Below are 56535 nucleotides of genomic sequence, written 5' to 3'. Positions count from 1 at the left end.
AGCTCGTCGCGGCTTTGGCGGTCTACGTTCCCGACGTCTCCGCCCGAGCCCTCGGCGACCACTGGGGCCCGAAATGACCCCGTGTCCATTCCGGACGGTCGCGAACGCGCTGAGTCCCACGTACGTCGTGCGGGCCCGCAAGATCCCGAGCGCTCGCGAGCCGAGCGGGACCGGCCCCGGTGTCATTCCGGGTGCGGATCTCCGACCGGTTACCCGGAACCGCCGATCCACGCCCGAAGATGCCCCGCGAGCGTGAGCGACCACGGCTCCTGTGGATCGGCTTAAGAAAGCGGCAGCGGCCTCGCGCCCCACCCGGCGCGCGCCGCACGATCGAGGGCATGGTGGTGCTCTCCGAACGAGCGGCCGTCCGGCGGCTGCACGACCGCCTCGGCTTCGGGCCGCGGCCCGGTGACCTGGACCGCGGGTTCGCCGAGACCCGTGACCGGTTGCTGGGTGGCGGACCCGACACCGGGGCGGCCGCGACCCCGATGCCCGATCCCGGGCCACCCCCGGGCAAACCGGCCAAGGACGCCGACAAGGCCGCGAAGCAGCAGGCCCGACGGCAGGCGCAGGCCCAGGCCGCGCAGGCGGTGGGGTGGTGGCTGGACCGGATGGCCGCCGCCGACGTCGCCTCCGTCGAACGGCTCACCTGGTTCTGGCACGGCCACTTCGCCACGAGCGAGCAGAAGGTGCGCAGCCCGCGGCTCATGCTCGCGCAGAACCGGACCCAGCGTGAGCACGCCCTCGGCAGCTTCACCGACCTCGCCCGGGCGATGGTCGTCGACCCGGCGATGCTGCTGTGGCTGGACGGCAACAGCAACAAGGCCGGAAAGCCGAACGAGAACCTCTCCCGCGAGTTCATGGAGCTGTTCACCCTCGGGGTCGGCCACTACGGCGAGGACGACGTCCGCGAGGCGGCGCGGGCGCTGACCGGCTGGACCGCCAAGCGGGACGCCACCGGCGCGCAGCTGGTCGCCAAGCGGCACGACAACGGGGTGAAGCGCATCCTCGGCGCCAGCGGCGACTTCACCGCACAGTCCTTTGTGGACCTCGTGCTGGGCCGGCCCGAGTCGGCGCCGTTCGTGGCCGGCCGGATCTGGGCGCGGCTCGTGTCCGCGACACCGCCGCCGCCCGACACCCTCAACCGGCTCGTGGCCGCCTACGGGAGCCGCCGCGACATCCGGGCGCTCCTGCTGGCCGTCACCGCCGAACCGGCCTTCCGCGACAGCGCGACGTCGCTGGTCAAGCAACCGGTCGAGTGGCTCGCCGGGCTGCTGCGCGCGCTCGGCGTCCGCCCCGGAAAGCTCGACGAGAAGCCCCGGACGCAGCTGCTGGCGGCGTTGCGCGGGATGGGTCAGGTGCCGTTCCAGCCGCCCAGCGTCGGCGGCTGGGCGGCCGGCGGAGCATGGCTGACGACTTCGGCGGGCCTGGCCCGGCTGCACGCGGCCCAGCTGGTCGTCGCGCACGCCGACCTCGGCACCGTGGCGAAAGCGCGGGACAAGGTCGCCGCGGTCGGTGACCTGCTCGGGGTCGACGCCTGGTCCGACCGCACCCGCGCCGCGCTCGCCGGCGTCGCCGGTGACGCGCGTCAGCTGTCCACAGTGGCCGCTTGTGCCCCCGAATACGTAGTGAGCGGGTGACGATCGTGCAGCAGGTGAACCGTCGCAGGTTCCTCACCGCGACCGGGGTGACGGCCGCCGCGGCCCTCGCCGCCGGCGCCACCCAGGTCGACTGGGCCCGGCTGATGTCGGCCGCGGAGCAGGACCCCCTCGACCCGGACGCGGGGGTGCTCGTCGTCGTCACCCTCTACGGCGGCAACGACGGCCTCAACACCGTCGTCCCCGCGGGCGACCCGGCCTACCAGGACGCCCGCGCCGAGCTGGCGTACCGCCCGGAGGAAGTGCTCGACCTCGGCGAAGGGCTGGGGCTCAACCCGGGCATGAAGGGGTTCAAGAGCCTCTGGGACAACCGGCAGCTGGCCGTCCTGCGCGGGGTCGGGTACCCGAAACCCGACCACAGCCACTTCCGGTCGATGGCGATCTGGCAGACGGCCTCGCCCGAGACGTCGGTGCCGACCGGCTGGCTCGGTCGCTGGCTGGACGCCTCCGGCGACGACCCGCTGCGCGCGGTGTCGGTCGACCCGGTGCTCCCGCCGCTGCTGGCCGGAGAGCGCACCGCCGCCGCGACCTTGCCGGTCGGCGGGCTGAAGCTGCCGCAGGGCGCGCTGGGCACGGCGTTCCGCGGCCTCGGCTCCGCTCAGGCCGGCGAAGGGCTCTGGCAGGCGCGCGCGGCGCGGTCGGTGACCGACCTGCACCGGGCCGCCCAGACCCTGGGAACGGCCACGAAGGACGGCGAGAAGGCCGAGGGCGAGCTGGCGGCCCAGCTCGACGTGGTCGCCGGCCTGGTCGAGGCGGGGGTGCCGACGCGGGCGTACTCGGTGTCGCTCGGCGGGTTCGACACACACGCCGACGAGCGCGGCACCCAGCAACGGCTGCTGACCGAGCTCGACGGCGCGCTGACCCCGTTCGTCCAGCGGCTGGCGAAGTCCGACCGCGGCAAGCAGGTCACGGTGCTGGTGTACTCGGAGTTCGGCCGGCGGGTGGCGGCGAACGCGAGCCAGGGCACCGACCACGGCACGGCGGGCCCGGTGTTCGTCCTCGGCCCCCGCGTCCGGGGCGGCTTCCACGGCGCCGAGCCGAGCCTGACCGACCTCGACGACGGCGACCTCAAGCTCAGCACCGACTTCCGCGACGTCTACGCGACCCTGGTGGAGGACGTGCTCGGCACCGACGCCGGTCAGGTGCTGCCCGGGCACGCCGGCCGGGTGACCGGCTTGTTCGCCTGAGCCGGACCCGGCCCGGGCCGGCTCACCCGACGTTCCCGGGCAGCCCCGCCAGCCGGAACCGGGCTCCCCCGCCCGGAGCAGCCTCGCACCAGAGATCACCGCCGTGCGCCCGGGCGAACCCGCGGGCGATCGGCAGGCCCAGCCCGGAGCCGCCCTGGCCGCGGGCCGCGTCGAGCCGCACGAGCCGGTCGAAGATCCGCTCCCGCTCCGGCCCCGGCACCCCCGGCCCGGTGTCGGTCACCGTGACGCCGTCGCCGGTGACCTCCAGGGTCAGCGTCCCCCGGCCGGCCATCGCGCGGACCGCGTTGCCGCTCAGGTTGGCCACGATCTGCGTGAGCCGGTCCCGGTCGCCGAGCACGACCACGTCCGGGCCGGTCACCTCGACCGTGACCGCCGGCGCCGTCAGCCGGACCTGCTCGGCCTGCGCCGCAACCAGCTCCCGCAGCGGCACCGGCGCCCGGTCGAGCTCGGCGCCCGCGTCCAGCCGGGCCAGGTCCAGCAGGTCGGCGACGAGCTTCGCCGCCCGCTGCGACTCGCGGACCACCAGCAGCTGCAGCTGTTCCCGCTGCTCGCGCGGCGCGTCCGCCGGCTGCTGCACCAGCGCCTCGGCCGCCGCCCGAACCCCGGCCAGCGGGGTCCGCAGCTCGTGGGCCGCGTCGGCGACGAACCGCCGGGTCCGCTCTTCGGACGCCCGGGCCGCCCGCTCGGCGCCTTCGAGCGCGTCCAGGGCGGCGTCGAACGCGGCCGCGGCGCGGCCCAGCTCGGTCCCGGTCCGCTCCGGGGCGAGCCGCCCACCACGCCCGCCGGAGACGATCGACCGCGCCAGGCGGGTCATCGCGTCCAACGGCGCGAGCGCGAACCGGACGGCCAGCAGCAACGCGACCGCGGCGACGACGAGCGCGGCCACCCCGGTGCCGGCCAGCACCCACCGCAGGCTCTGCTCGGCGGCCGCGACCAGGGACTCGTCCGCGGTGAGCGTCAGCTTCGCGCCGTCGATCCGCGGCGGCCCGGACAGCGTCGCCCGCACCTGGCGGATCCGCGCGTCCGCCGGCAGGTCGTTCGCGCCGAGAAAAGTGCCGTCCGGCAAGGAAAGCGCGGCCTGAACGCCGCGGGTTTCCAGCCGCCGCAGCAGGTTCTGCGGCGCGACGTTCTGCTTCGCCAGCTGCTGGGCCAGCTGGACGCGGGCGGTGAGCACGGCGTTGACGTCCCGCTCGGCCTGCGCGCGGAAGACCGTGTCCACGACGAGCCCGACGGCGACCAGCACCACGGCCAGCACCACCAGCACGGTGACGGTGACCCGGCGGCGCAGCGAAGCCGTTCGCAGCCCCGTCACGGCTCGCCGCGCAGGACGTACCCCTGCCCGCGCACCGTGTGCAGCAACCGCGGGCCGTGCGCCTCCAGCTTGCGGCGCAGCGTGCTGACGTTCACCTCGACCAGGTTCGGCGCGTAGTCGCCGTAACCCCAGACGGCGGTCAGGACCTGCGTCTTGGAGACCACGCGGTCCCGGTGCCGGGCGAAGTAGACCAGCACCTTCCACTCGGTGGAGGTCAGCTCGACGTCGGCGTCGCCGTAGCGGACCCGGCCCCCTTCGACGTCGACGACCAGGTCGCCGACCTCCACGGCCGGCGGGGTGCGCCCGGTCCGCCGCAGCACCGCGGTCACCCGCGCGACCAGCTCCTCGAGCACGAACGGCTTCACCACGTAGTCGTCGGCACCCGCGCCGAGCCCCCGCAGCCGGTCCTCGACGCCGTCCCGGGCGGTCAGCATCACGACGCCGGCCGCCGACACCCGGCGGATCACCCGCAACAGCTCGAACCCGTCCCGCCCCGGCAGCATGACGTCCAGCACGACCAGGTCGGGCCGCGCACGGGCGAGCTCGGTCTCCAGGCCACCGCCGTCGGGACGGGCCCGGACGGAGAACCCCGCAGCGGCGAGCGCGGCCTCGACCGGCACCCGGATCGCTTCGGCGTCCTCGATCACTAGGATGCGCGGGACGCCCGGCGCGGCCGGCCGCCGTGCGGTCACGTCGTCCACCCGCCCCAGCGTAAGGGAGCCGTCCCGGTTTCAGCCGGTGCCGGCCTGCCAGTAGTTCACCGCGCCCTGCAGCACCGTGCGGAACAGGTGGAAGTTCACCGGCTTGTAGACGTAGCTGTCCGCGCCGAGGGCGTAGCAGCGCTCGATGTCGGCCGACGTCGTCGACGAAGTGAAGACGATGATCTTCAGCGCCGCCAGGTCCGGGTTCGCCCGCAGGGCGGCCAGGACCTGGTAGCCGTCCCGGCCCGGGAGGTTGAGGTCCAGCAGCAGGAGCGCGGGCCGCTCGAGGCCGGCGTCGGCGAGGCGGGCGATCGCCGCGTCGCCGTCCGTGGCGAACTCCAGCTCCAGCTCCGGGTGGGAGCGGGCCAGCGCGCGCTGGATGGCCTCGCGGTCTTCGGCGCTGTCCTCGACCACCAGGACGAGCCGTTCGCAGGCGCTCACGCGGCGGCTCCCGTGTGCCGGACGGCCAGGACCGCGGCGTCGTCGCCGACCCGGTACCGCCCGCCGCCGGTGACGAGGGCTTCGAGCAGGTCCGGCAGCGGCAGGCCGGGCAGCCGGGCCAGGGTCGGCGCGAGGTCGGTTTCGAAGAACCGGCCCGCCTGGTCGCGGGCCTCGGTGAGCCCGTCGGTGTACAGCACCAGCGTGTCCCCCGGCCCGAGCCGTTCGGTCGCCGCACGCAGCCGCAGCTCCGGCAGGACGCCGACCAGCCGGCCCGAGCACGGTGGCTCCCGCACGGTCCCGTCGCGCCGCAGGACCAGTGGAGGCGGGTGCCCGGCCGTGAGCAGGGTCAGCCCGACCCCGGCCGGGCCGGCGGGCTCGAAGGTCGCCGTCGCGAGGGTGAGGAACCGGGAGACGTCGTTGCGCAGCAGCTTCGCGTTGAGCCCCACCATGGCGTGCTCGGCCGAGCTGCCCTCCTCCAGCGCCGTCTCCAGGGTGTGCCGGGCCAGGCCGGTCAGCGCGGCCGCCGGCGCCCCGCGGCCGCAGACGTCCCCGATCAGCGCCGTGACGTGGCCGTCGGGCTGCGGGACCAGGCCGTAGAAGTCACCGCCCACCTCCAGGCTGTGGTCGGCGACGGTGTAGGTGGCGGCGGTCTCCAGGCCGGGCACGTCCGGCAGCACCGCGGGCAGCAGGTGCTGCTGCAGGGAAAGGACGTCCCGGCGCCGCCGCTCGTAGAGCGTCGCGTTGTCGATCGCCAGTGCCGCCCGCCCGGCCAGGTTGCGCAGGAACGACCGGTCCGGGCGGCGCTGCGAACCCGCGCGGTGGAAGAAGGTCAGCAGCCCGACGTCGCGGCCCCGGGCCCGCAGCACGCTGATCGTCATCTGCGGCAGCCGGGCCTCCTCGGGCAGCCCGGACGGCCGCGGGAGCTCGTCCCAGGCCGCCAGGTCGGCGCCGCGGACGACCTGCTCGCCGGCCCAGTGCCCGGCCCGCAGGGCCGCGGTCAGCGTGCGCTCGCGGTGGGCGTCGACATGGGCGACCGCGATCGGCACCATCCGGCCGTCCCGGCGCACGTGGATCGCGGCGCCGTCGGCCAGCCCGGGCACCGCCATCCGGACGACGGCGCGCAGCGTGTCGTCGATGTCGAGCGAGGCGCCCATCTGCAGCGACGCCTCGGCGAGGATCGCGTCCTGGGCCTGCCGCTCGTCCAGTTCGCGCAGCTGGCTGGCATGCTGGTCGGTGGCCACGATCACCTCGGCGACCTGGTGCAGCGCGGTGACCACGGACGGCGCGGCGGGCAGCCCGGCCGCGGTGCCCAGCACCAGCAGGGCCCGCTCCCCCTCCGCGACCGCGAACTCCAGGACCAAGAGCTCGCTCGCCCCGGCCGCGGTCAGCCGGGCGGCCAGCCTGGGCGCCACGGCCGCCACCTCGGCCAGCGGCAGCTCCCGGACCTCCCCCGCCGGCCGCTCGGCCGTCCAGGCTTCGACGTCGGCCGCCAGCCCGGCCGGCTGCGTGCGCAGCCCGTCGTGGTCGGCCCAGCGCGTCACCGACGCGGTGCCGTCGGCGGTCAGCCGGGCCCCGAGCACCACGCGCGCGGCCGGGAGGCAGAGCAGGCCCGAGTAGAGCTCGTCCGACAGGCCCTTGGTGTTCACCGCGTCGAACGCCGCCCGCCACAGCGCGTGCAGCCGCGCTGTCCAGGGGTCTTGGGAGGGGATGGCCACAACGCTCCGCTCGTCCGGGATGCCGCGTTCGCGGCGACGACCACTGTAAGGTTCGCCTTCCGTCGCGGCCGGACGGCACGACCGGGCAGAACGAGGAGTGGCATGAGCGACACCGGCGCCGGGGCGGCGTTCGAGCCGGGGGAACGCGACCGCACGGCGGAAGCCGTGGCCGGTCCGGCGTTCGACTTCTCGGTCTGCGTGACCGAGCCGATCCACCGGCTCGGCGGCATCCAGTCCTACGGCGCCCTGGTGGCGGTGGCCGACGACGGGCGCGTCGAAGTCGCCAGCTCCACCACCGAGCGGCTGCTCGGCCGCACTCCCGAGGAGCTGATCGGCACCCCGGTGGAGACCCTGCTCGGCGCCGACGGGGTGGCCGCGGTCCGGCAGACCCTCGAAGCGCCGACGGGCGACCGCGGCCTGCTCGCCCTGCGAGTGCCCGCGGACGGGCCGGAGTTCGACGTCACCGTCTACCGCGCCGACGGCCGGCTCGTCTTGGAGCTGGAGCCCGCGACCGCGCAGCGGCCGTTCCGCTTCTCGCAGTTCTACCCCTCGGTGCGCGCCGCGCTGACCCGGCTGCAGCACGGGCGCACCGTCGTCGACGTGTGCGCGGCCGCGGTGGCCGAGATCCGGGCGCTCACCGGCTACGATCGGGTCGTCGCCTACCGCTTCGAAGGCCGCTCCGGCCCGGGCGAGGTGATCGCCGAGGCGCTCGCGGACGGCCTGGAGCCGTGGGTGGGGCTGTGGTTCCCGGCCACCGACATCCCGCCCCAGGCACGCCGGCTCTACGAGCGCAACTGGATCCGCGTGATCAACGACGTCGACGACGCCACCTCGGCTCTGCACCCGGAGGCGCTGCCCGGGGGCACCGAACCGCTGGACCTGTCCGACTCGACCCTGCGCACGGTCTCGTCGTTCCACCTGGAGTACCTGCGCAACATCGGCGTGGCGTCGTCGATGTCGGTGTCGCTGCTGCACGACGGCGCGCTGTGGGGCCTGATCGCCTGCCACGGGCTGGCTCCCCGCCGGCTCGACCCGGAAGTCCGCGCGGCGTGCGAGTTCTTCGGCGTCACGCTCTCCCTGCAGCTGGCCGCGCTCCAGGAGGCCGAGACGGCCCGGGCCCGCCAGGATGCCCGGACCGCACTGTCCCGGCTCGTCGCGGCCCTCGAGACGGAACCCACGCGGTCGTTGCCGGACAACGGGGAGCTGCTCGCCGGGCTCGTCCGCTCCGACGCCGTCGTCCTCCGCCTCGGCGGCACGGTTTCCCCCGCCTACGGCGACACCGACGTGGCGCTGCTGTGGCCGGCGGTGCCCGACCTCGCCGCGGGTGAGGTCTGGGCGAGCGACTGCCTGACCGAGCACGCTCCCGGGCTCGCCTCGCACGCCGACGCGCTGAGCGGGGCGCTGGTTCTCGGGCTCGGCGACGGCGATCTGGTCGCCTGGACCCGGCGGGAACGCCGCGCCGAGCGGACCTGGGCCGCCGACCCGGCCCAGCCGGTCCGGCTCGGCCCGCACGGCGAACGGCTCACGCCGCGCGGTTCGTCGGCCGTCTACCAGGCCGTGGTGCGCGGGCACAGCCTGCCGTGGACGGCCGCCGACGAAGCGGTCGCGGCGGACCTCGGCCGGGCCGTGTCCGCGATCTCGCTGCGCCAGGCTGCCCACCTGGCCGGGCTCAACACCGAGCTGCGCCGCGCCAACCAGGACCTGGACACCTTCGCCCACGCGGCCGCGCACGAGATGAAGGAGCCGCTGCGCGGCATCGCCACCACCGTCGCCTTCATCGGCGAGGACGCCGGCGAGACGCTCGACGCGACCACGCTGCGCCGGCTGGAGACCGTGGAAGGGCTCGCCAACCGCATGGACGAGCTCGTCAACTCCCTGCTGCACTTCGCCCAGCTCGGCCAGTCCGACCTGCGCCGGGAAGCGGTCGGCCTGCGGGCCGCGGCCGGCCGCGCGCTGGACATCGCCGGTCCCCGGCTGGCCGAGAACGACGTCCGGGCCACGCTGCCCGGCGAGGACGTTACGGTTTCGGCCGATCCCGCCCGGCTGGAGGAGGTGCTCGTCAACCTCCTGGTGAACGCGGCGAAGTACGCGCGGACCGAGCGGCCGCGCACGGTCGAGGTCGGGCTGCGCCCGGCCGGACCGGACCGGGCGGCCGCGGTGTTCGTGCGGGACAACGGGATCGGCATTCCCGAGGTGCACCAGCAAGACGTGCTCCGGCTGTTCCGCCGGCTGCACGCCCGCGACGCGTACGGCGGCGGGCACGGCGCGGGGCTCGCGATCGTGGACCGCATCGTCCAGCGCCACGGCGGCCACCTGTGGCTCGAGTCGGCCCCCGAGACCGGGACCACGGTGTGGTTCACCCTGGAGCCCGATCCCGAGCCGTGACCGCCCCCGCTGGGCGGCACGGGCCGGGCGGGGGCGAGGGGGATTTCCGCGGGTTTCCCGTAACAGAACCACGGTGGCCCCGACTTCGACTCCGTGGCAACCGCCACAGCACGGGCCGGCGGCGGGCTTTCCCCGAGACCGCCGCCGGCCCCCGACCTCTTCGCTCAGGCTGCACCGAACCAGCGGGCCAGCGCCGGTTCCAGCGCACCCGGGTCACCGGCCCAGCAGACGTAGCCGTCCGGGCGGACGAGCATCGGCTCGGCGGTCGTTTCGCCGGTCGCGCGGTCCACCCGGGCCGACCACGGGTCGGCGACCTTGGCGAACGCGTCGTCGGGGTCGAGCAGGACACCGCGACCGGACCGCAGCAGCTCGTGCAGCCGGGTGTCGGCCACCCGCGGGTCCGGGGCGGGACGGCCGGTCAGCGGGTGGTCGCCGGGCGTCGGGTAGCGGATCGCCATCCCGGACAGCAGGTCACCGAGGTGGCGCTGGACCTCCGGCAGCTGCGCCAGCGCGGCGAAGACCTCCCGGGTCGCCGCGACGTCCGGGTCGCGCGTGCCCGCCCAGTCCATCAGCAGGCTCTGCGCCTGGACGTTGCGCAGCACCGCGGCGCCGACCGGGTGCCGCTCGGTGTGGTAGGTGTCCAGCAGGTCCTCCGGCGCCCAGCCGTGGACCGCGGCGCCGAGCTTCCAGCCGAGGTTCAGCGCGTCCTGCATGCCGGTGTTCATGCCCTGCGCGCCGAGCGGCAGGTGGACGTGCGCGGCGTCGCCGGCCAGGAAGACCCGCCCGTGGCGGTAGCGCTCGGCCTGCCGGGCCGCATTGGTGATGCGGCGGGCGTACCGGAGTTCGAGCAGCCCGACGCCGTCGCCGAAGACGAGCCGCAGGCCTTCGCGCAGCTCGTCCTCGGTGACCGGGACGTCCCGGGGCCGTGAGCGGCCCGGACCGCCCAGGACGAGCCGGCGCATCGGCCGCCCCTGCCCGTCCGTGCCGAGCGGGTACAGCGCAGCCCAATGGCCGTCGTCGTTCCGCGCGTGCGTCATCACCTCCCCGGCGCCGCTCAGCCGGACGTCGGCGGCGACGACCGTCGAAGTACCCGGGCGTCCCGGGAAGCCGGCCCCCAGCAGGGACCGCACCGTGCTGTGGGCGCCGTCGGCGGCCACGGCGTAACCGGCGCGGACGACCGCGCCGTGGGCGAACGTCGCGGTCACGCCGCGGCCGTCCTGGTCGAGGCCGGTCAGCTCGTGGTCACGCCGGACGTGGACGCCGTATTCGGCGAGGTGCTTTTCGAAGAACCCTTCGAGCACGACCTGCGGCACGGACCGCCACGGCAGCCGGTGCGCGGTGCTCTCCGGCGCGAACTCGATCCCCGCGAAATGGCCCGCGCTGACCGGGTGGTTCCCGGTCGCCAGCAGCGGTTCCAGCAGCCCGCGCTGGTCGAGCGCCGTCAACGTGCGCGACTGCACACCACCCGCTCGCGAGAGTTCGCTGGGCCGCGGCAGCTTGTCGACGAGCAGGAACGGCACCTCCGCCAGCCGCAGCTCGTTGGCCAGTGTCAGGCCGGTCGGGCCCGCGCCGACGATGAGCACTCCGGTGTCCATGAGCTCTCCCCTGGTTGTGTCTGCAAGGACAAGAGCCACGGTGCGTCGCCCGGTGCGGGCAAGCCAGAAACGCCGGTGATCGAGACCGAATCCGTCACCGGTTAGAGTCAGCGCGGTGGAATCCGACTACGACGAGCTGGACCGCCGGCTCGCGCACGCGCTGCAGGTCGACGGCCGGGCCCCGTTCAGCGCCATCGCCGAGGTGCTCGGCGTGTCGGATCGCACCGTCGCCCGCCGGTACGCCCGGTTGCGGGCGACGGGAGCGGTGCGGGTGGTCGGTGGGGTCGACCCGACCGCGCTGGGCGCCGTGCTGTGGTTCCTGCGGGTGCGGTGCGCGCCGACCGCGTCGGTCCCGGTCGCCGAGGCGCTGGCGAAGCGGGCCGACACGTCCTGGGTGAGCCTGACCTCCGGCGGCACCGAGATCACCTGCACGGTGCGCACGGAGACCGCGGCCGACAGCGAAACCCTGCTGCTGGCGAAACTCCCTCGCACACCGAGGGTCGAAGGGGTCACCGCGCATTCGGTGCTGCACACCTTCTACGGCGGCCCGGAAAGCCTGATCGCCAAGCTCGGCTGGCTGGACGAAGACACGGTCGCCCGGCTGCGTCCGCCGCCGGTGTCACGACGGCCGGGCGCGGTGCGTCTCGACGACGGCGACCGGCGGCTGCTCGCCGCGCTGGCCGTCGACGGCCGGACCGGGATCACCCGGCTGGCCGCGCTCACCGGCTGGTCGCCGACCACGGTCCGGCGCCGGATGACCGACCTGCGCGAGCACGGCGTGCTGTACCTGGACATCGACGTCGACAGCCGGCTTTTCGGCACCGGTCCCCGTACTTTGCTTTGGCTTTCGGTGGTCCCCTCCCGGCTGGAAGAGGCCGGTGAAGAGCTGGCCACGCACCCGGAGATCGCGTTCGCCGCGGCCACGACCGGGCCGAGCAACCTGTTCGCCAGCGTCGTGTGCCCGGACCAGCGGGCGTTGTACCGGTACCTGACCACGCGGGTGGCGGCCCTGCCGGCGATCACGCACATCGAGACGGCGCCGGTGATCCGGACGGTCAAGCAGGCGGCCAACCGGGCGTAGGGCCCGCGGTTCTGGCGCCGTACGAGGAGTACGGCCCCAGAACCTTCGCGGGCTGCCGGTCGTGCTGAGGGGGAGCACGGCCGGCAGCCGGGAATCGGTCCCCCGCTCCCGGAGAATTCCCCTGGGCCCGCGGAACCAAACTCGGGCAGGCGGGAAAGCCCGTGGCGGTGGTCCGCCACGGGCTCCCTCCTCACCCGGCCGTCAGTAGACCAGCCAGCTGACGGTGAGCTTGCCCGACGAGCCGGCCCCGTCGGTCGCGGTGACCGGCGAACCGTAGTTGCCGGTTCTCGTCACCGTGCCGGTGATCAGGCCCGTGCGGGCGTCGAGCGTCAGCCCCGGCGGCAGACCGGTCGCCGACCAGGTGTACGTCCCCGTCCCGCCGGTGGCCCGGAGCTGGAGGCGCACCGCCTGGCCGTGGACGAACTGGTAGCCGGGGTCGGTCACCTTGACCGGCCCGGAGCTGCCCGGCTGCACCGTGAGGGTGAAGGTCGCGGTGCGGGTCTGCTGCGCGTTCTTGCCGGTGACGGTGACCGGGTACGTCCCGGCCGGCGTGGACGCGCTCGTGGTGATCGTCAGCGCCGACGAGCCGCCAGTGTCGATCGACGCCGGGTCGAACGCCGCGGTCGCCCCGGCGGGCAGGCCCGAAGCGCTCAGCGCGATCCCGCCCGGCGGGGGCGGCGTCGTCCCGCCGAGGTGCGCCTTGATCTCGTCGGCGTACGTCGTCACCCGGGCGTAGACGCCGTAGGTGTTGCAGGCGTTGGACATCCACGAGAAGAACCCGACGATCCGGTTGCCCTCGAGGAACGGGCTGCCGCTGTCACCGACACAAACGCCCTTGTGACCGTCGGCGTACCCGGTGCAGAGCATCGACCCGTCGGATCGGTAGTACTGCGAGGTGTCGACGTGCTGGGCGCAGTCGGAGTCCTTCGCCACGGGGAACTCCGCAGTGCGCAAGACGTCCGAGTAGGTGTTCTGGCCGGTCTTGCCCCAGCCGATGCCTCGGCCCATCGTGCCCGGCGTGTTCACCGAGGTGTCGGTCGCGATGGTCGGGTACGTGATCCCCGCCGGCACCGGGACGTCCTTGTCGAGGGTGATGACGGCGACGTCGTGCCCGGTCTGCCAGCTGCTGTAGTCCGGGTCGGTCCAGGACTCCTTGATGTCGGCGCGGAACCCGGTGTCGTTCAGGTTCGTGGCGCCGTAGACGAACCACTTGGTGCCCGGGTTCTCCAGCAGGCAGTGCGCCGCGCCGACGACCGTGTGCGGGCCGGCCAGGGCCATGCTGCACGACTGCTTGCCCGGGAACGCGCTGCCTTCCCGGCGCATCGAGATCATGAACGGGTACTGCTCGACGGTGGTCGCTTCACCGCCGACGACGCTCGAGTGCGCACCCGCGGCGGTCGCGCTCACCGTCGTCTTGGCGGACTGCCCGGGAGCCACGGTCGCCGAGGACGGTGAGACGGCGAGCGAGAAGTCGCCGGTGCCCGAACCGTTCACGGTCAGCGAGACGTTCGCCGAGTGGCTCACGGCGCTGCCCTTGCCGGTGACGGTCACCGTCTTGGTGCCCGGCGTAGCCGACGACGTCGCGGCGAGCGTGAGGGTCGAGGACTGGCCGGCGGTCACCGTGGCCGGCGCGAAGGACGCCGTCACCCCCGCGGGCAGGCCGTCCGCCGACAGCGCCACGTCCTGCGCGCTGCCCTTGGTGACGCTGGTGCCGATCGACGTCGTCACGGACTTGCCCGGGTCGACGCTCACCGACGCCGGGGACGCCGTCATCGAGAAGTCGTTGTCGGGCGCCGGGGCCGAGCCGGTGATGAGCGGGTCGGCGAGGTTGTCACCCTGCGGCGAGCCCCAGCCGGTGCACAGGTCGTAGCCCGTGCCGGCGTTGTAGGTGCCGTTGTTGCCGCTGGTGACGTCGTGGAAGGTCGAGGAGTACTGGGCGGAGCCGGCGACCGCGTAGATCGTCGGGTTCATCGCGCCGACGCCGTTCTTGCCCTGTCCCTTGGCTTTCTGGTCGACCATCGCGACGTACCCCGCCCACAGCGGGGACGACAGGCTGGTGCCGCCGACGTCCTGCCAGCCGCCGTTCATGTACACCGAGAGCGCGCCGGCGCCGTAGTCCGCGTCGAGCGCGACGTCGGGCACCGACCGGAACTGGTTGCCACCCGGCTGCCACGACGGCCGCGCGTAGATCTGCGAGTAGCCGCCACCCGAGCGCGTGTTGCCGGAGCCTCCCTGGTTCCAGCACGACTCCGACTGGTAGGTGCCCGCGCTGTCGGCGGTGCGCAGCTGTGTGCCCCCGACGCCGGTGAACAGCGGGTCGCTCGCCGGGAAATCGGCCTGGACCGTGCTGTTGTCGCCGTTGTACCCGCAGCCGGTGGCGCCCCAGTCGCCCGACGCCGAGAGCATCGTGATGCCCTGCGCGGCCATCTGCGTGTAGGAGTCGTGCGACGCCTTGATCGGCGCGGACTCGCACTTCTCGCCGTTGAGCCAGGAGCCGGACAGGATGGTGATGCTGTTGTCGCTCGCGATCTTCGCCATCTGGTCGACCCACGCGCTGTCACTGTTGGGTGCTTCGTAGACGGTCTGGGCCGCGCCGGGCGCCGTCGCGGCGACGGCTTCGACGTCGAGGGTGACTTCGAGCTGGTTGCTGCCCGGGCTGGACACCCCGCCGTCGACCGGGACGACCTTCGGCGTCACCGACGGCTGGCCGAAGTACTTCGTCCAGGCGTCGATGTCGGACTGCTTGAAGGCGTCGAACTCGATGAGCCCGACGTTCTGGCCGGCGCCGGTGTAGGAGCCGGACAGCTTGGTCATGCTGTAGGCGGTGCGGAACTGGGCGGGCGTGTACCCGCCGGCCGGTCCGCTCGGGCCGGCCGGACCGGGCTTGACCTGCGAGGCCTTGGCGTTCGCACGGTGCGCGACCGGCCGGTCGGACAGGCCCAGCACGCTGCGCACCACTCCCCCGAGCGAAGCGGGGATGGTGGGCGCGGAATCGTTGGTGTAGAAGTGTTTCCCGTCGGCGCCGGTGTAGTCGCCGAGCGTGGTGCCGAAGGCCGACCGCACGGCGTCGGCCGAGCCGGTCGCGTCGACGACCTGGCGATTGCCCGCCACCGCCGTGACGCGGAACCCCTGTGCGCGCAAGAAGTCCGTGACGCGGCCGACCTCGGGCGCGGTCGGCGCGAAGCGGGCGTTGTACTGCTCACTCGTGAGATAGTGCCGGTAGTCCGGCGAGCGCGGGTCACCGACCGCGGCGACGAACCGGTTCAGCGCCGCTTCGTCGTGCGGCTTGAGCGCGACGGCGACGGAGACGGCGCGATCTCCGGCGACCGCCGCGTCGCGGTGCGCGCCCGGCGGCGGGGAGGCGGAGTCGGCGAGAGCCACCCGGGTGTCCGGCGGCTGAGCGGTGGCCGGCACCCCGCCGAGTGCGGCGGTGGCGGCGAGGAGGGTGGCCGCCGCGGCGGCCACCCTCCTCGCACTGGGGAAAAGCGACATGTGCGTCCTCCGGGGCGAGAGCGGTTTCCCGGGACGCTAACTACGCCGGCGGCGTCCCGGAAAGACGCCGGTGAACGTTCAGTTCCGTTCACAGAGTGACGGTTTCCGCGCCTTTTCCCCGCAGCTCGGAGGCCCGGTCCGTAGCCAGTTGTCCACACCGCGGGAAGCCCGTTCACCGGAAGGGCCCGGATCAGATCTTTCGGCCCTGGCACGGTGTGCGCGCGAGCGCCTACCGTCCGCGGAACCGGGGAACACAAGCAGGGAGGCCGCATGGCTTCGAGCGCGCAAACGGCCGTCCCGCTGGATCGCGAGCTGCGGCGGCTGCTGCGGCACGGCACCTTCGCGGCCGCCCTCGACCGGGCTCTCGCGGCGCGTGGCCTGAGCCTGGAGCAGGTCCAACGGCACCTGGCCGCACGAGGTGTGCGGGTGAGCCGGGCCGCGCTCAGCTACTGGCGGCGCGGCCGGAGCCGTCCGGAGCGTGAAGAGTCGCTGCGCGCCGTGCGTGCGCTGGAAGACCTGACCGGGCTGCCCGGGGAGTCGCTGGTGGCGCTGCTCGGGCCGCGGCGTCCCCGCGGGCGCGGCGCCGACCCGGGCACCGTGGACCGGCGGCGGCTCTGGCCGTCGTGCGAGCCGGTGCTGCGGGCCATCGGGGCCCCGCCGGAAGGGCAGGTGCGCTACGTGGACGTGCACGAGCACGTCCTGGTCGACGCCGACCGCAGGCTGCGCGAAGTCCGGACGCGGCTGGTGCTGGAGGCGACGGTGGACCGGACCGACCGCTGCGTCGTCTACGAATGGGCCGAAGAGTCTTCACGGCCGGTGCTGGCCGGCCTGCGGTACTGCCGCCAGGGCCGGACCAGGCCCCAGGAGGAAAGCCCGGCGACGGTCTGCGAGCTCCTGCTGGAACAGCCGCTTTCCGCGGGCGACCGCACGGTGGTCGAGTACACCTGGCGGTACCCGGCCGGCTCGGTCCTGACGTCGTACCACCGGCGGTTCACCCGGACCACGGGCCACTACCTGCTGCAGGTCGGCTTCACCGGCGACGTGCCGGCCCGGTGCGTGCCCTACCACCAGCCGACCCTGACCGGTCCGCGCCGGACGGGGAAGCCGCTGTGGATCGGCGGCTCCGGCACGGCCCACCTGGCCGTCTCGGACGCCGGCCCGGGCCTGCTCGGGCTCGAATGGGAGTGGAACTGACGGCTCGCGTCCTTACTCGCTGCCGAACCGCGGGAACAGCCGCGCGCAGTTGCGGGTGGTCAGCTCGCGCCAGGTGGTCCCCTCCGGCTGCGCGGCGGCGGTGATGCCCGCCAGCTGGGCGTCGACGGCTGCCGGGGGTGTCCAGCAGAAGTCGCTCCCGTACAGCAGCCGCTCGGTGCCGAACGCGCGCTCGAAGGCCGGGACCTGGTGCGGGAAGGGCGTTCCGGCGATGTCGAACCACAGCTCGCCGATCTGCTCGGGGACCGTCGGCCCACCGCCGCCGCCGCCGAACGCGGTCCGGAACAGCTCCAGGCGTTCGGCCAACAACGGCAGGACACCGCCGCCGTGGGTGAAGATCCACGGGATGTCCGGGTGCTGCCGGAGGACCCCGGTGAAGAGCAGATCGCTCACGGCCCGGCCGGTGTCGTAGAGGAACTCCAGCATCGGCCGCGGCCGGCCGAGCGAGATCTCCCCGGCGTGCGGCGGCGACGTCGGGTGCACGAACACCGGCGTCCGGCGCCGGGCCAGCTCCGTCCACAGTGGAGTGAATGCCGGGTCGCCGAGGTAGCGGCCGTGGGCGTTGGTCTCGATCGTGACGCCGTCGCTGCCCAGCTCGTCGACGGCGTAAGCGAGTTCGGCCAACGCACCGTCCACATCGGGCAGGGGCAGCGACGCGAAGTGCCCGAACCGGTCCGGGTGCGCCCGGCGGATCCCGGCGCCCGCGTTGTTGACCTCTCGCGCCAGCCGCCGCGCGGCCGCGTCGTCCCCGAAGTGGACGCCGGGCGAGGAGATCGACAACAGCGACACGGCGACACCCCACCGGTCCATCAGCCCGAGGTGCGTGCCGGCGTCCCAGGTGGGCCAGCCGGGCATGCCGTCCGGCGACCCGTGCCCGCCCGCGATCGCCGCTTCGACGTACTCCGGGGTGACGAAGTGCGCATGGACGTCGATGAGCCCGCTCACGCGACCACCTCCCCAGCCGCCCAGACCCGCCGGATCTTCGCGGTCGCCATGATATCCCGGGTCGGGTCGCCGTCGACGAGCACCAGATCCGCCCGCAGTCCCGCACGCACCGCCCCGCGATCAGCGAAGCCGAAGTACCGCGCGGGCAGGTCGGTCGCCGCGCGGAGAGCGTCGAGTTCGGACAGTCCCGCGTCGACCAGCAGAGCCAGTTCCTGGTGCAGGCTCACCCCTTGCACGACCGGGACCGGCAGCATCGGCGCGGAGAACGCGTCGGTGCCCGCGAGGACCGGGACGCCACCCGCGTGCAGCGCGGCGACGGAGTCCCGGCTGAACGCATAGCCGTCGACGCCGAGCTTCGTGGTGAGCGCCTCCATCATCGTCAGCGTGGGCACGGCGACCTGCCCCCGCCCGGCCATCGTCGCCACAGTCGCGGCGTCGAGAACACCGTCGCGAGGCACGTGCGTGATCACGTCGGCCCCGGCCCGAACCGCGCGCCGGTAGGCGTCGACCGACGACGCGTGCGCGACGGTCGGCTTGCCGTGTGCCTTGCCCTCGGCGACCACCGCGTCGATCGTGGCCTGGTCGAGCAGATCGCCTTCGATGACAACCTTGACGTAGTCCGAGCCCTCGGCGACCCGGCGGGCGACGAAGCCCGCGGCCTGCCCGGGCGCGGTGAGGATCGCCTCTTCGGGCATGCCGGGCATCTTCGCGTGGTTGCCGCCGGGCCCGATGGCCGGCACGCCCGCGCTGCGGATGTCCGGCACCCGACCGCGGAAGGAGTCGACGCGCTCCTTCGGCCAGCACGCCATGTCGAGCGCCGTGGTCACGCCGTACGTCGCCAGCGCCCGGAGGTCGTCGGGGGTCAGGAGGTGGACGTGGGCGTCGACCAGGCCGGGCAGCAGGGTGGCGCCGGCGGCGTCGACGATATCCGCGCCGGCCGGGTCGCCGCCGATCAGCGGGCCGTCGAGCACGACGGTGGTGGGTTCGGTCAGGCCGGTTCCGTCGAAGACGCGGACGCCGGTCAGAGCGGTCTTGGTCATGATGCCTTTCCGGGCAGCCAGGAGAAGAGCGAGTCGTAGAGGCCGGCGACCTCGCCGGGCCGGTCGTCGCCGTACAGGTCGTCGGCGATCGGGTACCCGCGAGTGGCGAGCACATGCGCCAGGAAGCGGTAGGACGCGCGAAGTCCCTCGATCGAGGGCAACGGCACCGGCGTGCCCGGGACGACCGGGGCGAGGACGTCGCGTTCGTAGACCGGGTCCAGGGACGTGAGCAGCCACCGTCCATTCCGGACCTCGGCCCGGTACAGCAGCCGCGCGTACGAGGTGAGGTCGACTTCGACGCCGTCGAGCACGGTCCGCACCTCGATCGCCGCGGGCACCTCGACAACCGCGCGGTCCCCCTCGACGTCCACGACCGGCGGGCCGAGCCGATGCCGGGCGACGTCGCCGCGGCCGGTCATCTCCCGCGACCGGGCGACGAACTCCTCGCCGCTGCCGCGGAACCAGCTGAGCCGCACGGCCGAGTCCGGCGCGTAGCAGGCCCGCATCCGGTCCCACCAGCCGCGGTCCCGGCCTTGCCGTTCGCGCAGGACCAGCTCGGCCGGCGTCATGAAGCCGGCTCGGCGCTGAAGCTGGACTCCATCAGGATCTCCTTGGTGCGGTTGACGTGCGCCTCGAACCGGGCGACGGCCAGGTCGGCGTCGTGCGCCAGCGCGGCGTCCACCAGGCCCTGGTGCTCACCCGCGACGTCGCGGTGCCGCTGCTCGCCACCCGGGCCGGACCAGGCGCGGTACAGCTCGGCCGCGTCGGAGAGCCGGGTGCAGATGCCGAGCAGCACCGCGTTGCCGCACGCCTTGATCAGCGTGTGGTGGAACTCCAGGTGCGCGCGGGCCCACTCCTCGTTGCGGCGCATCGGCGACCCGGGCAGGATCATCGGCTGCCCGGCGAGCCGGTGGTGGGCGGCCAGCACCTCCGACTCCCACGTGACACCGCCGCGGCGCACCGACAGCCGCAGCGCCGAGCCCTCGTTGATCGCGCGTGCCTCGGTCAGGTCCGTGAGCGCCTGCAGCGACAGCGGCGTGACGCGGAAGCCGCGGTTGCGGTCCACCTGCACGAGGTCCTTGGCCGCCAGCAGGCCGAGCGCCTCCCGCACGACACTGAGGCTGACCTGGAACTCCGCGCTCAGCTCGGCGGGCTTGACGCGCTCGCCCGGGGCCAGTTCTCCGTTGAGGATCGCCGAGCGCAGCCGGTGGTACACCGACACGGCCAGGCTCTCGCCACCCGCTCTCTTCGCCATGCCGAGACGGTAACACACTCTCCCCTCAAGAATCGATTCTCTTCTTGACAGTCGGATACCGCGGGCAGAGTATGACGTCGGGACTCCTCAACCGAAAGGTCTTCCGATGCGGATCGCCAACCTCGCCGGCCGGCTCGTCCTCCTCACCGAAGGCGGCGCCGTCGACGTCGAACGGGCCAGCGGACAGCGTTTCGCCGCCGACCCCCACGCGGTGTACGCCCGCTGGGACGAGTTCACGGCGTGGGCCGCCGACGCCCCGGTCGCCGACGCCGAGGCCTTCGACGAAACGGACCTGCGAGCGCCCTCCCCCACCCCGGCGCAGGTCTTCGGCGTCGGGCTGAACTACCGCGACCACGCCGCCGAATCCGGCCTCGGCCTGCCCGACTCCCCCGCCGTGTTCACCAAGTTCCCCAGCTGCCTGACCGGTCCGTACGGCGAGGTCGCGCTCACCGGGCCGATGGTGGACTGGGAGGTCGAGCTGGTCGCCGTCATCGGCCGGGAAGCGCGCAACGTCGCCGCCGAGCACGGCTGGGACCACGTCGCCGGGCTGACCGCCGGCCAGGACCTCTCGGACCGCGCGGTGCAGCTGGCCGGGCCGGCGCCGCAGTTCAGCCTCGGCAAGTCCGCGCCCGGCTTCGGGCCCACCGGGCCGTGGCTGGTCACCCCGGACGAGTTCGCCGACCGCGACAACCTCGAACTGGACTGCGCGGTCAACGGCGAACCCGTGCAGAAAGGCCGCACCCGCGACCTGATCTTCTCGGTGCCTGAGCTCGTCGCGCGGCTGTCGGCGATCCTGCCGCTGCGGCCCGGCGACGTCATCTTCACCGGGACTCCGTCGGGGGTCGGCATGGCCCGCTCCCCGCAGCGGTTCCTGGCCGCCGGGGACGAGCTGGTCACCACGATCGAAGGCATCGGCGTGCTGCGCCACCGGTTCACGGAACCGGCATGACCACTGTGGACGGTCACCGGTTCCGCGCGGTCATGACCGCGGTCTGCGCGCCGGTCACCGTTGTCACCACGAGCGACACCGAGGGCCGCCCGCACGGCGCGACGGTCAGCTCGTTCACCTCGCTCTCGCTCGACCCGCCGCTGGTGAGCGTCGCGTTCGACCGGCGCTCGGCGCTCCTGGCCGAGATCCTCGACGCGGGGAAGTTCGGCGTGAACCTGCTCGGGCAGGGCCAGGACGACCTCGCCGTCCGGTTCGCCACCCGCGGCGCCGACCGCTTCGGCGGCGAGACGGCGTGGTTCGCCGACCGCGGCCTGCCCCGGCTGCGCGACGCCGCCGGCTGGGTGGCCTGCGCGCTCGACCGCGTCGTCGAGGCCGGCGACCACCTCCTGCTGTTCGGCCTGGTCACCGGCCTGGGCCGGACCGACCTGCCACCGCTCGTGTACGCCCACCGCACGTTCGGCACCCACTCCCGCTTCGCCGAGCGGCCGCGCCCGCTCATCACCGACCAGATCGCCGCCTGCGCCCGCTGACCCGCTTCGGAAAGGACACCGCCGTCATGACCCTCGCGACCGAACAGCCCACGGCCGACCCGGTTCTCGCCCGCATCGCCGACCTCCAGCCGCTGCTGGAGCGCAACGCAGCCCAGGGCGAGGCCGACCGGCGCGTCGTCGAAGAGAGCATCACGGCGCTGACCGACGCCGGCGCGTTCAAGATCGCCCAGCCCCGCCGGTACGGCGGCTACGGGCTGCCGGTGCGCGCGATGCTCGACGTCTCCGCCGCGGTCGGGGAAGCGGACGGTGGCACCGCCTGGGTCGTCGCGCTGAGCAACGTCTGCGCGTGGCTCGCCGGGCTGTTCAGCGTCCAGGCCCAGGACGACATCTGGGGCGCGAACCCGGACGCGAAGGTCTCCGGTGTGCTCGCCCCGACCGCCGAGACGACCAAAGTGGACGGTGGCTGGCGCGTCACCGGGCGCTGGTACTACAACTCCGGCTCGTGGCACGCCGACTGGGCCGGCCTGGGCATCCCGCTGACCGACGAGCGCGGCGAGGTCGTCGACCAGGGCATGGCCCTCCTCCCCCGGACCGACCTCGGTTTCGAGGACACGTGGTTCGTGGCCGGGATGCGCTCGTCGGGGTCCAACTGCCTGATCGCCGACGACGTCTTCGTGCCCGAGCACCGCGTGATGACGGTGCCGCCGGCCATCGGCGGGCAGTACGCGAACGGCGACCCCGAAGAGGACCTGTTCCGCGCCGCGCTCGTCCCGGTGCTCACGCTGGTGCTGGCCGGGCCGCAGCTCGGTCTCGGCCGCAAGGCGCTGAAGCTGGTCAAGGAGAAGGCCGCGCGCAAGCCGGTCTCCTACACGAACTACGTCGCCCAGGCGGACTCCGTCGCGTTCCAGCTGCAGCTCGCCGAGGCCGCGATGCGGATCGACACCGCCCACCTGCACGCCTACCGCGCGGCCGACGACATCGACACGGCGTCGGCGAGCGGGGACTACCCCGGCGTCGAAGTCCGGGCGCGGGTGCGGGCCGACACCGGGTGGGCGGTCGAGAACATCACCCGCGCGATCGACATCCTGCTTTCGGCGCACGGCGCGGGCAGCTTCGCCGAGGTCAACCCGCTGCAGCGGATCTGGCGCGACTCGGCGGTCGCCGCCCGGCACGCGATCGTGCTGCCCGCGGTCAACTACGAGGTCTACGGCAAGGCCCTGCTCGGGCGCGACGACCAGATCACCCCGCTCATCTGACCCGGAGGGACAAGTCATGAGCCTGCACCGCCTCACCAAGATCGCCATCGGCGTCCCGGACGTCGACGAGACCGCCAAGTACTACACGGAGTTCGGTCTCACGCCGACCGAGTCCGGCTTCGCCACGGCCGACGGCGGCGAGCAGCTCGAGCTCCGGCAGACCCCGCACCGCCGGCTGCTCACCCTCGGCATCGGCGCCGACGACCCGGACGACCTCGGCCGCATCACCGCGTCCCTGGCCCGGCTCGACGTCGAAAGTCACATCACCGGCGACGCACTGTACACAAAGGACCCCGTCACCGGCCTCGACGTCGTGGTGTCGGTGGCGCCGCGGATCCGCCAGGAAACGCCGGAGCCGGTGGCCTACAACGGCCCCGGCGTGGCGCGGCGGCCGAACACCCGCGCGCCGGGCATCGACCGCGAGTCCGCGGTGCGGCCGCGCAAGCTCGGCCACGTCGTGTTCGGCTCCACCGACCAGGCCGCGACGCAGCGGTTCTTCACCGAGGGGCTGGGGTTCAAGGTCAGCGACGAGGCCCCGGGCTTCGCGTCGTTCATGCGCTGCTCGACCGACCACCACAACGTGCTGGTGCAGCAGGCGCCGGTCAGCTTCCTGCACCACACGTCCTGGGAGGTCGACGACGTCGACGAGGTCGGCCGCGGCGCCACCTCGATGCTGGAGGGCCACCCGGAGCGCCACACCTGGGGCCTGGGCCGGCACTACATCGGCTCGAACTTCTTCTGGTACCTGCGTGATCCCGCGGGCAACTTCTCGGAGTACTACTCGGACATCGACTGCATTCTCGAGGACCAGCTTTGGGAGCCCCGCGTGGTCGCCGGGGAGAAGAGCCTTTACGCGTGGGGGCCGCCGCCCCCGCCGTCGTTCCTCGCCCCGGAGGACCTGGCGGAGTTGATGACCGACGCCCACGACGGCGCTTGAGGGGTGGTCACCGAAACCTTCGACTACGACGGCGGGCGGGCGGTCACGGTGTACGTGCCGCCGGATCCGCCCGAAGCGGTCGTGTACGCCGGCGACGGTCAGCTGATCTCGCGATGGGGCGCGCACCTCGAAGCCGCCGGGCTGCCACCCACGATGATCGTCGGCGCTCACCGGACGCCCGAGGAAACGGCGCGCCTCCAGGAATATTCGCCGTCGTTCGACAAAACCCGCTTCGCGGCGCACGAGCGGTTCTTCACCGAGGACGTCCGCCGTTGGGTGCACTCGCGCTTCGGCGCCGCCTTGCCCGCCGAACGCACCGCGGTGTGCGGGGTGTCGGCGAGTGGCGAGCTGTCGCTCGCACTGGGACTCCGGCATCCGGACGTCTACGGCGTGGTCTTCTCCGCCTCCCCGGGCGGCGGCTACCGGCCACCCGCCGTGCTGCCGAACCCGCTCCCCCGCGTCTACCTGGTAGCCGGGAGCGAGGAACCGTTCTTCGCGGCGAACGCGACCCGGTGGGCGGACGCTTTGCGCACCGCGGGCGGGGAGGTCGTGTCGGCCGAGCGAGCCGGTGAGCACGGCGGCCCGTTCTGGGCGGCGGAGTTCCCGCGGATGGTCGCCTGGGCGTTCGGGCGGCGGTGAAACCCTGGACCCGGCGGCCTCAGGGCGATCATCCCGGGACGTCAGGCGCCGGTCGAGCGTGCCCCGACCACGTCCGCGAGCGCCGACGCCACGAGCGCGACCGCCCGGTCCTCGTCGCCGGCCAGCTGCCGGAGCGGTCCGTGTGCGATCGTTCCCGGCAGCTCGGCCAGCGCCTGGGCCAGCCGGATCCGCACCGCCGAGTCCGCCGCAGGGGTGCCGAGCTCGGCGACCAGCGCACCCATGATCCCTTCCGCGGACCCGGGTTCGAGCGACAGCGTGCCCAGGACCTCGCCCGCGTCGACGTCGTTCACGCCCTCGACCACCATGGCCACGAGCGTCGGCACCGCCGCGTCCAGGCCTCGTGCGCCCAGGGCCAGCGCGGCCTGCCTGCGCACCGCCGCGTCCGCGTCCGCCAGCGCTTCGGCGAGCAGCGCCTCCGCCTCGGCGCCGGGCATCCCGGCGACCGCCCGGACCGCGCGGCGGCGGACGTCGACGTCCGCCGAGCGCACCCCGCACGCCACACTGGCGACCCCGTCACCACCGGCCCGTGCGAGCGCCCACCGCAGCGCGCCGGCGACGTTCGGGTCGGCCTCCGCGAGGACCGCGCCGGCCAGCAGCTCCGCGGGCACCGGCACCTCCTCGGCCGGGGCCAGCACGGCCTGCTGCCGGCGCGCCGGGCTGGGCGAGTCGAGCCCGTGCAGCAGCTCGACGATCCGCAGCACGCCCTCCCAGCCCGACGGCGCCGAAGCGTCCACCCGGCGGAGCCGCTCGAGCAGCTCCTGCTCCCGCTTCAGCCGCTCCTCGGTCCGCCGGATGAGATCACCGACCAGCGTGGCCGGCGCGAAGCCGGGATCCTCCAGCGCCCGGCCGATCTCCCGCAGCGACAACCCCAGGGACCGCAGGCTCTCGACGTGGAAGATCCGGCGGATGTCCTCGGCGGAGTACTCGCGGTAGCCGCCCACGGTCCGGCCGGTCGGCCGCACCAGCCCGAGGGAGTCGTAGTGCCGCAGCATCCGGGTGCTCACCCCGGACCGCCGGGCCACCTCGCCGATCAGCACCCCGCTCCCCCGGCCCGCTCCGGGCCGAGCGCGACGACCCGTTTCGCCTCGTCGACGGCCAGGTCGAACCCCGCGTCCGGGTCACGCAGAAGCCGTTCGGTGGCGCGGGCGTGCGCGCGCACCGCCGGGTCCGCACTCGCCGACGCCGACCGCAGGACCGGCACCGCCGTCTCGCCGAGCGCGACGAGCGCCCGGCTGAGGCTCAGCTGTACGGTCCGGTCGCCGCGACCGAACTGGGCGGCCAGGTCCACGGCCAGGCCCGGGTGCTCCGGCGTCGGCGCCAGGATCACCGCGGCCCGCCACGCACTGCGCGCGACCTCGTCGTCGGGGTCGTGCAGCAGGGTCCGGGTGATGGCGGGCCAGACGTCCCGGTCGCCGATCTTGGACAGCGTGTGCAGCGCCTGGCTGCGGGCCTGCGGACGCTCGGACAGGAGCTCCGCGCGCAGCCGGGGCACCGTGAGCTCCGCCGGGTGGCGGGTCAACGCCCAGGTGAGCATGTCGCGCACGAAGAAGTCCGGTTCGATCGCGCACCGCGCCACGAGCGCGTCGACGAGGCCGGGACCGGGGTTCGTGCCGATCGCCAGCGCCGCCTGCAGCCGCGTGGACGAGCTCGCCGCGGCCAGCGCGTCGAGCAGGCGCGTGTCCTGCGTTTTCATGTCGATCACCTCCTGCGCCCAGTGAAGACCTTGACACGATGTCAAGGTCAAGCGCCGTTCACGAAATGATCAACCGCGCAGGACCCGGCGGATCCACGGAAGCTGCCGGAAGACGTCTCCCGCGCCGGCGATCTTCTCCCGGTCGGAGGTGTCGAACACCCCGACGAGCGTGTCGGCCGTCGCGCCGGTGCCCATGACCGGGCCGCCGGAGTCGCCGCCCGCGGGAACGCCGGTGACACCGGCCGTGCAGAAGTCGGTCCCGCCCGGCTCGGCGAACCCCTCGCACCGCCGGTCGCCGACGGGCAGGACACGCAGGTCGGCCTGCTTGAGCACGTCCGACTGGCATGCGTTCTCGTCACCCCGGCAGGTGGCGCCCCAGCCGTACTGGCGGACGAGGCGGCCGGCGCGCACCGGCCCCGAGCCGGGCAGCTTCGCCGGCGTGACGGCCATCGGCGGCACCTTGACCAGCATCATGTCCGCCTCCGTGGCGCCCTGCCTGCGCCCGGGCACGGGGTGGACGCGGGTGCCGGTGCGCTGGTCGAGGCTGCCGACGCGGAACTCGATGCGCGCGTCCGCGATGGGCTCGGCCTGCTCGAAGAAGCAGTGCGACGCACTGATGACCCACTCCCGGGTGATCGCGGTGCCGGTGCACTCCCCCTTGCCGTCGACCAGCATCCGCACCGCCCACGGCGCGGTCGTGCTGACCGAGCCACCGATCACGGCGGACGCACCGGGCGCGAAGACGACAACGGCCGGCGCGACCAGCGCCAGCAGGACAGCGAGACGGCGAAACCTCACGCGGATTCCTTTCGGGACGGCGGCTGCCGCAAATCCTTCCAGGACTGACCGGACTTCGCCGGGTTCGCGATCATCGGCCGGGTGAGGCCACGGCTGGTCCTTTCGGACCTCAGCCTCAGAAGATGGCCAGCGGGTTCACCGGCAGGCCGGTCGTGCCGAGGATGCGCGGAACCGCGGCCACGAACAGGAACGTGTACCGGCCTTGCTCCCGGCAGACCGCGACGAGCTCCTCACCGCGGGCGCCGTCGATGAGCACCAGGCCGAGGCGGCCGAGTCCCAGGCGGTGCAGCGCGCCGGGGAAGTCGTCCTTCAGCGGCGGTGACGCGTCACCGATGTCGCCTGCGTAGACGGCGATCCCGCGGTCGTGCATCCACCGGACCGCGCCCGAGGTCATCCCCGGTAGCGCCCGGCCGTGATCGGGCACCCGGTCCCAGCCCGCCCGCACCACCAGGGCGTCACCCTGCTCCACCACGACGTCCTCGCGCGCGGCGGCCGCCTCCAGGTCGCCGGCCGTGACCGCGTGGCCGTCGGGCAGCCTGCCGTCCGGGGCCAGGTCGAGCAGCACACCGCGGGTCACGATCCCGTCGGCGAACACGTCCGCGGCGCCGTGGGTCACTCCCCCGGGCCCGGAGCTGTCCGCCTGCGCGATCCCGGGGTACACCTGCCCGTCCATGACCATGTGCGACAACGCATCCAGGTGTGTCACCTCGGGATGGTGCGTCGTGACGAGCATCAGCTCGGCCATCGCCAGCGGCGGCGAACCGGTGAACGACATGATGGTCTGCACACCCGTGGTGTCCGCCTGCAGCGCGGCCATCGGCCCGCCCATCAAGGGCGCGGCCGGGGTCTTCCGCGCCAGCGACACCGTCGATCCGGTCCGCGCCTGGGCAACTCCGCGGGCGCGGGCCTCCGCGGTGATCAGGTTGACGGTGCCGAGCTGGTCGGTGTCGCCCCAGCGCCCCCAGTTGCTCGGGAACTCGGCAAAGCTCTGATCCATGACCACTTCCTTCACTCGGGGACGACGCAGCAAGATCGTCACAGCGCCCGCGCACGGCCACCAGCCCATCCGGTGCCCAGCTGGTGCCCATCCCGGCGGGCCGTCGTGGCTACAGTCGGGCGCATGACCTCACTCGGAGACACCGTGCGGGAGCTGCGGCGGCGGTCCTTCACCGGCCGGGACGAGGAGGTCGCCGTGTTCCGGGACGCGCTCGGCGCACCCGGCGTGCTCTTCGTGCACGGGGTCGGCGGGGTGGGCAAGAGCGCGTTGCTCGACACGTTCTCCGACCTGGCCATCGAGAAGGGCTTCGAGCCGGTTCGGGTGGACGCCCGGCACCTGACCCTCGGACGCGGAGCGCTGCCCGTCCCGGCCGGCGACGCGCCCGCCGTGCTGCTGATCGACACGTACGAACTGCTGGAGCCGCTCGACGACTGGGTCCGCGAGCACTACGTGCCTTCCCTGCCCGCGACCTGCCTGGTGGTGATCGCCGGGCGGCGCGGCCCCGGCCCGCGGTGGCGCGCGGACCCGGCCTGGCGGACGTTGCTGCGCGTCATCGAGCTCGGCAACCTGCCGGCCGAGGAGGGATGCGCGTACCTGACCGCTCAGGAGGTCCCCGCGGAGAGGCACGAGCGGCTGCTGAAGATCAGCCGCGGCCACCCGCTCACCCTGTCGATGATGGTGGACGCCGTGCGCCGGGGTGTCGCGCCGCGGACACTGTCGGACGTGCCCGGCGGCGTGGGCGCGTTGCTCGCGCAGCTGCTGGACGAGGTGCCGAGCGCCCGGCATCGCCTGGCGCTGGACGTCTGCGCGCTGCTGCTCGTCACGACCGAGGACCTGCTGCGCGCGATGACCGGCGAGGACGCCGCGGAGATGTTCGCCTGGCTGCGGACGCAGGCGTTCGTCGAGGAGACCCCGTACGGGCTCTATCCGCACGACGTCGTCCGCGACGCCATCACCGCCGACCTGCGCTGGCGCGACCCCGGCCGGTACGCCGAGCTGTACCGCAGGAAGCTCGCCGTGTTCCACGCCCAGGTCCGGGCGACGACGAGTGAGCGGGAGCAGCTGGACCTGACGGTGCTGACCGTCGTGCTGAACGGCACCCGGTCCCCGCACGCCGCGCTGGCGTCGCTGCCGCCGACGATGCAGGCCTACGCCGACGAGCTGCACAACGACGACCGGGCGCCGATCGTCGCGATGACCGCCGAGTGGCAGGGGCGCGAGCAGGCCGACCTCGTGGCGTACTGGCTGGAGCGCCGGCCCGAGGCCTTCCGGGTGTTCCGCACCGCGACCGGTGAACCGCAGGGTTACGGCGCACGCCTGGACGTGACCGAGGCGGACGTCGGGGTGGACCCGGGCGTCGACGCGATGTGGGACCATGCCTCGAAACACGGGCCGGCCCGCTCCGGCGAGCGGGTCCGCGCCTGGCGTTTCTTCCTCGACCGCGACCACGGGCAACGCCCGTCGCCGTCACTGACGCTGTTCGTCGCGTGGCAGATCCTGGACATCCTCCTGATCGGCGACACCACGGCGTGGAGCCTCGTGGGCGCGTTCGAGGACGGTGAGCTGTGGGCGCCCTCGATGGAATCCCTCGACTTCCGGGCGGCGCGCGAAGCCGCCTACACCGTCGGCGGCTCACGGTTCCCGGTGTTCGCGCACGACTGGCGACGGACCGGCCTCGAGAAGTACACGGACCTGTTGCACGCCAACCAGATCGGCGTGTCGACGCGGCAGGCCCTCGGCGAAGCGGCGCTGTCCCGGCCGGAGTTCACCGACGCCGTCCGAGCTGCCTTGCGCACGTTGCAGAAGCCGGAGCTGTTCGAGGCGAACCCGTTGCTGCGGTCACGGATGGTCCGGGAGCACGGGCGGGCCGACCGCACGCCCGCGGAAAATCTGCGGGAGCTGCTCGAGGAAACGGCCGCGGGTTTGAAGCCCGATCTCGGTGTGCTGCTCGAGCGCACGTTCCTGCGACCGACCGGTGTCCAAGAGCGCGTCGCGGAATCCCTGCACCTGTCATTCAACACTTTCCGGCGACATCGGGACAAAGCGGTCGCGCGGCTGACCGATGTGCTGTGGGACCGGGAAACGGAGAGTCACCGGGGTTGACCGGTGCCCGCCGCCGATCGGACCAGGGTTTGAGATTCACCTCAGGTCCATTCGAGTGGTCATGTTTTGCCGTGCTGCGCCCTCGTCGCTCCCGCCGCTAGCGTGACGACGTCTGGCGGCGCCAGGCTGCCAGGGGTGGAGCCAGTGGCTCCGAGGGGAGATCTACCTTCTGATGCAACAAAAAACGTTGCGGCGGTTCGCGCTGCGCACAATCACGCTCACGTCCGTGTTCGCCCTCGTCGCCGCGGTGCCCGCGGTGGCCGTCGCGGCCCCGGGAACCGGCCGGGGTGGTGTTCCGCTGCCGGTGTCGTGGACACCGCCGGCCCAGGTGAACCGCACCCCCACCGGGGTTCCGGCCGCCGCGGTCCCGTCCAGACCGGCGGCGTCGCTCTCGCCCCGGTCGGTCACGTGTGCCACCTACTCCGGCGTCGGGACGCAGTCCTGGTTCCCGATGGACCGCTACGCGATTTCGGACCGGACGGAGCTGCTGGTCAACCGGGACAGCGGCAACGCGGTGATCACCGACCGCGCGCTCACCGTCAAGGGCACCGGCTTGAACACGTCGTTCGACGCGGTCTACAACAGCACCACGCTGTTCGGCGGAGCGCTGGGCTCGTACTGGTCCATCTCCAGCGGCCCGGACGTCAGCCTCGACTTCCGGACCGGCACCGTCATCGTGCGGGACGCCTCGGGCCACTGCGAGTACTACGACGAGAACGGCGCGGGCGGCTACGACACGCCGTCGGGCGCGCACGCCACCCTGACCAAGCTTTCCAACGGCAGCTACACCCTCGTCCAGGACGACTCGGGTGACGTGCAGCTGTTCACCGGTGACGGCAGGCTGTCCTCGCAAACCGACCGCAACGGACACGCGATCACCTACCGCTACAACCCGTCCGACGGCTCGCTGGCGTCGATCACCGACACCCAGGGCCGGGTCACCACCGCCGGTTACGACGGCGCCGGGAAGCTCACCTCGATCACCGACCCGACCGGGCTGACGGCCGGTGGTTACGGCTACGACGGCAACGGCCACCTCACCACCATCACCAACCGCGCCGGCGACCAGACCAGGTTCGGCCTCGACGCCGACGGCCGGGTGACGAGCCTGACCTCGACCGAGGGCCGGACCTACACGCTGACCTACGACGCCGGCGGGCGGGTCACCCAGGTCGCCGAGCCGAACTTCGGCGGCACCGCCAGCACCACCGGCTACGTCTACGGCGACAGTACGACGACCGTGACCGACCCGAACGGCCACCCGACGACCTACACGTTCGACAGCGACGGCCGGCAGACCAAGGCCACCGACGCGCTCGGGCACAGCCGCGGGCAGTCGTGGTCGGCGCACGGCGACGTCGCGTCGCTGACCGACGGGCTGACCAACTCGGTGACCTACGACTACGACCCGCTGAACAACCTCAAGGGCGGCAAGCTCCCGACCGGCGCGGCGATGTCCGTCGGCTACACCGACACCGCCCACCCGCACCTGCCCACACAGATCGCCGACTTCTCCGGCGACAAGGTGAACAACAGCTACGACAACGCCGGCAACCTCACCACCGTCCACTCCGACGCGCTCAACGCCGACGTCGCGAAGTACGAGTACAGCACCGGCCTGGTCACCAAGGCGACCGACGGCAACGGCCACGCCACGACCTACGGCTACGACACCGCCGGCAACCTGACCAAGGTCACCCCGCCGCTGCCGCTCCGGCCGACCACCTACACCTACGACTCGCTGTCGCGGCTGACCAGCGTGACCGACGGCAACGGCGTCAAGCTGGTCTACGGCTACGACAAGCTCGACCGGGTCGTCTCCGTCGCCAAGGCCGACGGCACCGGCCTGGCCGGCTACACCTACGACAAGACCGGCAACCGCACGGTCTCGCAGACCGCCGGCGCCACGCTGACCAACAGCTACGAACGACGCCTGCTGACCCGTGTGGTGCGCACCGCGGGCACGGCCACCGGCACCGCGACCTACCACTACGACCTCGCCGGCAACGTGACCGCCGTCGACGACCCGACCGGCTGGGTCTACTACGGCTACGACGCCGCGAACCGGCTGACCTCGGTCAAGGACCAGGCGAACAAGACCACGACCTACGGGTTCGACAACGCCGACCACCGCACCTCGGCGACCCTGCCGGGCGGGAGCACGCAGACGATCGGCGTCGACAAGTCCGGCCGGCAGACCGGGATCACGGTCAAGAACCCGGCCGGGACCACGGTCTACTCCGCCACCTTCCGCTACACCAAACCCGACGGCACCGACACCGGTCAGGTCCAGTCCCGCACCGACGCGACCGGCACCGCCGACAACACCTACGACGGCTTCGGCCGCCTCACCAAGGCCGGCGCCCGCACCTACGGCTACGACAACGTCGGCAACGTCACCAGCGGCGACGGGCACACCTACACCGTCAACGACGCCAACCAGATGACCAAGATCGACAGCACCACGGTCGGTTACGACAACGCGGGCAACCTGACGACCACCAACCCCGGCGGCCAGGCCCACTACAGCGACACCAACCAGCTGACGTCGGTCACCTCCGGGACCAGCACCCTGTTCACCGCGTCCTACGACACGCTCGACCAGACCCAGGCCGCCTCGGTCGGGGAGCAGGTGGGCTCGAGCACCGTCACGCACGTTTTCACCCGCACCGCGCTGGGCATCTCCCGCACCGTGGACAACGGCGCGAGCACCACCTACGCCCACGACGTCGACGGCAAGCTCACCGGCCTGGTCGACGCCGCGGGCAAGCACCACAACGCCGTCACCGACTACCAGGGCAGCGTGGTCGCCCTGGTCGACGACACCGGCGCGGTGACCGCCACCTACGGCTACACGCCCTACGGGTTCAACACCAGCATCACCGGCACGGCGGGCTCGGCGAACCGGCTGCGCTGGCTCGGCAGCTACCAGCTCGCCAGCAGCGAATACCTCACCGGCTACCGGCACTACAGCCCGGTCTACGCCCGCTTCACCCAGCCCGATCCCACCGGACAGGAGGACAACGCCTACGCCTACGGCGACAGCGACCCGATCAACAACAGTGACCCCAACGGGGACAGCTTCCTGCATTCGCTGGCCGGTGCGCTGATCGGTGGCGCGGTGACGTTCGTGCTCAGCGCGAGTCCCCTCGGCCCGCTCGGCGGGGCGGTCATCGGCGGCTGCGTCGGCGGCCTCGCCACGGCCGCGCTGGACAAGTCGAACCTCGCCGCCGGGTGCGGGATCGGGGCCGCCACCGGGCTCGTCGGGTTCGGCCTCGGCAAACTGGGCAAGGCAGTGGGTTCGCCCTACAACAAGTGACCATGTGGTCTCCTGGCCCGGGCCGTGCCGGTCCGGGCCAGGAGACCGGCCGTCGATCGGAGAGGTGGCCGCGGTGCCGGCGAACCGGAAGAAGACATATCTCGTCAGCGGGCTCTTGGCGCTGGTCGCGGTGGTGTGCGCGGTCGTCGCGGCGACCGCCGGGCCGGCTTTCCTGCAGTACGTGGCCATCGGGTTCTTCTGCGCGGCCATCGCGTGCCTGGCCCCGCTGCTGTCCCGCCGGGCGGGCTGACGACCCAGGATCCGGCCGGTGAGGAACGACAGCGGGACCTGAGCGCGAAGGCCAGGTACTCCTTGCCGTGGGCCGGTGCGGAGCCCGGCATCGCGCCGGTCGTGTCACCGCGTCGGCGAACGTGGTGAGCCGGTCGGCCGTTCGCGCTTCGCCGGTTCTGGTGCCGTGGCGGGTTTCCCTGGTGGCCGGCTCCCGCGGATTCAGACCGCGACAGGGCTGGCGGCCAGGCGCCGCGACCGTACCGCGAGCACGATCATGACCGCCGGGATCAGCAGGTCGGTGACGAGGACGCCGCCGGTGTTGCCCGGGGCGTGGTCGCCGTTGGCGAACCACTGGTAGAGGTGGCCGATGATGGCGCCCCAGAGGAACATGCCGCCGCCGAGTCCGATGGTGATGCGCTCGCGGGCGGACGCCGAAGCGGCGCGGAAGCCCATGATGGCCAGCCCGAGGTTGGCGAAGGCGATCTCGAACAGGAACGGCGTCCGGGGAAAGCCGATCGCGGTGGCCATCACGTCCGGGAAGACGAGGAACGCCACCGTCATCCAGAGGCTGCCGATGCCGAAGGCGCCGATGGCCCACCAGCGCTGCCAGATCTCCAGCCGCTCCCGGGCCGAGGTGGCGTGGCGGGCGCGCAGGTAGGCGCCGATGGCCGGGACCACGATCCAGACCAGAGGGAAGGCTGACTGGGCGATGTAACCGAAGTTGTCCATGCCCTGAGTCTTGCATGGTTAACATTAACGCGTCAACACTCTGCTAGGCTGACCTCGTGGACGAAGGACTCGCAGACTTGCTGCACCGCGTGGTCATGCTGCTGGGCGACGCGGCCCGGCGGCGCACCGACGGCCAGGAGGGCCTGACCTACAGTCAGATCCGCCTGCTCGGCACGCTGGAGGACATCGAACCGGCGACGCAGCATCGGCTGGCCCAGGCGTTGTCGGTGTCGGACCCGGCGATCAGCCGAGCGCTACGCCCCCTCGAAGCGGACGGCCTGGTCCAGATCGTCATCGACCCCACCCACGCGCGGCGGCGGCTGGTCACGCTCACCGAGACCGGCCGGAAAGCCTTCCACGTCAACGGGAAACCGCTCTACGACGAGTTCCGCGCCGGGTTGGTCGCCGCCGGGTTCCCGTACGAGCGCTACCTCGAAGACACTCTCCGGTTGGCGGAGCTCCTCGAATCCGACTGACCACACCGCCGGCGGCCCGGGCCGTTCAGCCCGCCACTTGCCGCGTGTACTCCAGCTCGAACCGCGCGCCGATGCGCTCCCAGAGCTCCAAGGACCGCTCGAAAGCGGCGGCGTCGCCGAACCTGCCGCGCGCCCGGGCAACACACGCCGCCGCCCAGTCGTTCTCCTCGGCCGTCGACTCAGCCTGCTCCAGCCATCTCTCCGCGTCAGGCAGCTGAGCGACGACGGCCAGTTCCGCACCCGCCGCGTTCGCGTACGCCCGGTACCACTGTTGCGGGAACTCCTGGAACGCGTTGCGCACCAGGCGATCCGCGTCGGTCAAATGTCCGTTGTGGACGGCCAGTCGAGCCTCCACGAAGGCCGTGGTGGCGGCGAGGCGGCCCGAGCGGGGCTCGGGGTGACCGGCGAACTCCAGCGTGCGAGCCCGCCACAGCCCGTGGTCACCACGCAGACCGGACGCCAGCTCCAGCACCTGCACCGACGGCGCCAGCCACGCCAGGAGCGGAGCCCCCGCCGCGCGCCACTCCGCCAACGCCCGCTCGCCGAGCTCGACGGCCTCGTCGAACCGGCCGGACAGCGTGAGCGGCGCCAGGTACTTGAGGCGCGACACGAACGGGTAGTCGCCGTTGACCGGGTCCTGTTCCGTGGCGCGGGCGGCGATGGCCAGCGCGCCCGGCAGGTCGCCCACCGCCAGCGCGCACACCGAGACCGAGTGGAACAGGTCGAACATCTCGATGCCGTCGGCCGGCCGGTGCCGGCTGAGCTGGGGCAGCAAGTCGAGCCGCTCGCGGGCGATGCGGTAGGCCTCGCGCAGCCGGCCCTGACGCGCGGCCGCCGAGTTGGCGCTGTCCAAGGCGCCCTGCAGCAGCGTCGGATCGCCCGCGTCCTGCGCGGCTTCGACGGCGGCGGCCGGGTCGGCCCCTGCGTGCCACGCCCGCGCAGTCGCGAGCACCGCCGCGTGCTCACGGTCCTCGACCGGGATCCGTTCGGCCAGCGCCAGCAGGTCCGCGCGGCGGGCCGTGGGCACCGCGTGGCGGAAGTCCCCGACGAAGCGCGTCGCGAGGGTCACGGCCAGCGCCAGCAGCACGGCCCGGTCCCGCTGGTCACCCGCGCGGTCGGCGCCGGTCAGCAGCAGGGCGAACGCGTCGTCGCCGTCGGCCAGCGACTGCGCGGCCTCCGACGCGCTGCGCAGGTCCCGGACGGCGTCGGCGGGCGCGGTGGCCCGGTCGGCCGCGGCGCGATAGTGCGCGCGGGACTCGACGAACGAACCCCGGGCGAACGTCAGGTGGGCCAGCGCCCGGCCCAGCCGGTGCGCCACGGGATCCGGCTCCGCGCCGGTCCGGGCGAACGCCGCCCGCAGGTCGTCGACCACCTCGTCGTAGCGCGCCGCGCGGTCGTCGTCGAGCCCGGCTTCCAGCTCCCCCGCGACCCGGCTCGCCCACTCCAGGTGCGCCCGTAGGACGTCGTCGCGGTCCTCGTCGGCGGCGAAGTGCTCGAGCGCGAACGCTCGGACCGTCTCCAGCAGCCGGTACCGCGTGCGGTCGCCGCCGCGCCGGACCACCAGGCTCTTCTCCACCAGCCGGCCGAGCAGGTGCGCGACCGTGCTCGGGCGCTCGCGGGGCGAGACGGCCGCCGCGGCGTCGAGGTCGAAGCCCGCCGCGAACACCGAGAGCCGCCGGAACACCGCGCGTTCCGCGGGCTCCAGCAGGTCGTAGCTCCACCCGAGCACGTCGCCCAGCGAGTGGTGCCGCGCCTCGCCGCCGCGGCCGCCGGCCACCGCCCTCAGCCGGTCTTCGAGCGCGGTGAGAAGCCCGTCGACGCCAAGGGCGGCGGCCCGCGCGGCCGCCAGCTCGATGGCCAGCGGCAGCCCGTCGAGCCGGGCGCACGCCTCGGTGACCAGTGCGGGAGCGGCGGCGAACGTGCGGTCGGCGCCGCGGGCGCGGTCGAGGAACAGGGTCTCGGCGGCCGAGCCGAGCGGCAACGGCGGCACCGCGTGCGCTTCCTCGCCCGTGACACCGAGCCGTTCCCGGCTGGTGGCGAGGATCCGCAGCCGTCCGCCCGCGCGCAGCAGGGCCTCGACGAGCTCGCCGACGTCGTCGAGCACGTGCTCGCAGTTGTCCAGCACCAGCAGCATCGCGCGGCCGCGGACCCGGTCGGCGACGCTGTCGAGCAGCGGCCGCGGCGGGCGTTCGGTGACGCCGAGCGCGGCGGCCGCGGCGGCCACCACCTGCCCGGGCGGGACCGGCACGAGGTCGAGGTACACGACGCCGGCCGGGAACCGCGAGGCCGCGGCCGCCGTGACGGCGAGCCGGGTCTTGCCGACCCCGCCCGGCCCGGTGAGGGTCACCAGCCGGGTCGTGTCGATCGCCGCCCGCACGGCCTGGAGCTCCTCTTCGCGGCCGACGAAGCTGGTCCGGGCCTCCGGCAGCACGGCGTCTTCGGCCCGCGCCCCGAGCTCGGCCGTCTCGGCGGCGAGCGTGGCCAGCTCGCGACGGTCGGTCGCGCCGCTCTTGCGCAGCAGCGCCGACACGTGGCTCTCGACCGTGCGGGCGGAGATATGCAGCCGGCCGGCGATCTGCGCGTTCGTCAGGTGCTCGCCGACGTCCGCGAGCACCTCGGCCTCCCTGGCCGAGATCTCTCCCCACGGCAGCGCACCCACCCCGGACATGATTCCGTACCCGATCCGTGGTGAGCACGGATGCCCGGACGGGCCGCGTGGCGGAGGCTCTCCCCATCGGACGAACCGGCCACGGGAGGCACCCATGCGACGCATCATCAACTCGACGTACATCTCGCTCGACGGCGTGATCGAGAGCCCGCACCACTGGCCCTCGAGCGGCCCTGACGGCGGCCAGGGTGAGGCCGTGCAGACCGAGCTGCTGCTCTCGTCCGACGCGCTCATCATGGGCAGACGCACCTACGAGGGCTTCGCGCCCGTGTGGCCGACCCGGTCAGGTGACCCGGCGAGCGACCACATCAACACCATGGCCAAGTACGTGGTCTCCCGGACCCTCACCGATCCCGAGTGGACCAACACGACGGTCGTCACCGGTGACCCGGTGGCCGCGATCGAGAAGCTGAAGGGCGAGCCGGGGGCCACCATCATCCAGTACGGCTTCGGGCAGCTCACGCACGCGCTGCTGGAGCACGGCCTGCTCGACGAGCTCCGCCTGTGGTTCCACCCGCTGCTCGTGCGCCAGGGCGGCCCGCAGGACCTGCTGTTCCGCGAAGGCTCCCTGACCCAGCTCGAACTGGACACGGTGACCAAGCTCGACTCGGGCATCGTGATCCTCGGCTACCAGGTCCGCTGATGGACTACCAGGGGTTCGTCAAGAGACTGGTCCTGCCGCAGGGCGTCACGGTCCCGGCGGAGCTGACCCACGGCGACGTGGTCGCCCGGGCGATCACCCGCGCCGACCTGGCCGACGACGTCGCGGGCATCAACGCCGGCCTCGCCCTGATCCGCCAGACCCGCGGCGGCGGCTGGCCGACCGAAGCGGTCACCGAGGAGTACAACTACGTCGACCTGGTGTGGCACGAGTGCGAGTTCCGCGACGGCGGCTCGTACACCTACGTCCTGCGCGACCCGGCGGGCGGCTACCTGGGGTGCTGCTACCTGTACCCGATGGGCGGCCGCACGAAGCTCACGGAGGATCTGCTCGACCACGACGTCGACGTCAGCTGGTGGGTGACCCCGGACGCGTACGACCGCGAGTACTACCCGAAGGTCCACGAGGCGCTGAAACATTGGCTGGCCCACGACCTGCCGTTCCGGAAGCCGTACTTCTCGAACCGGCGGATCCCCGGATGACCTGAAGGAGCAGCACCGTCACGCCGCTCGCGACCGCGAATGCCCGACCAGCGCGAGCACCATCGAGATCACGACCCAGCCGCCGTGGCCGAGCGGGAACAGCACCAGGAGGAATCTTCAGCCGTGGCAGCACCACGAGCGCGACGGGCGATGGCGGCCAGCAGTGCGGCGAAGACGGCCTACGGGATCCTGTAGCCGAGGTCCTGCCGGCGCCGAGCCGTCGATGCGGGCCATCGCGCGCGAAGCCGGGGTCGGCATCGCGACGCTCTACCGGCACTTCCCCACCCGCGAGTCGCTGGTCGACGCGGTCTACCGCGACCAGGTCGTGCGGCTGACGACCGGCGCCCGCGAGCTGCTCGCCCGGCTGGCCCCGGCCGCGGCGATGCGGCGCTGGATGGGCCTGTTCGGGGACTGGATCGCGACCAAGAACGGCATGCTCGACACCCTGGTCGCGATGATCGACGCCGGCCGCGTCCCTGATCGGCATCTTCAGCAGGCGCCCGGCCCGGGCACGAAGCCCAGGCCGGGCGCCTGCTGAACCTCCTGATGGACGGCCTCCGCCCGGGCTCGGCCCAGGTCAGCGGAGCTTGAGCTCCGCCCAGGCCAGCAGCTCGCCGACCACCTCGGCGCGGTTCGTCTCGTTGAGGATCTCGTGCCGCGCGCCCGGATACACCCGCGTCGTCACGTCCGCGAGACCCGCGTCCCGGTAGCGCTGCACCAGGACGTCGAACAACGCCAGGTTGCCGTTCACCGGGTCCTGGTCCCCCACCGCGAGGTACAGCGGCAGGTCCGGCCGCATCCGGGCCACCTCGGCCGGGTCCGCCAGCCGGCGCGCGCCGACGAACATCGCCTTGGTATTCGCCGGGTCGATCCCGAAGCCGCACAACGGGTCCGTGACATAAGCGTCCACTTCGGACTCGTCGCGGCTGAGCCAGTCGTAGTCCGTGCGCGGCGGCTGGAACGGCGCGTTGAACATCGCCAGGTCGAGGGGCTGGTCCAGGTCCAGCGCCGGCTCGAGGACGTCGAGGGCCGCCGTCCCGGTCAGGATCACCGCCGAGACGTCCGCCGAGTGGTCCAGCAGGTACTGCTGCGCCGCGAACGACCCCATGCTGTGCGCCAGCAGCACGACCGGCAGTTCCGGGAACTCCGCACGCGCGTGGGCGGTCAGCACCCCGATGTCGGCCACCAGCGCCGCCCAGCCGTCCAGGCCGAGGTCGCCCGGCTCCGCGGTGATCGAGGCGCCGTGGCCGCGGTGGTCCTGCCCGAATACGGCGAACCCACGCTCGGCGAACGCGCGCGCGACCCGCTCGTAGCGCCGGACGTGCTCCCCCATCCCGTGCGTCAGCTGCAGGATCCCGGCCGGCTTCCCCACCGGGTCCCACCGGTACGCGGTCACGGCTCCGGGCAGGGTGAACGTCGCATCGGGCATCGTCGCCTCCTCAGTCGGTCCATGGTGCGGCATCGCGGACGAACCTCGCCGGGACGTCGACGACCCGGCCGGACAGTCGCGGCTCAGGAAGGCGCCGTCCCCGTTTCCGCGAACTCCAGCCGTTTCGCCACCGAGACGGCCTGATCCGCGAACCGCTCGTAAAACCGCGCCAGCAACGCCAACCCCGTCGCCGACTGGACGCCGTGCCGCCAGTCGTCGCCGGTGATCCGCCTGAGGACCTCGGCGTGCAACGCGTCGACCGCGTGGTCGGTGGCGTCCAGCTCGGCGAACCCGCCCGTCGCGTCCCCGGCGATCAGCTCCCCGAGCCGGTCGGCCATCCCCGCCCCGGTCGCGGCCATCTCCTCGAACACCGCCTCCAGCTCCGCCGGAACCGCGGGCTCGGGATGGTTGAAGCGGGCGGTGTCGGCGATGTGCGCCGCCAGGTCGCCCATCCGCTCGATCTTCTCCGCGGAGTACACCGCCGCGAGGATCGCCCGCAGGTTCCCCGCCACCGGCGCCTGCAACGCCAGCAGCGCCTGAGCTCGCTCTTCGCACTCCCCACAGGCCCGGTCGAGAACGGCGTCGGCGCCGAGCACCCGCTCGGCGAGCCGTAGATCAGCGGTCAGCAGCGCCTGGCTGGCCAGCCGCATCGACTCCCCCGCCAAGCCGCACATGTACGCCAGCCGCTCGCCCAGCTCGGTCAACTCGCCGTGAAACCTTTCCCGCATCGAAGCATGCTAGCGCCCTCCACCCCGCGAAACCGGGCGCGCGCTCCCGAAGTCCGCGGACATTCACGACGATTATCGTGGTAACACTCGTTCTCCGGCACGGATTCCGCTAAGGTCCCGTCTCGCGGGTCCGGCCGCTCCCTCCCCCTCGACGGCCGGGCCCGCCTCACCGCCGGCCCGCGTCCCCGGCCGCACGGCGCTGCCCGAGGCCGCCTTCCTCCACAGTGGACTCCCCGGGGTTAACGGGCTTTAACCTCCGTCGAACCGGCCGCTGACCACGGCGGTCCTAACGTCGGCGCGGTGTCGTCCACGCCCGCCGTCCTCAGCACCCGGAAACCCCTCGCCGTCGCCGTGGCGGCGCTGGTGGTGTTCCTGGCGCTGCTCACCTCGGCGAGTGACCTGCTGCCCTGGGCGGGCGGAATCGACCTCGCCGTCCACCGGTGGTTCGTGACCGACCGCGGCGCGGGCCTGACGTCGTTCGCCGCGGTGCTCACGACGACCGCGTCCTCGGCGTTCACCGCTCCGCTGGTCTTCGTGGTCGCCGCCGTTTTGACTCCGGGGCCGGTGCGGGCCCGGCTCAACCGAGCCGTGCTCGTCCTCGTGCTGATGCTGTTCGCCGTGCTCACCCGCTACGCGATCTCCGAGCTGATCGCCCGGCCCCGGCCACTGGCGGCGGACTGGGCCGTCGACGCCGGTGGGCTGGCCTTCCCGTCGGGACACACCTCCGACGCGACACTCGCCGCGGGCCTGATCGCCTGGCTGGTCGTCCGCCGCTTCGCTCGTGCCCCGCGGTGGCTGGTCTGGCTCGTCGCGGTGGCCTACGCCCTCACGATCGCCTGGACCCGCGTCCACCTCGGTGTGCACTGGCCCACCGACGTGCTCGGCAGCCTCGCCTTCGCCACCGCTTGGCTGTCCGGCGCCCTGGTTCTGCAGCGCATCGACGAACGCGAAGCGAACGAGCAGCTCGTCGGATGACAGCCGCTCAGGCCCGCTGACTTCCGGCCACAATCGACACCGTGAACAACGCCGCGATCACTTTCGGCCCAGCCCTCGTGGTGGTGCTGGTCCTGCTCGCCGTCGCCGGCGCCGCCGTCGTGCGCTGGGGGGAGCTCGGCCAGGGGCGGGCCGTGCTGGTCGCGGCCGTGCGGGCGGTCGCGCAGCTGGCCCTCGTGTCGCTGGTGATCACCGCCGTGCTGCGCTCGGTCCCGCTCACCGGCCTCTTCGTGCTGCTCATGTTCACGATCGCGGCGGTGACGTCCGCACGCCGCGTCGGCGGCTGGGCGAACCTGCCGTGGACGGCGGCGGCGCTCGCGGCCGGCGTCGCGCCGGTGCTGGCGCTCGTCATCGGGGCCGGCGTGGTCCCCCCGAAGCCGATCGCGCTGGTCCCGATCGCGGGCATCATCATCGGCGGCGCGATGACGGCGACGTCGCAGGCCGCCCGCCGCGCCCTCGACGAGCTGAAGTCCCGCCACGGCGAGTACGAGGCGGCCCTGGCGCTGGGGTTCACGCCCCGCCCGGCCGCGCTCGAGATCTGCCGCCCCTCGGCCGGCCACGCGCTGATCCCGGCCCTGGACCAGACCCGCACGGTGGGCCTGGTGACCCTCCCGGGCGCGTACGTCGGTGTATTGCTCGGCGGCGCCGGACCGCTTCAGGCCGGGATGACGCAGGTCCTGGTGCTCATCGGGCTGCTGGCGGCGGAAGCGGTGTCGATCCTGGTGACGGTCCAGCTCGTCGCGGCGGGCAAGCTCAGCCGCCGTGACCGTGTTCCAGAGCGCCCACCTCGTGGCCCTCGAAGCCTTCTGCGCCGAAGCCGTGCACCGCGCCCGCGATGATCGCCGCCGCGATCAGGAGTCCGATGAGGACGGTCACGATGATCAGCAGCCGGCGGCGGCGGCCGGGGGTGGGCTCCGCGGCCCGGCCGCGCAGGACCGCGACGTCGGCGGCCAGTGCGGCGCCCGCGGCGGACAGGATCTGCCGCCACCCCTTCGGCGCATCCGGCGACGTCGCGGGCAGATCCGCGGTCAGCGTGGCCAGTTCGTGCCGGAAGCGGATCGACTCGAGCTGTCCGAGGCGCTCCTCGACCTCGTCCATCGTCAACCGGCCTTCGCCGGCCGCCGCGTAAAGCGCCGTTCGGACCTGTTCACGTTCCGCATCCGAACAGCGAATCCCCTCGGGCATCGTCGTGCCAGGTGCGTTCTCGCTCATCGTTTCCTCTTTCGTTCCGGGAAAGCACTTCTCCCGAGGCTAACCGCGGAAAACCTGGCGAACGTTAATCTTCGATGAGAGTTCGCCCCGGTCGCGCCGAACTCAACTACAGTTACCCTGTGTCATCAACACCGAGTGAAGGGACTCCGGAGTGCACTTGGTGATCGTCGACGACGAGACGGCGGTGCAGGACTCCCTCTCGCGCACGCTGCGGTTCGAGGGTTACCGCGTCTCCATCGCCGGTGACGGCGCGGCGGGGCTGACGATGATCCGCGACGAGAGTCCCGACGGCGTGCTGCTCGACGTCACGATGCCGGTGCTCGGCGGCCTCGAGGTCTGCCGGGTGCTGCGCGCCGAGGGCAACACCGTGCCGGTCCTGATGCTGACCGCGCGGACCGGGGTGACCGACCGGGTCGCCGGCCTCGACGCGGGGGCCGACGACTACCTCGTCAAACCCTTCGCGCTGCAGGAGCTGCTGGCCCGGGTGCGGGCCCTGCTGCGCCGCACCGAGTACAACGCCCCGGCCACGCCGCCCGCCCCCGCGGCGCTGCGGTTCGGCGACGTCACCCTCGACCCGGCGACGCGGGAGGTCTTCCGCGGCGACCGCGGCCTGCACCTGACCCGGACCGAGTTCGCCATGCTGGAGACGTTCCTGCGGCACCCCCGGATCGTGCTCACCCGCACCGTGATGTTCGAGCACGTCTGGGGTTACGACTTCGGCAGCGCCTCCAACGGCCTCGACGTCTACGTCAGCTACCTGCGCCGCAAGCTGGAAGCCGAGGGCGAGCCGCGGCTGCTGCACACCGTGCGCGGCGTCGGGTACGTCCTGCGCGAGGAACCGCTGTGAAACGCCTGCGCTGGAAGAAACTCTCCCTGCGGGCCCGGCTCGGCGTGCTCGTCGCCGGCGCCGTCGCGGTCGCCGTGGTCACCGTGTCGGCGCTGTCCTGGAGCATCACCCGGGCCGATCTCTACGACCAGTTCGACGCCCGGCTGCAGTCCTACGCCCAGCTCGCGGCGAAGACCGCCTCGCCCGAGGAGGCGCTGGCGACCCTGCAGTCGGCCGAGGACCGGCCCCGGTTCGGCCACAACGGCGGCCTGACCGTGCAGTTCCTCTCGGCCACCGGAGCCGTCACCGGCACCGCGGGAGCGAAACCGGAGATCCCGCCCTCGCCGGTGGACGCGCCGGTCGCCGCGGGCACCACCGGGCGTGCCTCCGACGTCCGCCGCATCGACGGCGACCGGTTCCGCGTCTGGACGGCCCAGCGCTCCGACGGCGGCGCGGTCCAGGTCGCCCAGGACTCCGAAGACGTCGAAGACACCTTGACGCGGCTGGGTTTGTGGCTCCTGGTGGTGTCCGTCGCCGGTGTCCTCGGCGCCACGCTGGTCGGCCGCGCGATCGCGCGCTCGGCACTGCGCCCGGTCGACGACCTCACGTCGGCGGCGGAGAACGTCGCCCGCACGCAGGAGCTGTCCGCGGCGATCGAGGTCACCGCGTCCGGTGAGATCGGCCGGCTGGCCACCTCGTTCAACGCGATGCTGACCGCGCTGAGCCGCTCCCGCGACGAGCAGCGCCGGCTGGTCGAGGACGCCGGGCACGAGCTGCGCACCCCGCTGACGAGCCTGCGCACCAACATCGAGCTGCTCATCCACGCCGACGCCAACCCCCAGCGGCAGCTCTCGGCCGAAGACCGCTCACGGCTGCTGGCCGACCTCGACACGCAGGCCGTCGAGCTGACCGCGCTGATCGGCGAGCTGGTCGACCTCTCCACCGGCGAACGCCCGAGCGAGGAGACCGAACGCCTCGACCTGGCCGACGTCGTCGGCTCGGCGGTCGAGCGCACCCGGTCGCGGTGGCCGGCCGTCACGTTCAAGGCCGAGCTGGCCCAGGCCGACGTCGTCGCGCGGCCCGCCGCGGTGGAACGCGCGGTGCTGAACGTCCTCGACAACGCCGCGAAGTGGTCCACGCCCGGCGGGACCGTGCGGGTCGCCATGAGCGTGGCGGACGGCGCGGTACGCGTGCGCGTCGACGACGAAGGACCGGGGATCCCCGAGGCCGACCTGCCGCACGTGTTCGAGCGGTTCTACCGGGCCGACGCCGCCCGCGCCCTGCCCGGCTCCGGGCTCGGCCTGGCCATCGTCGAGCAGGTGCTCACCCAGCACGGCGGGCGCGCTTCGGCGGCCCGGGCCGGCGACGGGGGCGCGCGGTTCGACCTCGTGCTCCCGCTGGCCGCTTCTTAAGGAAACCGCGCGCGATCTTCATCGAACTCTCATGGACGCGCACCACCGTCTGAGGGGTGACCCCACGGACCGCGCTTTCGCCCACGCCGCTGGCGACGCTGACGCTGGTCACGGCCGCCGTCGCGCAGGTGATCATCGCCGGCCTGACCCTCGGGTTCGCCGGGAACGTCAGCCCCTGGCGTGACCCGGTCAGCGACTACGCCTGGCACCGCGGCGGCCGGCTGCTGTTCGAAGCGGCGGTCGTGCTCCTGCTGGTCGCCGCGGCGATGCTCGCCGTCGCGGCCCGCCTCGCCGCGCTGCCGCGCAGCCCGCTGGCGAGCACCCTCTTCCTGCTCTGGACGGCCGGGCTCGTGGTGGTCCTGGTCTTCCGCAGCAACCTCAGCGCCGCGGACCCCACGGTGTCCGGGGAGATCCACCGCGCCGGCGGGGCGGTGCTGTTCGCCAGCCTGCCGCTCGCGGCCTGGGCGCTGAGCGCCCGGCTGCGCGCCGAACCCCGCTGGCTCGGCGTCGCCCCGGCGTTGCGGCGCGGCGCGGTCGCCGGAGTCGTGACCGCGGCGGCGTTCGGCACCGCGCAGGTGGTCGGCTGGCTGCCGATCGGCCTGCTCGAACGGGTCGCGCTGCTGGCCGAGTTCCTGATCGTCGCTACGGTGGCGACGGCCCTGCGCCGGGTGCCGGAGGCCGTCCGATGACCGCGCTCGCGATCCTGTGCGCCCTGCTCGCCGCCGCGCTGTTCGCGCTGGCCGCGACCCGGCAGCACGCCGAGGTGACCGGGCTGGGCACCCGGGGCACACCGGGGCTGCGCACCCTGTCCCGGCTGCTGCGCTCGCCCGGCTGGTGGACCGGCACCAGCCTGGCCGTCGGCGGCAGCCTGCTGCACGTCGTCGCGTTGTCGCTGGCCCCGCTCCCGGTCGTGCAGCCGCTCGGTGTGGTCAGCCTGGTCCTGACCGTCCTGTTCGGACGCCGGGTCCGCACCCGCCGGACGCTCGCGGCCGTCGTGCTCGTCGTCGCGGGGGTCGCCGGGTTCGTGGCCTTCGCGGCCTCGGGAACCTCGACCGCGGTGATCAGCGCGGGCACGGCCGAGACCGTGGCCGTCATCGGGCTCGTGATCGCGGCGCTCGCCTGGTTCGCGCGGGCGGGCTGTGCCGCGCTGGCGGCCGCGGCGGCGGTCCTCTTCGGACTCGGCTCGTCGGTGGTGCACGCGGCCGCGTCGCAGCCGCTCGGCACGGCGCTCCTGCTCGGCGGGCAGGCGCTGCTGCTGCTCGGCGCGGGCGGCGTGCTCCTGCACCGCGCCTACGCCGCCGGCTCGACCGCTGTTGTCGTCGGCACCACAACCGTGCTGGACCCCTTGACCGCCGTCGCCGTGGCCGCGCTGGCCTACGGCGAGGCCCCGAAGCCCGCGGCCGCCATCGCCGCGGTCGTCGCTCTCGCCGGCGTGCGTGTGCTCGCCGGCGCCGTTCCGACCACCGAGGAGAACCCCGTGCCCGAGCACCCGACCGGTCTTCGCGTCCTGATCGGCGCCGACACGTTCCCGCCCAACATCAACGGCGCCGCGTTCTTCACCGAGCGGCTCGCCCGCGGGCTGGCCGGCCGCGGCCACGACGTCCACGTCGTCTGCCCGTCCGACGACGGCCCGTCGCGCACCGAAGAGCGTGACGGGTACACGATCCATCGCGTCCGGTCCCGCGCGATCCCGTTCCACGGCGACTACCGGTTCTGCACCCCCGGCGGCGCCCGCAAGGAGGTCGGACCGCTCCTGGACCGGCTCCGCCCCGACGTCGTCCACGTCCAGGCCCACTTCGGCGTCGGCCGCGCGCTGCTCGAGGCGGCGGCCGAGCGCGACGTCCCCGGGATGGCCACCAACCACTTCATGCCGGACAACCTGCTCGGCTACACGCCGTTCCCACGCCGGGTGAAGGCGGCGATCGCCCGCTGGGCGTGGAAGGACCTGGTCCGCGTCTACCGTGACGCGCGCATCGTCACGACCCCGACCCCGCGGGCGGCCGAGGTCCTGGCCGGGATCGGGCTGGGCCGGCCGGCCCAGGTCGTGTCCTGCGGCATCGACCTCGCGCACTACGCCGCACCGGCCGCGCGCCCGGCCGACGGGCCGATGTCGGTCCTGTTCGTGGGGCGGCTGGACGCGGAGAAGAACATCGACCAGCTGCTGCGCGCCCTGGCCCCGCTGCCGCACGTGCGCGTGGACCTCGTCGGCGACGGCACCCGCCGCCACGAGCTGGAGGCGCTCGCCGGCGAGCTGCACGTCAGCAACCGCGTGACGTTCCACGGTTTTGTGCCGGACGCCGAGCTCGTCCACCGCTACGCCCGGGCCGACGTCTTCTGCATGCCCGGCACGGCGGAGCTGCAGAGCCTGGCCACGATGGAGGCGATGGCGGCCGGCCTCCCCGTCATCGCCGCCGACGCACTGGCCCTGCCCCACCTGGTCCACCACGGCGACAACGGTTTCCTCTTCGAACCGGGAGCGATCACGACGATCTCCCGGTGGATCGCCGAGCTGGCGGCGGATCCGGATCTGCGGGCCCGGATGGGCGAGGCGTCCCGGACTCTGGTCGCCCGGCACGACATCAACGGCGCGCTCGCGACTTTCGAGAGCCAGTACCGGATTCTCGCGGGGGTTTCGACGCCGTCGATGGTCGGGCAAGCCGCGTGACGGGGCGGGTGGGCGCTCGGCTAACTGCGTTGGCCGAGCGCTTACCCGTCAAGAACATTCACGGCGTTTCGAGCCGATAACCGTATCCGCGCACCGTGGTAATCGTCGGCGCCTCACTCGCCGCCTCGGCGAGTTTCCGGCGCAACGTCACGATATGCACGTCCAAGGTCTTGGTCGACCCGCGCCAGTGCGTATCCCACACGTCCGCCATCAGCGTGTCCCGGCTGATCGCCGAGCCCGGCTCCTGGGCCAGGCGGTGCAGCAGGTCGAACTCCTTGGGCCGCAACACGATCTCGTCGCCCGACAGGGTCACGCGGCGGGCGGCCACCTGAACCACCAGCTCCCCCACGCGCAGCGGCAGCACGTTCGACGACGTCCCGCGACGCAGGTGCGCGTGCAGCCGCGCTAGGAGTTCGCGCAGGCGCAGGGGTTTGGTCAGGTAGTCGTCCGCGCCGACCTCCAGGCCGACCACCACGTCCATCTCCTGCGTCCGCGCCGTGATCATGATGATCAGGGCGTTGGGGGTGATGCCGCGCGCCCGCCGGCAGACCTCGATGCCGTCCAGGTCCGGCAGCCCGAGGTCGAGGAGGACGACGTCGTACTCGTCGAGCTGCATCCGGCGCAGCGCGTCGCCGCCCGTGCGCGACCACATCACGTCGTAGTCGTGCATGCGGAGCGCCGATTCGAGCAGGCTCCCGATGGTTTCGTCGTCTTCGACGAGGAGAACTGCGGCCATGACGAATTCTATCCGGTCTCCGATCACGGAAACCGGATTTAGCCGAACGCTAACCTTCACCACCTGGAAATCGCCGCCCGGCGGGCAGACTGAAGTCATGCGCAGACGCATCATCCTGCTCGCCGTCGCCGCGGCCCTGCTGGCGACGACGCTCTTCGGGGCGCCCCTCGCGATCGGCGTCGCCGGTTATTTCGCGCAGGACGAGCGCACCGAGCTCGAACGCACCGCCGACGCGGCCGCCCTGTCGATCGCCGACGACGTCCTCACCCACGTCAGCCTGCCGCGGTTCCCGGGGTCCGAAGAGGACACGACCGGGTTGTACACCCCGAGCGGAACGCTGCTGACCGGCCAAGGACCGACCGTCGGCGACGCGATCGTGCAGCGGGCCCGGGCCGGCGAGGTCGCGACCGGCGACGTCGGCTCGGACCTCGTCGTCGCGGTGCCGATCCTGCACGACTCGCAGCTGCAGGGCATCGTGCGCGCGTCGACGCCGCACACCGAGTGGTACCAGAAGGTCGCGGTCTCCTGGCTGGCGATGGCCGGGCTCGGCGTCGCCGCGCTCGCGCTGACCTGGCTGCTGGCCGCCCGGCTCGCCGCCCGGGTCGCGGGCCCCCTCGAGCAGCTGTCCGGCGCGGCCGCGCGGCTCGGGGGCGGCGACTTCACCGTCCGGGCCCCGGTCAGCGGCATCGGCGAGATCGACCAGCTGGCCGAAGCGCTCGACCAGGCCGCGGTCCGGATCGGCGACGCCCTCGACCGTCAGCGCGCCTTGGCCGCGGACGCCTCGCACCAGCTGCGGACGCCGTTGGCCGGCCTGCGCCTGCAGCTCGAATCCGCGCTCGACCCTCCCGGTCAGGACCTGGCCGCCGCGGTCGAGGCCGCCCTCGGCACGGCGGACCGGATGGAGACCACGATCAACGACCTCGTCATGCTCGCCGCCCGGCCGCCGGAGGACCGCGGGGTGATCGAACCGGACGGCCTGCTGCGCGACGTCGTCGCCGGCTGGCGCGAGCTGCTCGCCGCCCGGGGCCGCCGGCTGCGGATCGCCCCTCAGGCGACGGGCCGGCCGCGCGCGGCCGAGGCCGCCGTGCGGCAGATCCTCGGTGTCCTGCTGGACAACGCCGTCATCCACGGCCGGGGCACGGTGACCATCACGACCCGCGACGCCGGAGACGCCTTCGTCCTCGACGTCGCCGACGAAGGCCGGGACGCCGCGGACGTGGCGAACATGTTCACCCGTGGCCACAGCGGCGCCGGCGGCTCGGGCATCGGCCTCGCCCTCGCCCGGGACCTGGCCGAGGCCGAAGGGGGCCGGCTGCGGCTCGGCAGCCCGGCCCCCACGACGTTCACCTTGCTGCTGCCGTCGGCCCGTGCAGCGCCCCCGCCCGCACCGTGACCGCGAAGAAGTCACGCTGGTCGGGCGCGAGGTAGCGATCCGGCGCGGTCGGCATGTCCTGGGTCAGCGTGACCGGCGACGAGCCGGGGAGGTCCGGCCGGAAGAGGTTGGCGCTGACCATCCCGCCGTGGATGTCGAGCTCCATGCCCCGGACCGCGCCCGCGCTCGACAGCGCGTCCGCCAGCGCGGTGAGGGTGAGCTGGTTCCCGGCGACGTAGACCAGCCTGCCCTGCCCGTCCACGCCGATCCCGGACCGCCAGGTGAACTGGAACTGGTTCTTCGCGTTCCCCCACTGTCCCGCCGGGTTGCCGGACAGACCAGGCACCGGCTTCCCGCCGTCGACGACCAGCTCGAGGTTCTGGCGCACCGCCGCGACGTCCGGCGTCAGGTGGACGTCCCGGCCCCACACACCGACGGTCGCCACCCCGGACTTGTCGACGACCAGGGAGGCCATCCCGTTCTCGAGCGGGATGCCGGACCGTCCGTCGGCGTAGAAGCCGCCCGGGGTGTCGCGGAACTTGAACCCGGAGTTGAACGTCGCGAGCAGCGACGACCGCAGCGTGTCGGGGACCTGCGCGCCCTCGGGCCACTGGCCGCCCGGCTCCTTCGTCCCGGCGATCAGGTGCAGGCCGGTCCACTTCTGGTCGAAGGCCACCACCGCGGCGACCACGCTGGCGTGGCCGGGGTCGGGGCGGAGGAACGTCGTGTAGTCCGCCGGTTGGCCACCGGCCATCCGCGCGCCCGGCACCCACTGCCCTTCACCCGGCAGGGCGCCGGGCAGGGTGGGCAGCGCGGCGGGCGCGTTCGCCGTGTTGTCCGACGACACCGGTGCCGCCACCGGCGCGGGCAGCGCGTTCGCGTCGGGACTGCCGCCGCCCGGCGGATGCCGGGTGTAGTACCAGTTCTCGACGGCGTTCACGACCGGACCGGCGCCCATCTGCCGGGCCCAGTCCGCCGTCCGCGCGGCGAAGGTCGCCGCGCCCGGCGCGGTGAGCGCCTGCACGTACGTGACGGCCGGGTAGATGATCAGCAGCAGAAAGACGGCCAGTGCTCGCCTGAAACGCTTTCGACGGCGTTTCACCGGCGGCCGGGGAAAGGGCGGGACTCCGGTTTTACCGGCTACGTCGACCATATTTCACGGTAACGATCCCGCGGTTCGAGCCAGTCCATCGAATTGCTAGCGAACAGTTAAGCGCGGTCGCGGGTTTCGGTGTTTCGCTTGCGGCCGCGCAGGATTTCCAGGGCGAGCGGGATGAGCGAGACGACGACCACGAGCGCGACGATCGGCAGGAGGTACTGGTCGATCCCGGGAATGCCGGAGCCGAGCACGTACCCGGCGAGCGTGACGCCGACCGCCCACAGGAGCCCGCCCAGAACCTGCCAGATCGTGAAGGTCCGCGCGGGCACCGCGAGGATTCCGGCGAGCGGGTTCAGCACGGTCCGCACGACCGGGACGAACCGGGCGAGGACGATGGCTTTGGCGTGCCCATACCGGCCGAAGAGCTCCTCCGCGCGGGCCATGCCGCGATGCAGGTGGGCGTTCCGCGACCTGGCGAGCAGTGGACGTCCGCCGCGCCGGCCGAGGAGGAACCCGGTCTGCGCCCCCAGCAGGGCCCCGGCGACCGACGCGACCAGCACGGCCGGAAGCGAAAGGTGCACGGTGGCGGTGGCGCTGGTGGTGCAGAACAGGCCGGCGGTGAACAGCAGGGAGTCCCCGGGCAGGAAGAACCCGATCAGCAGGCCGGTTTCGGCGAACAGCACGAGGAAGACCCCGGCCGTGCCGAGGCTGGACAACCACGACGTCGCGCTCAACGGGTTCATCGGCCACCTTTCTTCGACAACTACGTAGTAGTTCTACACCTATGTCGTTTTTGACCGCCACCCGCCTCGCGCGCACTCGCGGTCCCACGAGCGCGCCCGGCGCCGGTCCAGTCCGCGACGCAGCACCAGGTAGACCCCGCCGAGCACGACGAGCACCACGCTTTCCCAGACGAGACCGCCGAGGATCGCCGTCGTGAACGCCTCGGCGCCACTGAGCGGCGGCACCACCTGCCCGCCGGACTGGTCGATCCACACCGGGACGTGCTGCGGCAGCGCCGGGCCGGCCCCCACATCGACCACGCCTTGCCGGAGCCGGCCGCCCGGCGCGAGCCAGGTGGCGGTGACCGGGACGAGCTCACCGCCGGCCGACGCCGAGCCGGCCGGCACCGGGATGTCCGGGCGCACGGTCGCTGTCACCACATGGCGCGTACGACCCTCGACCACGGCCGAGGCCGCCAGCCGGTCGTAGTCGGCCATGACCTGGCGGCAGATCACCGCGACCGACCCGACGACGAGCAGGCTCACCACGAGCAGGAGCACCGCCCCGAGCCGGTCGGTCCCCCGCGCGGACCGCAGGAAGATCGGTTTGAGCAGCCGGAGACGCCGCGCGACGGCGCCTGCCCTCCAGAAAGTGCCCATGACCCCAGCGTGCGCCGCCGCGTTCGCCCGCCGCAGCACCGTTAACCCCGCCTTTGCCCGGCACTGGAAGATGCTTGCCGGCCGAGCCGCCCCGAGCAGCACAATCGGCACCGCTGACTGTTTTGTCCGTTCCTAAAGTTCGGCTAACTTACGGCCGGTTCCTGGATTCAGAGGTGAGCCTTACCTAATGCTTGCGCGGTCCCCTCGTCACCGGATCGCCAAGGAGCCGCGCGTTGTTGTTCTCCAGCCTGCTGATCGGCCTGCGGGAGGGACTCGAGGCCGCGCTCGTCGTGAGCATCCTCGTGGCCTTCCTCGTCAAGACCGACCGGCGATCGGCGCTGCGCTGGGTGTGGCCCGGGGTGGCCGCCGCGGTGCTGCTTTCGGTCGCCGTGGGCGCGATCCTCACCTACACCACCGCCCACCTGACCTTCGCGCACCAGGAGCTGGTCGGCGGCACGCTGTCCATCGTGGCCGTCGCGTTCGTCACCGCGATGATCTTCTGGATGCGCACGGCCGCCCGGCACATCTCCGCCGAGCTGCGCGGCAAGATGGAGAACGCGCTGAAGCTCGGCCCGCTGGCGATCGTGCTGGTGTCGTTCCTGTCCGTCGGCCGCGAGGGCCTGGAGACGTCGGTCTTCTTCTACGCCGCCGTCCAGACCGCCCAGGGTGACACCGCACTCCCGTTGCTCGGTTTCGCCATCGGGATCCTCATCGCCGTCGCGCTGACCTGGCTGCTCTACCGCGGCGCGCTGCGGTTCGACCTCGGGAAGTTCTTCAGGATCACCGGTGTGCTGCTCGTGTTCGTCGCCGCCGGCGTGCTGGGTTACGGCCTGCACGACCTCCAGGAGGGCGGCTTCCTCCCCGGTCTGTCCACTTTGGCCTTCGACGCTTCCGGTGTCCTGCCGGAGACCTCCTGGTACGGCACGCTGCTCAAGGGCATCTTCAACTACTCCCAGCAGACCACGCTCCTGCAGGCGATCGCCTGGGTGGCCTACGTCGGGATCGTGCTCCCGCTCTTCCTGCGCCCGGCGCGAGCCAAAGCCACCACCACCGTCACCGCCGAACCGAAGGAATGACCATGGCGACCGCACTGCGGACCGGAGCCGCGCTCACCGCGCTCGCCCTCCTGACGGCGTGTGACGACCAGCCCCCGGCCGCCGCCCCGGGCGGGCCGATCTCGGTCACCGCGACCGACACGGGCTGTCAGGTTTCGGCGAACACGGCGCCCGCGGGGACCATCACGTTCCAGATCTCCAACCAGGGCGGCAAAGTCACCGAGTTCTACCTCTACGGCGAGGGCGACCGGATCATGGGCGAGGTGGAGAACATCGCGCCCGGGATTTCCCGGCGGCTGATCGTGGAGGTCGCCGGCGGCGGCGCGTACCAGACCGCGTGCAAGCCCGGGATGGCCGGCGCCGGCATCCGCGGCGCGTTCACCGTCACCGGAGGCGCGGCGAAGGGCGCCGACGTGAACGCCGAACTGGCCGATGCCGCGCGCGGCTACGCGCGGTACGTCACCAGTCAGACCGGCGCGTTCGCCGACGAATCGAAGAAGTTCGCCGCGACGGTCAAGGCCGGCGACGTCGCCGGCGCCCGGGCCCAGTACGCCCGGACCCGGGTGTACTACGAGCGGATCGAACCGGTCGCGGCCAAGTTCGGCGACCTCGACCCGGCGCTCGACGTCCGCGAAGCCGACCTCGAGCCCGGGCAGAAGTTCACCGGCTTCCACCGGCTGGAGAAGGACTTGTGGGTGACCGGCCTGCAGCCGGACTCGGCCGCGGTCGCCGACCAGCTCGTCACCGACGTCACCACGCTGGGCCGGAAGGCCGGCGCGCTGCAGCTGAGCGCGCTCGACCTGGCCAACGGCGCCAAGAGCCTGCTCGACGAGGTCGCCACCGGGAAGATCACCGGCGAGGAGGAAGCCTTCTCCCACACGGATCTCTCCGACTTCCAGGCCAATGTGGACGGCTCCAAGGCGGCCATCCAGGCGCTGCGCCCGGTCCTGTCCCAGCGCGACCCCGCGCTGGTGGCCACGATCGACGGCCGGTTCGCCGACGTCCAGAAGCTCCTCGACGCCCAGCGCACCGGGGACACCTTCAAGCTCTACACCGACCTGACGAAGGACCAGATCAAGGCGTTCGCGTCGGCCGTGGACGCGCTGTCGGAACCCCTGAGCAAGGTCGCGGAGGTCGTGGCGAAGTAGGACGACTTCTACAGTCAGGTAGTATTTCTACATCAGCGTAGTAATACACCCCGGGAAGGCACCGTGCTGGACTACTTCGAAGCGATCGTCGTCGGCGCCTTCCAGGGCGTGACCGAGCTGTTCCCGGTCTCCAGCCTCGGGCACTCCGTCCTGATCCCCGCGGTGGTCGGCGGGAAGTGGGCGCAGGACCTGAGCGTGTCGACGCCGGAGTCGCCGTACCTGGCGTTCATCGTCGGCCTGCACGTGGCGACCGCCGCGGCGCTGCTGGTGTTCTTCCGGCGGGACTGGGTCCGGATCATCGGCGGGTTCTTCAGCTCGATCCGACACCGCCGGGTGCGGACCTCCGGCGAGCGGCTGGCGTGGCTGATCGTCCTCGCGACCATCCCGGTCGGGGTGAGCGGACTGCTGCTGGAGCACCTGTTCCGCACCACGCTGGGCAAGCCGGTCCCGGCCGCGGCGTTCCTGATCGCCAACGGCGTCGTGCTGTACGGCGGCGAGCTCCTGCGCCGCAAGGCGAACGCGACCGCGGTGCCCGCCGACGCTCCCGGAGCGGCCGTCGACACCGACGTCGCGGCCGACGAACGCCTTTCGCGGATGTCCTTCGGCCGGGGTGTCCTCATCGGTAGCGCCCAGGTGCTGGCCCTGCTGCCCGGAATCAGCCGCTCCGGCGTCACGATGGTCGCCGGGCTGCTGCGCGGCCTCTCCCACGAAGACGCCGCCCGGTTCTCGTTCCTCCTGGCCACTCCGGTGATCCTCGCTGCCGGGGTGCTCAAGATCCCGGACCTGTTCGGCCCGCTCGGCACCGGCATCCACGGCCAGGTCCTGGTCGGCAGCGTCGCCTCGTTCGTCAGCGCCTACCTGGCCGTGCGGTTCCTCACCCGCCACTTCCACACCCGGACGCTGACGCCGTTCGCGCTCTACTGCGTACTCGCCGGGGCCGGTGCGCTGGCCGTGCTGACCCTCCGCTGATACGACAGCCGTGTAGATTCGAAGCATGCGGAAGGAACCGGCGCGGCGCGCCCCGGGAACGCTCGAAGCCGAGGTGCTGAGCATGCTGTGGAGCGCCGGGGAACCCCTCTCCCCCACCGACGTCCAGGCCCGGCTCGAGGACGACCTCGCGTACACGACGGTCGTGACGATCCTCACCCGCCTGCACGACAAGGGCATGGCGACGCGGGAGAAGCACGGGCGCGCGTTCCACTACTCCGCCGTCGACGACGAAGCCGGGTTGGCGGCGCGGAAGATGACGAAGGTCCTCGACAGCGAGCCCGACCGCGGCAGTGTGCTGGCGCGCTTCGTCACCCAGCTGTCGGATTCGGACGAAGCGGTGCTGCGAGATCTCCTGCGCGGCTCGCCGTGACCACCGACCTGCTGATCCCGCTGCTGCTGCCCCTGCTCGCGTGGCCGGCCGCGCGCCTGGTCGCGCCGCGGCTGCCCCCGCGGCCGGCGAGCTGGCTGCTCACCGGCGCCTGCCTCGTCCTCGCGGCCGGAAGCACCGCGGCGCTGGCCCTCCTGGCGTTCTCCGGGCTGTCGCTGGTCCCGGTCGTAGCCGACCTCGGGCACTGGTCACCGCGGGAGCTGCGGACGCTGAGCGGCGTGGCCGTCCCGACGTCGATCGCGGCCGGCGTCGTGCTGGGTGTGCTGCTGGTTCTCCTGGCGCGCACCGCCGTCCGGTACGCGCGATGGGCTCGGCGGTTGTCGCGCGAGCTCGACGAGCACGGGCGGGACGGGATCCTCGTCCTGCCGGGCGAGGAGGCCGTGGCGTTCGCCGCGCCCGGGCGCGGGGGCCGGATCGCGGTCTCCCGCGGCATGCTGGCGGCGCTGAGCCCACGCGAACGGACCGCGTTGCTGGCCCACGAGCGGGCGCACCTGGCCTCGCGCCACCACCTGTTCCTGATCGTGCTGACGGTGTCCTCGACGCTGAATCCGTTGCTGCGCCCGCTTTGTACGGCGGCGCGGTTCGCGCTCGAACGATGGGCCGACGAAAC

General features: G+C 73.0%; 53 protein-coding genes (2 of these 53 running past the window's edge). 30 read left to right on the top strand and 23 right to left on the bottom strand.

Going from position 1 to position 56535, the window contains the following annotated elements; translation table 11 throughout:
• From ACZ63E_RS32165 to ACZ63E_RS32155, 3 genes are all read left to right on the top strand, one after another.
• Positions 1-77: the 3' portion of an alpha/beta fold hydrolase gene (locus ACZ63E_RS32165; RefSeq protein WP_465339926.1), read on the top strand. The gene continues 1126 nt to the left of window position 1, outside the view; the window shows 77 of its 1203 coding nt (coding positions 1127-1203); its start codon lies off the left edge, out of view; the stop codon is at positions 75-77.
• Between the two features lie 261 nt (positions 78-338).
• Positions 339-1640: a DUF1800 domain-containing protein gene (locus tag ACZ63E_RS32160; protein ID WP_465339925.1), complete on the top strand. Its 1302-nt coding sequence runs from the start codon at positions 339-341 to the stop codon at positions 1638-1640.
• Positions 1637-2845, top strand: coding sequence for a DUF1501 domain-containing protein (locus tag ACZ63E_RS32155; protein WP_465339924.1), 1209 nt, complete (start codon positions 1637-1639; stop codon positions 2843-2845). The genes ACZ63E_RS32160 and ACZ63E_RS32155 overlap by 4 nt, the downstream gene beginning before the upstream one ends.
• Before the next feature lie 22 nt (positions 2846-2867).
• Here ACZ63E_RS32155 and ACZ63E_RS32150 read toward each other — a convergent pair whose 3' ends face one another.
• From ACZ63E_RS32150 to ACZ63E_RS32135, 4 genes are read right to left on the bottom strand one after another with little or no spacing between them, the layout of a single operon-like run.
• Positions 2868-4178 carry a sensor histidine kinase gene (locus ACZ63E_RS32150; RefSeq protein ID WP_465339923.1) on the bottom strand — a complete coding sequence of 437 codons (1311 nt, stop codon included), beginning with the start codon at positions 4176-4178 and terminating at the stop codon, positions 2868-2870.
• Positions 4175-4879: a response regulator transcription factor gene (locus ACZ63E_RS32145; protein WP_465339922.1), complete on the bottom strand. Its 705-nt coding sequence runs from the start codon at positions 4877-4879 to the stop codon at positions 4175-4177. Before ACZ63E_RS32145 ends, ACZ63E_RS32150 begins: the two co-directional genes overlap by 4 nt.
• Before the next feature lie 30 nt (positions 4880-4909).
• Entirely contained in the window at positions 4910-5320 is a 411-nt protein-coding gene (locus ACZ63E_RS32140; RefSeq protein ID WP_465339921.1) for a response regulator, read from the bottom strand.
• Positions 5317-7035 carry a PP2C family protein-serine/threonine phosphatase gene (locus ACZ63E_RS32135; RefSeq protein ID WP_465339919.1) on the bottom strand — a complete coding sequence of 573 codons (1719 nt, stop codon included), beginning with the start codon at positions 7033-7035 and terminating at the stop codon, positions 5317-5319. Before ACZ63E_RS32135 ends, ACZ63E_RS32140 begins: the two co-directional genes overlap by 4 nt.
• Positions 7036-7137: 102 nt before the next feature.
• On the opposite strand from ACZ63E_RS32135, the gene ACZ63E_RS32130 reads away from it, so the two are divergent.
• On the top strand, positions 7138-9420 hold the full coding sequence (locus ACZ63E_RS32130) for an ATP-binding protein (RefSeq protein ID WP_465339918.1): 2283 nt from the start codon (positions 7138-7140) through the stop codon (positions 9418-9420).
• 164 nt (positions 9421-9584) lie between these two features.
• On the opposite strand, the gene ACZ63E_RS32125 is transcribed toward ACZ63E_RS32130, so the two are convergent.
• Positions 9585-11015 carry an FAD-dependent monooxygenase gene (locus tag ACZ63E_RS32125; protein ID WP_465339917.1) on the bottom strand — a complete coding sequence of 477 codons (1431 nt, stop codon included), beginning with the start codon at positions 11013-11015 and terminating at the stop codon, positions 9585-9587.
• A gap of 115 nt (positions 11016-11130) precedes the next feature.
• On the opposite strand from ACZ63E_RS32125, the gene ACZ63E_RS32120 reads away from it, so the two are divergent.
• Positions 11131-12096 carry an Lrp/AsnC family transcriptional regulator gene (locus ACZ63E_RS32120; protein ID WP_465339916.1) on the top strand — a complete coding sequence of 322 codons (966 nt, stop codon included), beginning with the start codon at positions 11131-11133 and terminating at the stop codon, positions 12094-12096.
• 201 nt (positions 12097-12297) lie between these two features.
• On the opposite strand, the gene ACZ63E_RS32115 is transcribed toward ACZ63E_RS32120, so the two are convergent.
• Positions 12298-15588, bottom strand: coding sequence for a trypsin-like serine protease (locus ACZ63E_RS32115; RefSeq protein WP_465339915.1), 3291 nt, complete (start codon positions 15586-15588; stop codon positions 12298-12300).
• A 270-nt stretch (positions 15589-15858) separates the two neighbouring features.
• Between ACZ63E_RS32115 and ACZ63E_RS32110 the strand changes: the two genes are divergently transcribed.
• Positions 15859-16782: a helix-turn-helix domain-containing protein gene (locus ACZ63E_RS32110; RefSeq protein WP_465339914.1), complete on the top strand. Its 924-nt coding sequence runs from the start codon at positions 15859-15861 to the stop codon at positions 16780-16782.
• A 12-nt stretch (positions 16783-16794) separates the two neighbouring features.
• Here ACZ63E_RS32110 and ACZ63E_RS32105 read toward each other — a convergent pair whose 3' ends face one another.
• From ACZ63E_RS32105 to ACZ63E_RS32090, 4 genes are read right to left on the bottom strand one after another with little or no spacing between them, the layout of a single operon-like run.
• Positions 16795-17745: an amidohydrolase family protein gene (locus ACZ63E_RS32105; RefSeq protein WP_465339913.1), complete on the bottom strand. Its 951-nt coding sequence runs from the start codon at positions 17743-17745 to the stop codon at positions 16795-16797.
• Complete coding sequence (locus ACZ63E_RS32100) at positions 17742-18785, bottom strand: amidohydrolase family protein (protein WP_465339912.1); 1044 nt, start codon at positions 18783-18785, stop codon at positions 17742-17744. The genes ACZ63E_RS32105 and ACZ63E_RS32100 overlap by 4 nt, the downstream gene beginning before the upstream one ends.
• Positions 18782-19354 carry a nuclear transport factor 2 family protein gene (locus ACZ63E_RS32095; protein ID WP_465339911.1) on the bottom strand — a complete coding sequence of 191 codons (573 nt, stop codon included), beginning with the start codon at positions 19352-19354 and terminating at the stop codon, positions 18782-18784. The genes ACZ63E_RS32100 and ACZ63E_RS32095 overlap by 4 nt, the downstream gene beginning before the upstream one ends.
• Positions 19351-20040, bottom strand: a complete 690-nt coding sequence (locus ACZ63E_RS32090; protein ID WP_465339910.1) for a GntR family transcriptional regulator — start codon at positions 20038-20040, stop codon at positions 19351-19353. The genes ACZ63E_RS32095 and ACZ63E_RS32090 overlap by 4 nt, the downstream gene beginning before the upstream one ends.
• Before the next feature lie 106 nt (positions 20041-20146).
• Between ACZ63E_RS32090 and ACZ63E_RS32085 the strand changes: the two genes are divergently transcribed.
• The 5 genes from ACZ63E_RS32085 to ACZ63E_RS32065 are packed head-to-tail and all read left to right on the top strand — an operon-like array spanning position 20147 to position 24312.
• Complete coding sequence (locus ACZ63E_RS32085) at positions 20147-20989, top strand: fumarylacetoacetate hydrolase family protein (protein WP_465339908.1); 843 nt, start codon at positions 20147-20149, stop codon at positions 20987-20989.
• On the top strand, positions 20986-21519 hold the full coding sequence (locus ACZ63E_RS32080) for a flavin reductase family protein (RefSeq protein WP_465339907.1): 534 nt from the start codon (positions 20986-20988) through the stop codon (positions 21517-21519). Before ACZ63E_RS32085 ends, ACZ63E_RS32080 begins: the two co-directional genes overlap by 4 nt.
• A gap of 26 nt (positions 21520-21545) precedes the next feature.
• Positions 21546-22736 (top strand): acyl-CoA dehydrogenase family protein, encoded by a 1191-nt coding sequence (locus ACZ63E_RS32075; RefSeq protein ID WP_465339906.1) that lies wholly within the window; start codon positions 21546-21548, stop codon positions 22734-22736.
• 16 nt (positions 22737-22752) lie between these two features.
• Positions 22753-23673 (top strand): VOC family protein, encoded by a 921-nt coding sequence (locus ACZ63E_RS32070; protein WP_465339905.1) that lies wholly within the window; start codon positions 22753-22755, stop codon positions 23671-23673.
• A gap of 3 nt (positions 23674-23676) precedes the next feature.
• Positions 23677-24312 (top strand): alpha/beta hydrolase, encoded by a 636-nt coding sequence (locus ACZ63E_RS32065; RefSeq protein ID WP_465339904.1) that lies wholly within the window; start codon positions 23677-23679, stop codon positions 24310-24312.
• Between the two features lie 41 nt (positions 24313-24353).
• Here ACZ63E_RS32065 and ACZ63E_RS32060 read toward each other — a convergent pair whose 3' ends face one another.
• The 4 genes from ACZ63E_RS32060 to ACZ63E_RS32045 all read right to left on the bottom strand — a co-directional run bounded on the left by ACZ63E_RS32060 (position 24354) and on the right by ACZ63E_RS32045 (position 27821).
• Entirely contained in the window at positions 24354-25370 is a 1017-nt protein-coding gene (locus ACZ63E_RS32060) for a MerR family transcriptional regulator (protein WP_465339903.1), read from the bottom strand.
• Complete coding sequence (locus ACZ63E_RS32055; protein WP_465339902.1) at positions 25364-26026, bottom strand: HEAT repeat domain-containing protein; 663 nt, start codon at positions 26024-26026, stop codon at positions 25364-25366. Before ACZ63E_RS32055 ends, ACZ63E_RS32060 begins: the two co-directional genes overlap by 7 nt.
• A gap of 69 nt (positions 26027-26095) precedes the next feature.
• Positions 26096-26824 carry a S1 family peptidase gene (locus ACZ63E_RS32050; RefSeq protein WP_465339900.1) on the bottom strand — a complete coding sequence of 243 codons (729 nt, stop codon included), beginning with the start codon at positions 26822-26824 and terminating at the stop codon, positions 26096-26098.
• A 115-nt stretch (positions 26825-26939) separates the two neighbouring features.
• On the bottom strand, positions 26940-27821 hold the full coding sequence (locus tag ACZ63E_RS32045; RefSeq protein WP_465339898.1) for a cyclase family protein: 882 nt from the start codon (positions 27819-27821) through the stop codon (positions 26940-26942).
• A gap of 123 nt (positions 27822-27944) precedes the next feature.
• Between ACZ63E_RS32045 and ACZ63E_RS32040 the strand changes: the two genes are divergently transcribed.
• From ACZ63E_RS32040 to ACZ63E_RS32030, 3 genes are all read left to right on the top strand, one after another.
• Complete coding sequence (locus ACZ63E_RS32040; RefSeq protein ID WP_465339897.1) at positions 27945-29924, top strand: ATP-binding protein; 1980 nt, start codon at positions 27945-27947, stop codon at positions 29922-29924.
• A 226-nt stretch (positions 29925-30150) separates the two neighbouring features.
• Positions 30151-33243, top strand: a complete 3093-nt coding sequence (locus ACZ63E_RS32035) for an RHS repeat domain-containing protein (RefSeq protein ID WP_465339896.1) — start codon at positions 30151-30153, stop codon at positions 33241-33243.
• A 73-nt stretch (positions 33244-33316) separates the two neighbouring features.
• Positions 33317-33493, top strand: coding sequence for a hypothetical protein (locus ACZ63E_RS32030; protein ID WP_465339895.1), 177 nt, complete (start codon positions 33317-33319; stop codon positions 33491-33493).
• 200 nt (positions 33494-33693) lie between these two features.
• Here ACZ63E_RS32030 and ACZ63E_RS32025 read toward each other — a convergent pair whose 3' ends face one another.
• The gene (locus ACZ63E_RS32025) at positions 33694-34203 is read right to left on the bottom strand and encodes a DUF6790 family protein (protein WP_465339894.1); all 510 of its coding nucleotides are present in this window, start codon (positions 34201-34203) and stop codon (positions 33694-33696) included.
• Positions 34204-34259: 56 nt separating this feature from the next.
• Between ACZ63E_RS32025 and ACZ63E_RS32020 the strand changes: the two genes are divergently transcribed.
• Positions 34260-34679 (top strand): MarR family winged helix-turn-helix transcriptional regulator, encoded by a 420-nt coding sequence (locus tag ACZ63E_RS32020; protein WP_465339893.1) that lies wholly within the window; start codon positions 34260-34262, stop codon positions 34677-34679.
• 25 nt (positions 34680-34704) lie between these two features.
• Here the strand turns inward: ACZ63E_RS32020 and ACZ63E_RS32015 are convergent, their stop codons facing one another.
• Complete coding sequence (locus ACZ63E_RS32015) at positions 34705-37347, bottom strand: ATP-binding protein (RefSeq protein WP_465339891.1); 2643 nt, start codon at positions 37345-37347, stop codon at positions 34705-34707.
• Positions 37348-37441: 94 nt separating this feature from the next.
• Here ACZ63E_RS32015 and ACZ63E_RS32010 point away from each other — a divergent pair, with 94 nt between their 5' ends.
• From ACZ63E_RS32010 to ACZ63E_RS32000, 3 genes are all read left to right on the top strand, one after another.
• Entirely contained in the window at positions 37442-37990 is a 549-nt protein-coding gene (locus tag ACZ63E_RS32010; protein ID WP_465339890.1) for a dihydrofolate reductase family protein, read from the top strand.
• Positions 37990-38490, top strand: a complete 501-nt coding sequence (locus ACZ63E_RS32005) for a GNAT family N-acetyltransferase (protein ID WP_465339889.1) — start codon at positions 37990-37992, stop codon at positions 38488-38490. The genes ACZ63E_RS32010 and ACZ63E_RS32005 overlap by 1 nt, the downstream gene beginning before the upstream one ends.
• A 223-nt stretch (positions 38491-38713) precedes the next feature.
• Complete coding sequence (locus ACZ63E_RS32000; protein WP_465339888.1) at positions 38714-39028, top strand: TetR/AcrR family transcriptional regulator; 315 nt, start codon at positions 38714-38716, stop codon at positions 39026-39028.
• Positions 39029-39067: 39 nt separating this feature from the next.
• Here the strand turns inward: ACZ63E_RS32000 and ACZ63E_RS31995 are convergent, their stop codons facing one another.
• Positions 39068-39919: an alpha/beta fold hydrolase gene (locus ACZ63E_RS31995; protein ID WP_465339887.1), complete on the bottom strand. Its 852-nt coding sequence runs from the start codon at positions 39917-39919 to the stop codon at positions 39068-39070.
• 83 nt (positions 39920-40002) lie between these two features.
• Complete coding sequence (locus ACZ63E_RS31990) at positions 40003-40647, bottom strand: phosphate signaling complex PhoU family protein (protein ID WP_465339886.1); 645 nt, start codon at positions 40645-40647, stop codon at positions 40003-40005.
• A gap of 300 nt (positions 40648-40947) precedes the next feature.
• Here ACZ63E_RS31990 and ACZ63E_RS31985 point away from each other — a divergent pair, with 300 nt between their 5' ends.
• Positions 40948-41622: a phosphatase PAP2 family protein gene (locus ACZ63E_RS31985; protein WP_465339885.1), complete on the top strand. Its 675-nt coding sequence runs from the start codon at positions 40948-40950 to the stop codon at positions 41620-41622.
• 41 nt (positions 41623-41663) lie between these two features.
• A complete protein-coding gene (locus ACZ63E_RS31980; protein WP_465339883.1) occupies positions 41664-42479 on the top strand; it encodes an ABC transporter permease in 816 nt (271 codons plus the stop codon).
• Here ACZ63E_RS31980 and ACZ63E_RS31975 read toward each other — a convergent pair.
• Entirely contained in the window at positions 42394-42852 is a 459-nt protein-coding gene (locus ACZ63E_RS31975) for a DUF1707 SHOCT-like domain-containing protein (protein WP_465339881.1), read from the bottom strand. The genes ACZ63E_RS31980 and ACZ63E_RS31975 overlap by 86 nt on opposite strands.
• Positions 42853-43003: 151 nt before the next feature.
• On the opposite strand from ACZ63E_RS31975, the gene ACZ63E_RS31970 reads away from it, so the two are divergent.
• From ACZ63E_RS31970 to ACZ63E_RS31955, 4 genes are read left to right on the top strand one after another with little or no spacing between them, the layout of a single operon-like run.
• The gene (locus ACZ63E_RS31970) at positions 43004-43699 is read left to right on the top strand and encodes a response regulator transcription factor (RefSeq protein WP_465339879.1); all 696 of its coding nucleotides are present in this window, start codon (positions 43004-43006) and stop codon (positions 43697-43699) included.
• On the top strand, positions 43696-45090 hold the full coding sequence (locus ACZ63E_RS31965) for an ATP-binding protein (RefSeq protein ID WP_465339878.1): 1395 nt from the start codon (positions 43696-43698) through the stop codon (positions 45088-45090). The genes ACZ63E_RS31970 and ACZ63E_RS31965 overlap by 4 nt, the downstream gene beginning before the upstream one ends.
• Positions 45091-45146: 56 nt before the next feature.
• Positions 45147-45779 (top strand): DUF998 domain-containing protein, encoded by a 633-nt coding sequence (locus ACZ63E_RS31960; RefSeq protein WP_465339877.1) that lies wholly within the window; start codon positions 45147-45149, stop codon positions 45777-45779.
• Complete coding sequence (locus ACZ63E_RS31955) at positions 45776-47755, top strand: glycosyltransferase family 4 protein (protein WP_465339876.1); 1980 nt, start codon at positions 45776-45778, stop codon at positions 47753-47755. The genes ACZ63E_RS31960 and ACZ63E_RS31955 overlap by 4 nt, the downstream gene beginning before the upstream one ends.
• A gap of 58 nt (positions 47756-47813) precedes the next feature.
• On the opposite strand, the gene ACZ63E_RS31950 is transcribed toward ACZ63E_RS31955, so the two are convergent.
• Positions 47814-48491: a response regulator transcription factor gene (locus ACZ63E_RS31950; RefSeq protein WP_465339875.1), complete on the bottom strand. Its 678-nt coding sequence runs from the start codon at positions 48489-48491 to the stop codon at positions 47814-47816.
• A 97-nt stretch (positions 48492-48588) separates the two neighbouring features.
• Here ACZ63E_RS31950 and ACZ63E_RS31945 point away from each other — a divergent pair, with 97 nt between their 5' ends.
• Positions 48589-49884 (top strand): sensor histidine kinase, encoded by a 1296-nt coding sequence (locus ACZ63E_RS31945; protein ID WP_465339874.1) that lies wholly within the window; start codon positions 48589-48591, stop codon positions 49882-49884.
• Here the strand turns inward: ACZ63E_RS31945 and ACZ63E_RS31940 are convergent.
• The 3 genes from ACZ63E_RS31940 to ACZ63E_RS31930 form a co-directional block, all read right to left on the bottom strand.
• The gene (locus ACZ63E_RS31940; RefSeq protein ID WP_465339873.1) at positions 49835-50965 is read right to left on the bottom strand and encodes a hypothetical protein; all 1131 of its coding nucleotides are present in this window, start codon (positions 50963-50965) and stop codon (positions 49835-49837) included. The genes ACZ63E_RS31945 and ACZ63E_RS31940 overlap by 50 nt on opposite strands.
• Positions 50966-51072: 107 nt before the next feature.
• Positions 51073-51705, bottom strand: coding sequence for a DedA family protein (locus tag ACZ63E_RS31935; RefSeq protein WP_465339872.1), 633 nt, complete (start codon positions 51703-51705; stop codon positions 51073-51075).
• Between the two features lie 39 nt (positions 51706-51744).
• Positions 51745-52344 carry an Rv1733c family protein gene (locus ACZ63E_RS31930; protein WP_465339871.1) on the bottom strand — a complete coding sequence of 200 codons (600 nt, stop codon included), beginning with the start codon at positions 52342-52344 and terminating at the stop codon, positions 51745-51747.
• A gap of 233 nt (positions 52345-52577) precedes the next feature.
• Between ACZ63E_RS31930 and efeU the strand changes: the two genes are divergently transcribed.
• From efeU to ACZ63E_RS31905, 5 genes are all read left to right on the top strand, one after another.
• On the top strand, positions 52578-53420 hold the full coding sequence (efeU, locus tag ACZ63E_RS31925; protein ID WP_465339870.1) for an iron uptake transporter permease EfeU: 843 nt from the start codon (positions 52578-52580) through the stop codon (positions 53418-53420).
• A complete protein-coding gene (efeO, locus tag ACZ63E_RS31920; protein WP_465339869.1) occupies positions 53417-54547 on the top strand; it encodes an iron uptake system protein EfeO in 1131 nt (376 codons plus the stop codon). Before efeU ends, efeO begins: the two co-directional genes overlap by 4 nt.
• Positions 54548-54610: 63 nt before the next feature.
• Positions 54611-55516, top strand: a complete 906-nt coding sequence (locus ACZ63E_RS31915; protein WP_465339868.1) for an undecaprenyl-diphosphate phosphatase — start codon at positions 54611-54613, stop codon at positions 55514-55516.
• A gap of 25 nt (positions 55517-55541) precedes the next feature.
• A complete protein-coding gene (locus ACZ63E_RS31910) occupies positions 55542-55907 on the top strand; it encodes a BlaI/MecI/CopY family transcriptional regulator (RefSeq protein WP_465339867.1) in 366 nt (121 codons plus the stop codon).
• Positions 55904-56535, top strand: partial view of a M56 family metallopeptidase gene (locus tag ACZ63E_RS31905; RefSeq protein ID WP_465339866.1) — the 5' portion only. 292 nt of this gene lie beyond the right edge of the window; 632 of the gene's 924 nt are visible here — the first part of the coding sequence; it begins with the start codon at positions 55904-55906; its stop codon lies off the right edge, out of view. The genes ACZ63E_RS31910 and ACZ63E_RS31905 overlap by 4 nt, the downstream gene beginning before the upstream one ends.

The organism is Amycolatopsis sp. NPDC104819 (genome assembly GCF_055583145.1).
The sequence above is the reverse complement of the archived record's forward strand: the minus strand, read 5'-3'. Positions and strand labels throughout refer to the sequence as shown.

Coding starts and splice junctions, on each gene's coding strand:
- ACZ63E_RS32015 (WP_465339891.1), bottom strand. CDS start 37,347: ATGTCCGGGGTGGGTGCGCTGCCGTGGGGAGAGATCTCGGCCAGGGAG.
- ACZ63E_RS32090 (WP_465339910.1), bottom strand. CDS start 20,040: ATGGCGAAGAGAGCGGGTGGCGAGAGCCTGGCCGTGTCGGTGTACCAC.
- ACZ63E_RS31975 (WP_465339881.1), bottom strand. CDS start 42,852: ATGAGCGAGAACGCACCTGGCACGACGATGCCCGAGGGGATTCGCTGT.
- ACZ63E_RS32095 (WP_465339911.1), bottom strand. CDS start 19,354: ATGACGCCGGCCGAGCTGGTCCTGCGCGAACGGCAAGGCCGGGACCGC.
- ACZ63E_RS32110 (WP_465339914.1), top strand. CDS start 15,859: ATGGCTTCGAGCGCGCAAACGGCCGTCCCGCTGGATCGCGAGCTGCGG.
- ACZ63E_RS31950 (WP_465339875.1), bottom strand. CDS start 48,491: ATGGCCGCAGTTCTCCTCGTCGAAGACGACGAAACCATCGGGAGCCTG.
- ACZ63E_RS32045 (WP_465339898.1), bottom strand. CDS start 27,821: ATGGATCAGAGCTTTGCCGAGTTCCCGAGCAACTGGGGGCGCTGGGGC.
- ACZ63E_RS32055 (WP_465339902.1), bottom strand. CDS start 26,026: ATGAAAACGCAGGACACGCGCCTGCTCGACGCGCTGGCCGCGGCGAGC.
- ACZ63E_RS32025 (WP_465339894.1), bottom strand. CDS start 34,203: ATGGACAACTTCGGTTACATCGCCCAGTCAGCCTTCCCTCTGGTCTGG.
- ACZ63E_RS32075 (WP_465339906.1), top strand. CDS start 21,546: ATGACCCTCGCGACCGAACAGCCCACGGCCGACCCGGTTCTCGCCCGC.
- ACZ63E_RS32040 (WP_465339897.1), top strand. CDS start 27,945: ATGACCTCACTCGGAGACACCGTGCGGGAGCTGCGGCGGCGGTCCTTC.
- ACZ63E_RS31910 (WP_465339867.1), top strand. CDS start 55,542: ATGCGGAAGGAACCGGCGCGGCGCGCCCCGGGAACGCTCGAAGCCGAG.
- efeO (WP_465339869.1), top strand. CDS start 53,417: ATGACCATGGCGACCGCACTGCGGACCGGAGCCGCGCTCACCGCGCTC.
- ACZ63E_RS32000 (WP_465339888.1), top strand. CDS start 38,714: ATGCGGGCCATCGCGCGCGAAGCCGGGGTCGGCATCGCGACGCTCTAC.
- ACZ63E_RS31955 (WP_465339876.1), top strand. CDS start 45,776: ATGACCGCGCTCGCGATCCTGTGCGCCCTGCTCGCCGCCGCGCTGTTC.
- ACZ63E_RS32010 (WP_465339890.1), top strand. CDS start 37,442: ATGCGACGCATCATCAACTCGACGTACATCTCGCTCGACGGCGTGATC.
- ACZ63E_RS32070 (WP_465339905.1), top strand. CDS start 22,753: ATGAGCCTGCACCGCCTCACCAAGATCGCCATCGGCGTCCCGGACGTC.
- ACZ63E_RS32100 (WP_465339912.1), bottom strand. CDS start 18,785: ATGACCAAGACCGCTCTGACCGGCGTCCGCGTCTTCGACGGAACCGGC.
- ACZ63E_RS31935 (WP_465339872.1), bottom strand. CDS start 51,705: ATGAACCCGTTGAGCGCGACGTCGTGGTTGTCCAGCCTCGGCACGGCC.
- ACZ63E_RS32005 (WP_465339889.1), top strand. CDS start 37,990: ATGGACTACCAGGGGTTCGTCAAGAGACTGGTCCTGCCGCAGGGCGTC.
- ACZ63E_RS31990 (WP_465339886.1), bottom strand. CDS start 40,647: ATGCGGGAAAGGTTTCACGGCGAGTTGACCGAGCTGGGCGAGCGGCTG.
- ACZ63E_RS32130 (WP_465339918.1), top strand. CDS start 7,138: ATGAGCGACACCGGCGCCGGGGCGGCGTTCGAGCCGGGGGAACGCGAC.
- ACZ63E_RS32080 (WP_465339907.1), top strand. CDS start 20,986: ATGACCACTGTGGACGGTCACCGGTTCCGCGCGGTCATGACCGCGGTC.
- ACZ63E_RS32125 (WP_465339917.1), bottom strand. CDS start 11,015: ATGGACACCGGAGTGCTCATCGTCGGCGCGGGCCCGACCGGCCTGACA.
- ACZ63E_RS31995 (WP_465339887.1), bottom strand. CDS start 39,919: ATGCCCGATGCGACGTTCACCCTGCCCGGAGCCGTGACCGCGTACCGG.
- ACZ63E_RS31945 (WP_465339874.1), top strand. CDS start 48,589: ATGCGCAGACGCATCATCCTGCTCGCCGTCGCCGCGGCCCTGCTGGCG.
- ACZ63E_RS32115 (WP_465339915.1), bottom strand. CDS start 15,588: ATGTCGCTTTTCCCCAGTGCGAGGAGGGTGGCCGCCGCGGCGGCCACC.
- ACZ63E_RS31930 (WP_465339871.1), bottom strand. CDS start 52,344: ATGGGCACTTTCTGGAGGGCAGGCGCCGTCGCGCGGCGTCTCCGGCTG.
- ACZ63E_RS32160 (WP_465339925.1), top strand. CDS start 339: ATGGTGGTGCTCTCCGAACGAGCGGCCGTCCGGCGGCTGCACGACCGC.
- ACZ63E_RS32085 (WP_465339908.1), top strand. CDS start 20,147: ATGCGGATCGCCAACCTCGCCGGCCGGCTCGTCCTCCTCACCGAAGGC.